At 68.3% G+C, this 57,671-nt stretch carries 38 protein-coding genes, 1 tRNA gene and 1 pseudogene (1 of these 40 running past the window's edge); 13 read left to right on the top strand and 27 right to left on the bottom strand.

The features are described 5' to 3' along the window. From mpaM to JHN45_RS11455, 5 genes are all read right to left on the bottom strand, one after another. Positions 1 to 518: the 5' portion of a daptide-type RiPP biosynthesis methyltransferase gene (gene mpaM, locus JHN45_RS11475; RefSeq protein ID WP_201048942.1), read on the bottom strand. Its footprint begins 295 nt before the window's first position; the window shows 518 of its 813 coding nt (coding positions 1-518); it begins with the start codon at positions 516 to 518; its stop codon lies off the left edge, out of view. Further along, positions 515 to 1,609 (bottom strand): daptide biosynthesis RiPP recognition protein, encoded by a 1,095-nt coding sequence (mpaB, locus tag JHN45_RS11470; RefSeq protein WP_201048941.1) that lies wholly within the window; start codon positions 1,607 to 1,609, stop codon positions 515 to 517. Before mpaB ends, mpaM begins: the two co-directional genes overlap by 4 nt. Then, a complete protein-coding gene (locus JHN45_RS11465; RefSeq protein WP_200712695.1) occupies positions 1,602 to 2,582 on the bottom strand; it encodes an LLM class flavin-dependent oxidoreductase in 981 nt (326 codons plus the stop codon). Before JHN45_RS11465 ends, mpaB begins: the two co-directional genes overlap by 8 nt. 1,673 nt (positions 2,583 to 4,255) lie before the next feature. Continuing rightward, on the bottom strand, positions 4,256 to 5,932 hold the full coding sequence (locus tag JHN45_RS11460; protein ID WP_201048940.1) for a hypothetical protein: 1,677 nt from the start codon (positions 5,930 to 5,932) through the stop codon (positions 4,256 to 4,258). A 182-nt stretch (positions 5,933 to 6,114) separates the two neighbouring features. Beyond that, positions 6,115 to 10,083, bottom strand: a complete 3,969-nt coding sequence (locus JHN45_RS11455) for a LamG domain-containing protein (RefSeq protein ID WP_201048939.1) — start codon at positions 10,081 to 10,083, stop codon at positions 6,115 to 6,117. 379 nt (positions 10,084 to 10,462) lie between these two features. On the opposite strand from JHN45_RS11455, the gene JHN45_RS11450 reads away from it, so the two are divergent. Then, a complete protein-coding gene (locus JHN45_RS11450; protein ID WP_201048938.1) occupies positions 10,463 to 18,937 on the top strand; it encodes a ricin-type beta-trefoil lectin domain protein in 8,475 nt (2,824 codons plus the stop codon). A 1-nt stretch (position 18,938) separates the two neighbouring features. Continuing rightward, positions 18,939 to 19,319: a hypothetical protein gene (locus JHN45_RS11445; RefSeq protein ID WP_201048937.1), complete on the top strand. Its 381-nt coding sequence runs from the start codon at positions 18,939 to 18,941 to the stop codon at positions 19,317 to 19,319. Positions 19,320 to 19,498: 179 nt separating this feature from the next. Here the strand turns inward: JHN45_RS11445 and JHN45_RS11440 are convergent. Next, positions 19,499 to 19,717, bottom strand: a pseudogene (locus JHN45_RS11440) (tyrosine-type recombinase/integrase); the annotation flags it as partial. A gap of 1,453 nt (positions 19,718 to 21,170) precedes the next feature. On the opposite strand from JHN45_RS11440, the gene JHN45_RS11435 reads away from it, so the two are divergent. Both JHN45_RS11435 and JHN45_RS11430 read left to right on the top strand, forming a co-directional pair. Next, entirely contained in the window at positions 21,171 to 22,907 is a 1,737-nt protein-coding gene (locus JHN45_RS11435) for an Eco57I restriction-modification methylase domain-containing protein (protein ID WP_201048936.1), read from the top strand. Continuing rightward, complete coding sequence (locus JHN45_RS11430) at positions 22,904 to 24,025, top strand: BsuBI/PstI family type II restriction endonuclease (RefSeq protein ID WP_201048935.1); 1,122 nt, start codon at positions 22,904 to 22,906, stop codon at positions 24,023 to 24,025. The genes JHN45_RS11435 and JHN45_RS11430 overlap by 4 nt, the downstream gene beginning before the upstream one ends. 205 nt (positions 24,026 to 24,230) lie before the next feature. On the opposite strand, the gene JHN45_RS11425 is transcribed toward JHN45_RS11430, so the two are convergent. After that, positions 24,231 to 24,512: a hypothetical protein gene (locus JHN45_RS11425; RefSeq protein ID WP_236583580.1), complete on the bottom strand. Its 282-nt coding sequence runs from the start codon at positions 24,510 to 24,512 to the stop codon at positions 24,231 to 24,233. 235 nt (positions 24,513 to 24,747) lie between these two features. Here JHN45_RS11425 and JHN45_RS11420 point away from each other — a divergent pair, with 235 nt between their 5' ends. Next, a complete protein-coding gene (locus tag JHN45_RS11420; RefSeq protein WP_307783078.1) occupies positions 24,748 to 25,446 on the top strand; it encodes a restriction endonuclease in 699 nt (232 codons plus the stop codon). 91 nt (positions 25,447 to 25,537) lie between these two features. On the opposite strand, the gene JHN45_RS11415 is transcribed toward JHN45_RS11420, so the two are convergent. The 3 genes from JHN45_RS11415 to JHN45_RS11405 all read right to left on the bottom strand — a co-directional run bounded on the left by JHN45_RS11415 (position 25,538) and on the right by JHN45_RS11405 (position 27,339). After that, a complete protein-coding gene (locus tag JHN45_RS11415; protein ID WP_201048934.1) occupies positions 25,538 to 25,969 on the bottom strand; it encodes a hypothetical protein in 432 nt (143 codons plus the stop codon). Positions 25,970 to 26,056: 87 nt separating this feature from the next. Continuing rightward, positions 26,057 to 26,443 carry a hypothetical protein gene (locus tag JHN45_RS11410; RefSeq protein WP_201048933.1) on the bottom strand — a complete coding sequence of 129 codons (387 nt, stop codon included), beginning with the start codon at positions 26,441 to 26,443 and terminating at the stop codon, positions 26,057 to 26,059. A 266-nt stretch (positions 26,444 to 26,709) separates the two neighbouring features. Beyond that, positions 26,710 to 27,339 (bottom strand): hypothetical protein, encoded by a 630-nt coding sequence (locus JHN45_RS11405; RefSeq protein ID WP_201048932.1) that lies wholly within the window; start codon positions 27,337 to 27,339, stop codon positions 26,710 to 26,712. Between the two features lie 264 nt (positions 27,340 to 27,603). Between JHN45_RS11405 and JHN45_RS11400 the strand changes: the two genes are divergently transcribed. Then, positions 27,604 to 30,234 carry a valine--tRNA ligase gene (locus JHN45_RS11400; protein WP_201048931.1) on the top strand — a complete coding sequence of 877 codons (2,631 nt, stop codon included), beginning with the start codon at positions 27,604 to 27,606 and terminating at the stop codon, positions 30,232 to 30,234. A gap of 59 nt (positions 30,235 to 30,293) precedes the next feature. On the opposite strand, the gene JHN45_RS11395 is transcribed toward JHN45_RS11400, so the two are convergent. From JHN45_RS11395 to JHN45_RS11385, 3 genes are read right to left on the bottom strand one after another with little or no spacing between them, the layout of a single operon-like run. Then, positions 30,294 to 31,217, bottom strand: coding sequence for a glycosyltransferase family A protein (locus JHN45_RS11395; protein WP_201048930.1), 924 nt, complete (start codon positions 31,215 to 31,217; stop codon positions 30,294 to 30,296). After that, positions 31,214 to 31,912 carry a bifunctional 2-polyprenyl-6-hydroxyphenol methylase/3-demethylubiquinol 3-O-methyltransferase UbiG gene (locus JHN45_RS11390; protein WP_201048929.1) on the bottom strand — a complete coding sequence of 233 codons (699 nt, stop codon included), beginning with the start codon at positions 31,910 to 31,912 and terminating at the stop codon, positions 31,214 to 31,216. The genes JHN45_RS11395 and JHN45_RS11390 overlap by 4 nt, the downstream gene beginning before the upstream one ends. Before the next feature lie 42 nt (positions 31,913 to 31,954). After that, positions 31,955 to 33,067, bottom strand: a complete 1,113-nt coding sequence (locus JHN45_RS11385) for a hypothetical protein (protein ID WP_201048928.1) — start codon at positions 33,065 to 33,067, stop codon at positions 31,955 to 31,957. 90 nt (positions 33,068 to 33,157) lie between these two features. Between JHN45_RS11385 and JHN45_RS11380 the strand changes: the two genes are divergently transcribed. Next, a complete protein-coding gene (locus tag JHN45_RS11380; RefSeq protein WP_201048927.1) occupies positions 33,158 to 33,310 on the top strand; it encodes a hypothetical protein in 153 nt (50 codons plus the stop codon). Positions 33,311 to 33,663: 353 nt separating this feature from the next. Next, on the top strand, positions 33,664 to 35,010 hold the full coding sequence (locus tag JHN45_RS11375; protein ID WP_236583579.1) for a hypothetical protein: 1,347 nt from the start codon (positions 33,664 to 33,666) through the stop codon (positions 35,008 to 35,010). On the opposite strand, the gene JHN45_RS11370 is transcribed toward JHN45_RS11375, so the two are convergent. Then, the gene (locus JHN45_RS11370) at positions 35,007 to 35,810 is read right to left on the bottom strand and encodes a phosphotransferase enzyme family protein (protein ID WP_236583578.1); all 804 of its coding nucleotides are present in this window, start codon (positions 35,808 to 35,810) and stop codon (positions 35,007 to 35,009) included. The two genes, JHN45_RS11375 and JHN45_RS11370, sit on opposite strands and share 4 nt — an antisense overlap. A 345-nt stretch (positions 35,811 to 36,155) precedes the next feature. Between JHN45_RS11370 and JHN45_RS11365 the strand changes: the two genes are divergently transcribed. From JHN45_RS11365 to JHN45_RS11355, 3 genes are all read left to right on the top strand, one after another. Next, on the top strand, positions 36,156 to 36,842 hold the full coding sequence (locus JHN45_RS11365) for a DUF317 domain-containing protein (protein ID WP_236583582.1): 687 nt from the start codon (positions 36,156 to 36,158) through the stop codon (positions 36,840 to 36,842). 122 nt (positions 36,843 to 36,964) lie between these two features. Continuing rightward, a complete protein-coding gene (locus JHN45_RS11360; RefSeq protein ID WP_236583577.1) occupies positions 36,965 to 37,408 on the top strand; it encodes a hypothetical protein in 444 nt (147 codons plus the stop codon). 103 nt (positions 37,409 to 37,511) lie between these two features. Further along, positions 37,512 to 38,210 carry a hypothetical protein gene (locus JHN45_RS11355; RefSeq protein ID WP_201048923.1) on the top strand — a complete coding sequence of 233 codons (699 nt, stop codon included), beginning with the start codon at positions 37,512 to 37,514 and terminating at the stop codon, positions 38,208 to 38,210. Between the two features lie 184 nt (positions 38,211 to 38,394). Here the strand turns inward: JHN45_RS11355 and JHN45_RS11350 are convergent, their stop codons facing one another. From JHN45_RS11350 to JHN45_RS11330, 6 genes are all read right to left on the bottom strand, one after another. After that, positions 38,395 to 40,116, bottom strand: coding sequence for a relaxase/mobilization nuclease domain-containing protein (locus JHN45_RS11350; protein WP_201048922.1), 1,722 nt, complete (start codon positions 40,114 to 40,116; stop codon positions 38,395 to 38,397). Continuing rightward, a complete protein-coding gene (locus JHN45_RS11345; protein ID WP_201048921.1) occupies positions 40,113 to 40,766 on the bottom strand; it encodes a MobC family plasmid mobilization relaxosome protein in 654 nt (217 codons plus the stop codon). Before JHN45_RS11345 ends, JHN45_RS11350 begins: the two co-directional genes overlap by 4 nt. A gap of 160 nt (positions 40,767 to 40,926) precedes the next feature. Further along, a complete protein-coding gene (locus tag JHN45_RS52885; protein ID WP_236583576.1) occupies positions 40,927 to 41,745 on the bottom strand; it encodes a DUF2637 domain-containing protein in 819 nt (272 codons plus the stop codon). Next, positions 41,745 to 41,876, bottom strand: a complete 132-nt coding sequence (locus JHN45_RS53975) for a hypothetical protein (RefSeq protein ID WP_268982239.1) — start codon at positions 41,874 to 41,876, stop codon at positions 41,745 to 41,747. Before JHN45_RS53975 ends, JHN45_RS52885 begins: the two co-directional genes overlap by 1 nt. 390 nt (positions 41,877 to 42,266) lie before the next feature. Then, a complete protein-coding gene (locus JHN45_RS11335; protein WP_201048920.1) occupies positions 42,267 to 43,550 on the bottom strand; it encodes a DUF3631 domain-containing protein in 1,284 nt (427 codons plus the stop codon). Positions 43,551 to 43,777: 227 nt separating this feature from the next. Then, positions 43,778 to 44,008, bottom strand: coding sequence for a hypothetical protein (locus JHN45_RS11330; RefSeq protein WP_101399825.1), 231 nt, complete (start codon positions 44,006 to 44,008; stop codon positions 43,778 to 43,780). A gap of 95 nt (positions 44,009 to 44,103) precedes the next feature. On the opposite strand from JHN45_RS11330, the gene JHN45_RS11325 reads away from it, so the two are divergent. Next, entirely contained in the window at positions 44,104 to 44,784 is a 681-nt protein-coding gene (locus JHN45_RS11325) for a helix-turn-helix domain-containing protein (protein ID WP_201048919.1), read from the top strand. Beyond that, positions 44,781 to 46,385, top strand: coding sequence for a site-specific integrase (locus tag JHN45_RS11320; RefSeq protein ID WP_201048918.1), 1,605 nt, complete (start codon positions 44,781 to 44,783; stop codon positions 46,383 to 46,385). The genes JHN45_RS11325 and JHN45_RS11320 overlap by 4 nt, the downstream gene beginning before the upstream one ends. Before the next feature lie 128 nt (positions 46,386 to 46,513). Here the strand turns inward: JHN45_RS11320 and JHN45_RS11315 are convergent. The 7 genes from JHN45_RS11315 to JHN45_RS11285 form a co-directional block, all read right to left on the bottom strand. Continuing rightward, a tRNA-Thr gene (locus tag JHN45_RS11315) sits at positions 46,514 to 46,587 on the bottom strand. A 107-nt stretch (positions 46,588 to 46,694) separates the two neighbouring features. Then, positions 46,695 to 48,311, bottom strand: coding sequence for an alpha/beta hydrolase (locus JHN45_RS11310; protein ID WP_201048917.1), 1,617 nt, complete (start codon positions 48,309 to 48,311; stop codon positions 46,695 to 46,697). A gap of 100 nt (positions 48,312 to 48,411) precedes the next feature. Then, positions 48,412 to 49,617 carry a DNA polymerase III subunit delta' gene (locus tag JHN45_RS11305; RefSeq protein ID WP_200712693.1) on the bottom strand — a complete coding sequence of 402 codons (1,206 nt, stop codon included), beginning with the start codon at positions 49,615 to 49,617 and terminating at the stop codon, positions 48,412 to 48,414. A gap of 131 nt (positions 49,618 to 49,748) precedes the next feature. Next, positions 49,749 to 53,051, bottom strand: a complete 3,303-nt coding sequence (tmk, locus tag JHN45_RS11300) for a dTMP kinase (protein ID WP_201048916.1) — start codon at positions 53,049 to 53,051, stop codon at positions 49,749 to 49,751. Between the two features lie 147 nt (positions 53,052 to 53,198). Beyond that, positions 53,199 to 56,039: a type I DNA topoisomerase gene (gene topA, locus JHN45_RS11295; protein WP_201048915.1), complete on the bottom strand. Its 2,841-nt coding sequence runs from the start codon at positions 56,037 to 56,039 to the stop codon at positions 53,199 to 53,201. Between the two features lie 248 nt (positions 56,040 to 56,287). Beyond that, the gene (locus JHN45_RS11290) at positions 56,288 to 56,485 is read right to left on the bottom strand and encodes a hypothetical protein (protein WP_200712690.1); all 198 of its coding nucleotides are present in this window, start codon (positions 56,483 to 56,485) and stop codon (positions 56,288 to 56,290) included. A gap of 96 nt (positions 56,486 to 56,581) precedes the next feature. Beyond that, positions 56,582 to 57,671 (bottom strand): septum formation family protein (locus JHN45_RS11285; RefSeq protein WP_201048914.1); only part of this gene is annotated, 1,090 nt, incomplete at its 5' end.

The following is a 57,671-nucleotide window of genomic DNA, read 5'->3' as shown; positions in this document are numbered from 1 at the left end:
CCGTCCACGTCGACCGTGGAGAGCAGGAACCTGCCGCCGGGCCGGAGGTGGGCGCGGACGGCCGCGTAGAGCCCGGCCCTGCCGTCGGCGTCGAGCAGCGAGACGGACGTCGTACCGAGGACGACGACGGCGAAGCCGGCGCCGCCGAGCGCGAACGCCGACATGTCTCCCTGGACCACGGTGCAGCGCCCCCCGATCCCCGCCGGGGCCTCGGCGAGCCGCTCCTTGAGGAGGACGACCATGCTCTCCTTCAGCTCCAGGGCCGTGACCTCACGGCCCAGCGCGAGCAGGGGGAGTGTCAACCGGCCGGAACCGGCGGCGAGTTCGAGGACCGGGCCGGGGACGGCACGGACGGCCCGGGTCAGTTCCCTGATCTCGGTGGTGTCGGCGGCGGCGAGGTCGTGGTAGACGGAGGCGCCTGCCTCGTCGTACAGGTCGTGCAAGCGGACTCGGTCGCCGTACCCGGCGAGGATCTCGCCGGCGAGGCCCGGGACCGCCGCGGTTCGGGTCGTCGTCATGCGGTCGCCTCCAGCACACGTGCCAGGGGAACTCCCTTGTCGGCGAAGAATGCGAGGACCCGCTCGACCTCGGCCCGGTCCGCGTGCCGCGTCGCGGCCTCGTCGGCGCCGAGGACCAGCAGCAGTTCCGTGATCTCCGCCGCCCGGCGGCCGAGTTGGAAGGTCCGGTCGAGGCCCGGGACCCTGGCGTACGCCCGCTCCGGCGTCCAGCACAGGATCGGCGCCTCGGCGTCGTCGGCGTTCAAAGGCCTCTCGGTGTACAAGGCACCTTCGGCCTCGGCGAGTTCGGGGACGAGCCGGTGGCCGAACCCTGAAACCCTGGGCTCCGTGATCCCCCGCGTCTGAAGGTCGCGCAGCACGTCCAGCGTCGTCAAGTAGCGTGCGAGCCAAGGGCGTTGGTGTACAGCCGGGCCGCGCACCTCCTCCGGGACGGCCGCGCCGAGCGGCACCGTGCCGGGCACCTCGCTCGCCGCGTTCAGCCGCTCCCACTCCGCGCGCAGGACGGCCGCCGAGTCCCCGGCGGTCCCCAGCCGCAACCCCTGCGGCGAGACCGAGACGCCGCCGTCCCGGCCCACGTAGAGCCTGGTACCCGGACCGTCACCGGGGACCCGGGCGCCGAGCGCGGAGAGGTCCGCGAGCTGCACGGCCGGGCTGACCGCGAACGCGGCGAACCGGCCCTCCGTCCGCGCGGCGTCGGCGTCCGCGAGGAACAGGTCGAAGTCCGTGTCGCCGGACATCCGCACGAGCGTCGTGCCGAGCAGCGACATGTACGGGCTGACGCCGTAGTCCTGGATCTGGAGGAAGAGGACGTCGTCGATCGACGCGTCGCCTTCCGAGCCGCTCAGCGAGCCCTCGTAGCCGACGACGGTGGCACCGGACCGGTCGTCGCGACCCTGCTGCACCGCCGGAGCCTCCGGGACGAGAACGAGCGTCCCCGGTCCCACGGCGTCGGAGCCGAGCACAGCGTCCAGACCGGCCGCGTCCTCCAGGACGACGGTGGCGGCGGTACCCGGTGCTTCAGCGGTCAGCGGGCGCCCGGTGACCCAGGAACGCAGGTGGTGGCCCACACGGGCGATCAGTTCCTCATTCACCGGAGTCCCTCCTGTCCGCGCCCACGGCGGCCAGAATCTGCTTCAAGTCGTCCATTGCAGCGCTCGCTCCGTAGAGTCGGCACACGCCCGTGAGGTTCAGCACGATTTCATCGACCCCGGCATCTCGATACTCGTCGAGCTGCTTCACGATCTGGTCGAGATTCCCGAAGACGAACGCCCCGGATTCCGCCATGAGCCGCGCGGCCGATTTCGAATCGCTCTCGGTGAAATCGATGCCCGCCTTTCCGAGCATGTCGATATAGTGCGGCGCCTGCATATGCGCCGCATTGCTCGCCAGCACGAAATCGGAGACGTCCCGGTCGGGGCGTTCCAGCGCCACCGGCACCATCGCCGTGATCCTCGGCACGGCCCGGCCCGCCGCGCTCGCCCCCTCCCGCAGCGCGGGGCGGACGACGCCGTCGACGTAGGCCGCCGGCGTGAGCCAGGTGATCGCCACGTCCGCGACCTCGCCCGCGAGGCGGGCCATGCCGGGTCGCAGCACCCCGAGCCCGAGGTGCACGGGCGGCGACATCGCCGGGCCCATCCCCGCGTGGCAGGTGTAGTACTCGCCGTCGAAGTCGACCGGGTCACCGCTGAGCAGCCCTCGGACCACCGTCATGTACTCACGGACCGCCGTGAGCTGGCTGCGGTAAGGAGCGCCGAGCAGGCTCTGCTGGAACGTCTTCGCACCCGGCCCGAAGCCGGCCACGACCTCTTCACCGGTCGCCATCGCCAAGGTCTTGACCTTGTGCGCGGCCTCGAACGGATGCCGCAGCGGCATCAGGGTGACTCCGAGGCCGGTCGGCACCCGGAATCCGGAACCGGCGAGAGCGGAGAACGTCTGGAAAGGCTCCATCAGCAGGCTCTGCCCCTGCCAGAGCCGGGCGGCTCCCGTCCATTCCACCAGCGCCGCGAAAGGAAGAACCTGTTCCGTCCGGCGCGGCAGAAATGGCACCAATACCGAGTAGTCCATTCATCCCTCCGGATCGCAACTCCTGGCGTCGACTTCCGACGTCGTGAATATTTCCAGAGGAATCAGTGAGCGCGCAACGACTTGCGCTGCAACTTGATGCAGGGGGAGCTTGCAGAAAAATGCACCCGGGTAATTCCTGCCCGGGGACCTGCCGGCCCCCGACACCGTGACACCCCCCGCACGCCGCCGGTACCCGCCCTCACTACGGCCCTCTCAGCGGCCCTCTCAGCGGCTCTCACAGCGGCCGGTGCGTCCGTAGCGCCCAGAACCGCACAGCACCTGCTGGAGCCCGTTCCAGGCCGAGCGGCAGGAGGGCGAGCACGGCGGGTACGGCCGCCACACTGAGCGCCACCGCGGTCCGAGAGGGCGCTTGGTCCAGGAAGACTGCCCGCTGTCTCCCAGTGAGTTCCTCGACGCCGGGGCGCTGCCTGACGGGTTGCCAGGCCGGTGAGCGCGTAGACGGTCCGCCGGGTGACCTGCACTGCAGGTCCTGATGTCGGTGCGGTGGCGCAGGATTTTCAACGGTTCCAGCGGAGCGGCGAAGCAGCTGACCTTGTCGGCCCTCGAAGAACGCCCGCCAGGCGCTGTCCCGCTCCGGGAACGAAGGGGCGTCTCCGGCGCCCACGAGCATCACGTGGGAAGTTGACGGTCCGTCTGCTCGAACGACGAAAGGGTGTACTCGACGACTGGAAACGTCAGCTGCGGTCGGTCGAGGCGCGAGTATCCCGGGCGACGCTCCACGGTGGCCGTACTCGCCGCGCCCGGGCTCCATACAGTCAGAGAGCCAACCATCATGGGGGCACAGACGCAGGGCCACAGACGCTGCCTGAGCAGAGCAAAGCCATATCGGCCGCGGTCACGCAGCTCGCAACGAAGGCGCACTGCTCATACATCCACTCGGTCTCGACCCAGCCGGGCGGCTCCGCACCCACCAGCACCCAGCAGTCGCGAAGGACCCAGCGCTGCCCTTGCCGCAGGGCGAGCAACCGCACGTACGCGTCCCTGTCATCCCCGCCGATCGAGCCGACGACCTCGTCGGGCTGAACGCGAGCGCCCATGTCGACCTCCCTCGCGTGAGCGCACTGCGATCACGAACAGCCCGTCGCTAGTACCCCCGACTGATTCTTCATCAGCCGCCGTCGCAGCTCCTCCGGTTTACGGGCCCCCAAGCCGACCCGTGCCCGACCACTCGCCCTGACACTCGTCGACCGTCTCCGGCCGGGCCGTCCAACTCCCCCTGGCGTGAACGCGTGCTGCCCACCGCTCTGCACGCTCACTGCACGCCTGCCCACCGGGAGCGATCTTGGTGTCTTCGGAGCGCCCTCAGAAGCGCTGCATCAAGGCACCAAAAAAGCAAAAGCCCCAGGTCACGGCGAGTGAGTCCTGAGGCTTCCACAGAGCCGCCTTCGGGATTCGAACCCGAGACCTACGCATTACGAGACCACGAGCGTTCATGTTGTGCGGTGTCTCGTCATGCTGCCCAATGGCGTTCTGCCTGATCAGAGGATGCGCCTCAGGTTGACCTGTACCACCCCGTGATGCACCGTCCAAAGGTGTCCGGCCACCGGGCGGCCACCGCGAGCGCTATGGCCACGAGCATTGCCGCCTCCGCTTGCCCGCCACACCGGTTGTGGCAGAGCTGCAAGTCCCGAGTGAACGGCATCAGCAACAGTTCACCGGACGTCGACGTAATCGGTGGCCTGGGTGCTCTTCAGGTACCGGCTTCCGGTCTGGCGGCTGAGGGCGACGGCCCACGTGCCGTCCTGTTTGGCGGTCACCATGCCGATGAGGTGGCCGGGCTTGTCGGTGCCCAGTTCGGTGACGTAGCGATATGTGGTGGAGCCGCGGGCCTTGAAGTAGAGCGTGGGGGCACCACCGCCGAGCGGCTTCCAGGTTGTGCCGTCCTTGTACTGGAGCGTTCCGCTGAACCGGATCGGCTGGTTCTTGCGGACCGGGTCGGGGGAGGCGTGGAAGCCGGTGATGCGGGTGGCGTAGCGGTAGAGGTGGACGGGCTTGGTGTTGTTGGTCGCCAGGTCGGGGTTGCCGTCGAAGCGGGCGCGCCAGTAGGCGTTGGTGTTCGTCGTGGTGAGGGTGCGGGCGAACTCCTCGTCGAACTGGGGCTTGTTGTAGCGGATCTTGATGGGGATCGTGGTCGCGTTCTTCCAGCCGCTCTTGCCGTCCTTGGAGTACTGCAAGGTGACTGTGGGATGGGTGGGCCAGTGCGCGCGTGCGTCTTCGTAGGAGACGTAGCCGGAGACCTTGAGGGACGCGTCGTCGTTGAGCGCTGCGCTCATGTCGATGTGGGTGGTGTAGGCGATGTGGAGGCTGAAAGGTTCGGTGGCTACCTGCTGGAAGGGCATGGAGGAGGTGCCGGCCACGAGTTGGGCGGTCGGCGCGGCGCTTTCGGAAGAGACGTGCAGCGTGTAGGAGCCTTGGCTGTCGGTGGTGGTCTGGCCTGCTACGAAGCTGGGAAGGCCGTTCGGGCCGAGGCCGAAGAGAGTGATCGCGGTGTGCGGCAGTGGCTGCCAGCCGGTGGTGGTCTGGATCTCGGCGCGGCCGATGACGGTGCCGGTGGCGCCCTGCTTCAGGTTCAGGGTGTGCGTGCTCGCGGTGAAGCGGACGGGTGCCTGGGTAGTGTGCAGGTGCTGCTTGGGGCTCAAGAGATCGATCGCGCCGGGGTAGTGGACGGAGGCCTCAGGTGCGGCCGTCAGGTCGATGGATGTCTGGACCGGGACGAAGGCGGCGGTGAAACGGCCGTCGGCCGTGCTGGTCGCGCTCACCCGGCCGCGCCCGGTCTCGATGTCGACGGGTATGCCGACGGCGGGAGTCGGGGTGTCCGGGTGGCGGGGGTCCGTGGCGAGGGCCGTGCCGCTGACGGCGACCTGCTGGTGGAGGTAGTCCGGCACGGCAGGCGTGGCGGTCAGGTCCGGGATCGTGACAAGGGTCTGATACTGCAGCGTGTGCGGTGAGAGGGCACCAGTGACGATCGTGCCTGACGCGTCCTCAAGGTCGACGGTCACCCGGTAGTCGCCGAGGTCGGCCAGGTGGACCGGTGCCCGCCACGTGCCGGACGTGGCGTCCTGTCCTGAGTACTGGGTGAAGTCCTCGGTGGATCCGGCTTCCGGTCCGCCTGCCGGCGCGTCCAGCGGATAGAAGTGCGCCGTGATGTGGGTCAGAGGACGGTCGGAGTGCGCGGTCACGAAGATCAGTCCCGGCTGGTACCAGCCGTCCGCGTCGGACAGGACAGGTCCGCCGGCGGCATTGTCCGCGTGGGCCGGGGAGAGGCCCGTGAACAGGGTGGCGGACAGGGCGGTCGCTGTGGCTGCCGCCAGAAAGGTGCTGCGTCTCAAGATGGTTCCCCCAGGGAATCGGACGACTTCGAGCGTGAGCTTAAGGATCGAAAACTTAGTGACGTGCTCTGACAGGGCGGCACTTGGGAGCGCCGCAGGGGCGGTTGGGCGACTTGCCAGCCCATCAACGCAGGCGCTCGCCCAGGATGTGCTTGAGCGAGCGCCTGAACGCCCTTTGTGGATCAGCCGAGTTGGCTGACAACAGGGTTGTCGCCCTTCGCTGCGGCGTCAGCCGTAGGCAGGGCCGTGTCGTAGATGTGGATGTCACTGACCTTGCCGTTGGCGTACTCGCCGTAGGTGCCCTGGTAGAGGCGACGGCCGATCTGGACGGGACCGGCGGCGTTCCAGGAGGTGCCGCTGTAGGTCTTGGTGCCGGACTGGCGGCCGTTGACGTAGAGGGTGAGTTGGCTGGTGGAGGCGTCGTAGACGCCGACCAGGTGGGTCCATTGGCCGATGGTCGGGGTGCCGCCGTAGACGGCCGTGAAGGACGTACTGGTGGTGTCGTCGTTGTGGCGGCTGAAGGCCCAGGCTTGTTTGGCGGAGGAGTAGTACAGCTGTAGTCCGTTGGCGTTGCCCGCGCTGTCGGACTGCGAGAGGAAGGTCGAATTGGCCGTGAGAGAGGCGGGGTTGACCCACGCCGAGACGGTGAAGCTCTTGGACGTGTCGACGGCCGGCCCGCTCGTGGCGGCGTACCCGGTGGTGCCCGAAAGGTTGAGGACCTTGCTGCGGGTGGTGTCGGTGGTCCAGGAATAGGCGCCGCTCAGGGTGGCGCCGAGGGTGCCGACGCTGTCCTTCGCGGTGGTGCCGGTGCCGTCGTCGAGAGTCCATCCATGGGTGGCGGTGTTGGTGACCGTGCCCAGGGAGACAGGGTCGCCGAAGATGTACTGGGGCGGGGAGACGAGGACCTTGCTCCGGATGTACGGGTATTCCGTGAGCTCGCCGTGGGTGTCCACGGCGTACAGGTCGGGGTTGCCGTCGGGTCCACCGGTCGGGCTGTTCAGGTCGCCCGGTGAGGCGACGACGGGGTAGGTGCTCGGTGACAGGGTCAGCGGCAGGTCGGCGTGTGTGGAGGCGTGCAGGAGTGCGGGCAGCCCGTTGGCGTCGACGGTGAGCGGGTAGCTGTAGAGCGCTCCGGTGGAGTTGTCCCGTGCCCACAGGGTGGGCGTGCCCTGGAACTTGCCGGGCGCGATCAGCGTGAGGCCTGACCAGTCGCCGTCACCGAGAAGGATCGGGTCGGTGAGGTGCTTGCCGTTGTTGCTCTGGTAGATCCACAGCTTGCCGTTCTCCACCGTGATGACGGCGGGGTGGCCCTGCTGGTTTCCGTAGACGTCGCCAGGTGCGATGAGTTGGGTGATGTTCCAGGGCGTGGCCGGGTTGTATCCCGCGCCCGCGCAGCGGCTGTCGGGAACGGTCGGCTGGCAGGGGTCCTTGGTCACGGGGTCGCCGGCTCGCTTGCCGATGTAGCCGGGGAAGCTGGACCAGGGGACGAGCTGGGCGGCGCTGTCGTCCGCGGGATCGAGGTCGTTCGGGACGACGTACAACTGGGATGTCTTGCGGTTGTAGGCGAAGAGGTCGTCGACGTCCGCGCCGTGCAGATTGCCGCGGTGGGCGACGAGGTAGTTGTTCCAGCTGGTTCCGTCGGGCGAGTCGGCCGGGGTGGAGACGAGTACCGGGCCGTTGATCGCGGGAGTCGTGCCGGACACCTGCCCCGTCTGGGCGGGTGTGGCGCTCTGGGCGGGATCGGTGTCGCCGGGGATCAGTTCGAGGTCGCCGCTCTTGGTGGTGGCGAGCAGGTCGGGTACGCCGTCACCGCTGATGTCACCGGGTGTGATTCTGGTGGCGGGGTTCCACGGCACGGTGAAGGTGTAACTGGCCGGAGCCTGGGAGATGTTGCCCGCGGCGTCGACAGCTGCGATGTACAGGGTGTGCACGCCCCAGGTGGGCAGGGTGACAGGGATTCTGCCGGTCGCGGTGCCCTGGCTGTCGGTGCTGGTGAGCGGCGCCGATGTGCCGGTGGTTGCGGTGGGCTGGCTGTCGAGACGCCACAGGAAGTGATCGACACCGCTGGAGAGGCATGCGCCGGGCGTGCAACTGCTGTCGGAGGGGGCGCCGTCCGCCGCGGTGACGGTGAAGGCGGTCTGGCTGCCGGTATAGACACCGCTGGCGGTGGAACCCGTTCCGACGGACGGAACATCGGAGTTGTCGGCGACTTCAGGAGTCTCCGGTGGGGTGAAGTCGGTCTTGAACCAGCAGTGGTCGCTGATGTCGGAGGTCAGGCTCAGGGTGGAGTTGTTGTCCTGGGCGTAGACGTCCCAGCCGTATTCGTGGCCGTCCTTGAGCGTGAACCCGACCGGCATGTCGGCGTCCGAGCCCGAGGCAACGTAACCGCTGTCGGGAGTGGAATCGCTGTAGGCGTTGCCACTGGAGTCAAGGACCGTACGGTCCCAGACATGGTAGTGGGCCTTCACGAGTTCACCGGAGACGTTCGCGTTGACGGTGGAGTGCAGTTGGACGTTGCTTCCGGCGTCGGAGTAGGTGACGGCACCGATCCAGCCGTCTCCGCTCGTGACGCAGGAGCCGCCGGCTCCGGTCGCAGCCGGCGTGGTGTGGAGGCCGGCCGGGATGTCCGGGGGGATGTCGAATCTCACGGTCATCGCGAGGGCACTGGACATCCGCAGATAGTCGTCGTTACTGGACGAGATGCTCTCGTTGCCGAAGAGGCCGACAGTCCAGTAGTCGCCGCTGGAGCTGTGGTATTTCGCTATCCGCTGGGCCTGGTCCTTCACTTGGAAGGACGCGGTGTGGTCGCTGCAACTGCTGCCGGAGTTGGACGCGCTGGGGATCGTGGTCTTGACGGGGTCGTAGCTGCCATCGACGGGGTCGGGCTTGTTGTTCCAGTCAGTGCCGGAGTCGATGGATCCGGTGGTGTGCAGGGTGATCGGCTGGTTCTGCGAACAGTCCCAGCTGGCCCCGTACGTGGAACTCACCGTGATGAGCGCGTCGTAGACCTGCATGGAGGGATCGAGTCCGCTGGTGGGGATGGCGTAGTACGAGCGTTCCAGACCCGTGCCGCAGATGCCGCCCCAGCGCTGATAGCCCACGCCCTCACCGACGGGCTGCGGCTTGTCGTACTGCGGGCTGTCCGAGCAGGTGGAGCTGGAGTAGACCTCGTCGTAGTGGCCGGAGGTCTTGCTCACGGGGTTGCTGAACGGGTCGATGTACACCGGATAGGTCGTGTCCGGGTCGTTGAGCACAGCCGTGTCCGGTGCCAGCGTGAGACCGCTGGAGGTGGTGCGCATCGACACCGCGTCCACGTTGGCCCCTTCTCCGGGACCGTCGACGGAAGACGTCGCCGGGGCGTCACCGGTCGCGGTGGAGGCTGCCGCGGATGCGGTCTTCGTCAGCGCGTTCGGCGGGGTGCTGGAGTCCCACATCAGCGGGCGGGGGCTGACGTAGGCGACGGAGCCGTCGCCGGCGGTGGCGTCCATGCCGCCCGAATCCGTGGCGGAAAGGGTCAGGCCCTGGGTGGAGGCGGCCTCGGTGAGCTGCTTGATGTGCGGGTCGGCGGCGGCCGTTGCGTCATGGACGACCAGCACATCGCTGAAGCCGCCCTGGTCGGTGACCGACACGGACAGATCCACGCCGGGCAGCACCGACTTGTACACGGCCGTGTCGTCGCTGACGGTGGGCGCGGGCAGGGTGAAGGGCATGGTCAGAGCCATGCTGTGCCCGTCCTGGTTGGTGAGGGTGACCAAGGGGCCGTTGCCGCCGCTGGAGAGGGCGACGTCGTTCGGTGTGGCCTTGGGTGACAGCGTGCCGTCGGGATTTGTGGCGAGGGTGGCGTCGACGGGCGTCCAGACGCCGTCCTTTCGGACTCGTACCGGCATGACGTTGGTGGTGGAGGTGAACATGCCGTCAGGGTTGGCGGTGACGGTGGAGGTTTCCGTCGTCAGCGACTCGACGGGCACGTCCTGGCCGCTGGCGACGGCGTCGGTCTGGGCGGCCAGCAGCGGATCGGCCGGCGCCGGATCGTCGGCGCTTGCCGAGGTGGCGGGAACGGTGAGCAACAGGCCTGTCAGCGCGGGTATCAGCGCCAGACGGCGTATCAGTTCTCTTCGCTTACGCGGCTTTCGGGCGTATCCGGACAACACGAAACAGCTCCCCCTCTGTTTGCCAACACTTTGCATTAGTGATCTTCGTCACGTTTACGGGTGTTGAGGATGTGACAGGCAATGCACGTGGTGTCTGGTTTGTCGCTAGGTGATGATGTTCGCCCCTTCATGGAAAAGGCACACCAGGCACTCAGTTGGCATACGTGATCGCCACATGGTCGGCACAGGGTATTGAGTTGCCCCCTTCCCATCAATAGCCTCCCGTCGATCACGCTTCCCGTGTGATCGGGGTGGGACGGTCTGTCAAGGCCGCTGGTCATGGGGGAATTGAGTGAGCGGCAAGCGGCGTTGGTTTGCGAGCGTCCAGCACCGGATCTGGGGCAGAGCTCTGACTCTTGCCACGGCGACGGTCGCACTGATGGCGCTACTGGTGCCCATCGCGGTGGCCCAGGGCGCCGTCGTAGGGCCCTACCGCTTCAAGGGCACGGTGTGGAACCCGAAGACCCTGCCCAGGACTCCGGCGGTCGGCAGCCATGCCTTGCACCAGCCAACTACCGCTCACCCCAAGGGCTACAAGGCCGTCAGCAAGTATCAGGCCGTCAAGCCGACGTGGCCTACGGCCGGCACGAAGACGGTGTCCCTGACGCACACCACCCAGTCCGACAACAGCGCGTCCACCACCGCTGCGTCGCCGAGTTCGTCATCCAGCCCCGCCGATGCTTCAGCCGCGGCCACCAAGTCGGCATCCACTCCTCCGTCGAGCACGCGCGTCGTCCCGGTGACGAAGCCCGTCAAGGCAGGCGGCCTGCCGGTATGGGTGGCTCCCGTCCCGACATCCGGCCAGAATTCCGGCTCCGGCACGGCAGTTGGCCCGGCTTCGGTACAGGTGAAGGTCGCATCACACACCCAGGCGCTGAAAGCCGGCGCCGACGGAATGCTGCTCGCCTTCACCCGCGCCGGCGCGAAGTCCGGCAGTGGCCGGGTGCGGGTGGTCATCGACTATGCGTCGCTGGCCAAGGCGTACGGCGGCGGCTTCAGTTCACGGCTGCGGCTGTATCAAGTTCCGGCCTGTGCGCTGACCACGCCTCAGCTGAAGCAGTGCGAGACGCGGACCCCCATCACCTTCACCAACCGGGCGACCGCGGACCAGTTGACCGCCACGCTCACGCTCGGCACGTCCACCGCATCGGCATCGCGTGCCGCGAGTAGCACGACCGAGGCGACGACGATGTCCGCGGCCACCACGGCGGTGGAGGTCACCTCTGGCAGCTCCGGCTCGCAGGGCAGCTACGCCGCGACCTCCCTGAATCCGTCGGGCAGTTGGCAGGCCTCCGGGACCGGCGCCTTCACCTACTCCTACCCGATCGACGTCCCGTCCACGATCGGCGGCAACGCCCCGTCGGTGGCCTTCTCCTACGACTCGCAGTCCGAGGACGGGGAGACCTCCGCCCGTAACTCCCAGGCGTCCTCGATCGGCGACGGCTGGAGCTACCAGCCAGGCTTCGTCGAGCGGACGTATCGTTCCTGCGGCGGACTCCTGAACAGCAGCGGGAACAAGATCCTCAAAGGGTCGGGGGACGAGTGCTGGGCCGGTGACAACGCCACGATCTCCTTCGGCTCCCACTCCGGACGACTGGTGCCCGACGGCACCGACTCCACTGTCCCGGGCGAGATCAAGCAGTGGCGGCTGACGGGCGACGACGGAACGCTGGTCCAGGAACTGTCCGGCGCCGCCAACGGCCTGCAGGACGGTGTCTACTTCCGCGTCCTGACCACGGACGGCACCGCCGCGTACTTCGGGGCCGACCACTCACCGACCGGCCCCGGCCCGTCAGGCGCGATGCAGTCCGGCACACCTGGCGACTCCTCGACCGACTCCGCCTGGGGTATACCCGTACTGCACCCCGAGTCGAGTGACCCGTGCTACGACTCCACCAAAGGCAAGGCGTCGCAGTGCGACAAGCACGAGGGCTGGCGCTGGAACCTGGACTTCGTCGTCGCGCCGAGCGGGTTCGTACAGCGCTACGACTACACGACCGAGAGCAACTACTACGACCTCGGCGGCGGCCAGGCCGCGACCGGTGACTCGGGCACCCTGACCTCCTACGTCCGCGGCGGAAAGCTCGACAGCGTCTCCTACGGCTACAAGCTCGCCGACGAGCAGACGGGGCGCACCCCCGCTGGTCAGGTCACCTTCACGTCCAAGCAGCGTTGCCAGACCACGGACACCTTCACCGACTGCTCCGCCGGAAACCTCAACGACAACACGGCCCCGCACTGGCCCGATGTGCCGTGGGACCTGCACTGCGACTCCACCGACACCACCACCTTGCCGTCCGGGTCGACCTCAGTACCGACCAACGTCTGTATCACCGGGGGACCGACGTTCTGGTCCACCACCCGCCTGGACAGCATCACCACGAAAATCCATGTCAAGGACTCGTCGACGGACGCTCTGGTCGACGTCGACAGCTATCAACTCGGGCAGGTGTACTCGGATTCCGGCGGCACGGTCGACCCGGTCACCGGCACCACCGTCGACCCCAAGGACGCGGGCTCCCTCCAGGCCGTGATGTGGCTGCAGTCGATCCAGCACACCGGCAAGGACACGTACAACAACGGCAACAGCGACATCAAGCTGAACCAGGTCTCCTTCACCGGTACGGAGATCGACAACCGGGTCAACGACACCTCCCCCTCCGCGCCACCGCTGTACCGGCCGAGGATCTCCTCGATCCAGACCGAGACCGGCGAGTCCATCGCCGTCGACTACAACGCCAACCCGTGCGCGAACAAGACTCTGTCGATCTCGGCCGCGGACGCGAACACCAACTCCTGCTATCCGGTCTACTGGACGGTCCCGGGGGCTTCGAAGCCGATCGCGGACTGGTTCAACAAGACCACCGTGCACACGGTCACCGCGTCCGACCTGACGATCGCGGCCCAGTACAAACCGAACTCCCAGAACATCCCGGCGGGTTCGGAGACGCAGGTCTCCACCTACAGCTACTCCGGGCCCGCCTGGCACCGGGACGACTCCGCACAGACGGACGACCAGTACCGCACATGGGACCAGTTCCGCGGCTTCCACACCGTCACGGTGCAGACCGGGCAGGCCCCTGAGCCGGTCACCCAGCAGACCACTACTTACCTGCAGGGCATGGACGGCGACTACAAGTCCGACGGCACCCGCCGCTCGGTCAGCGTCGACGCCAAGGTCGGCGGCTCCACGGTCCAGAGCGTCACCGACGCCGACCAACTCGCCGGCACGGCCCTCCAGAGCGACACCTACACGGCGGCCGGCGGGACCATCGACGCCGTAACCGTCAACGGCCCCTTCACCTACACCACCACCGCGCACACCAGCCAGACCCCGTGGACGGACTGGACCCAGGACGACAACCCCGGCGACACGAAGCCGAGTCTGTCCACGCTGCCCGACCTGACCGCCTACCGCATCAAGTCCAGCCAGTCGCACGGCTACGCGCTGCTCGCGAACGGGACATGGCGCCACACCCGGACCGACACCGCCTACGACAGCCAGGGCCGGGTCTCCACCGTCGACGCACACGGCGACGTCAGCGTGGCCGCACAGGAGAAGTGCGCCACCACCACCTACGCGACGCCGTCGTCCAGCAACACCATGACCCTGTCCTACCCGGACCAGGTCACCTCCGTCAGCGGACCGTGCGGCACCGCGGCCTCCGCCGGCACATTGCTGGCGGACAAGAAGATCTACTACGACGGCGACGGCACCCTCACCAGCCTGGGCACCTTCGGACAGCTCGACCAGACCTCCAGCACCGCCGTCGGCCAGGCCAGCGCCGTACGCACCGCCACCGGCTACACCGGCACCACCGAGAACTGGCAGACCAGCTCGGCCATGACGTACGACGGCGCCGGCCGCATCACCGACACCCTCGACGCCACGGGTCAGAACACCCACACCGCGTTCACCCCCGCATGGTCCCTCCTGGGCGGAAACACCGACCCGACCACCATCACAACCACCAACTCCCAGAACTGGAAGGTCACTTCCACCCTCGACGCGCTGCGCGGCCTGCCCACCGAGAACGTCGACGCCAACAACCGCAAGACGGACATCACCTACGACGCTCTCGGGCGGCGTACCGCGGTCTGGCTCCCGGGCCGCGACAAGTCCTCGGGCCAGAGCGCCGACGAGACCTTCGCCTACTCCATCAACCCCGGCGCGGTCGGCGCCCCCGGCGGCACCGTCACCGCACCCGGCGCCCCCTCCGCCGTGACGACGAAGTCGCTGCGCGAGGATGGCACGTACGCCTCGTCGATCACCATCTACGACGGGATGCTGCAGCCGCGCCAGACGCAGGCCACGGCCGACGGCGACACCAACTCCGGCCGGATCATCTCGGACACCTTCTACGACTCGCACGGCTGGCAGACCGCTTCGTTCGCGCCGTACTCCGAGCCGGACAACAGTCCGTCCACCACCCTGTACGCGGCGAACGAGAACCAGATCCCGTCGGAGACGACGACCGCCTACGACGGCCAGGGTCGCCCGGCCACCAGCACGCTGTGGCACCAGGCGATCCAGCAGTGGCACACCACCACCAGCTACCCCGGCGCCGACGAGACCGACACCACCGCCCCGACCGGCGGCCGCTCCACCGCGAGCTACACGAACGCGCTGGGGCAGACCACCAAGAGCGTGGTCAAGAACACCGGCAGCACGGTCAAACTCACGCAGGGCCAGGTCATCCCGTCGGGCACGTCACTGACCTCGGACAGCGTGCGGCTCGCCATGCAGGCCGACGGCAACCTGGTGCTGTCCTCCCTCGCGACCGGCAAGACCCTGTGGTCCACCAGCACCTCGGGCAACCCGGGGGCCTTCGCCACCTTGCGGAGCGACGGCAACTTCGTCGTCTACGACGCGGGCGCCACCACAGCCCTTTGGTCGACCGGAACCACCACCGGCACCGTGATGCAGATCCAGAACGACGCCAACATGGTGCTGTACGACGGCACCGGGGCCGCGATCTGGAAGACCAACACTTGGAACCTGGCCGGCGAAGCCGACGCCACCACCGCGTACACCTACACCCCGGCCGGCCAGGTCGACACCATCAAGGACAGCGCCGGCAACACCTGGTCCTACCACTACAACCTGCTGGGCCAGAAGACCTCCCAGACCGACCCGAACACCGGCACCACCAGCTACGACAAGTACGACGTCGTCGGCAACCTGCAGCAGACCACCGACTCACGCGGCCAGGTCCTCTCCTACGCCTACGACTGGGACAACCGCCCCACGGCCGAGTACAACAGCGCGTGGTCGGCCACACCCGACACCTCCAAAGAGCTCTCCTCCTGGACGTACGACACCCTGGCCAAGGGCTACCCGACCTCGTCCACCCGCTACGTCGGCGGGACGACCGGGTCGGCGTACACCCAGGCGGTCACCGGCTACAACACGGCCTACCAGCCGACCGGCACCACCCTGACCGTCCCGGCCGCCGACGGCTTCGCCGCAGCCGGACAGTCCACCGCACCCACCAGCGGCACGGTCACCTACACCGCGTCCGCGTTCTACACCCCGACCGTCGGACTGCTGTCCACCTTCCGCTACCAGGCAGACGGCAACCTGCCCGCCGAGGACATCGACTACGGCTACACCCAGCAGGGCAACCTCGACGGCATCGGCGGATTCATCACCGCGGCCAACACCCCCGACTACCTGGACACCGCCGTCCACGACCCCTTCGGCCGGATCCTGCAGACCAACTACGGGACCACCGGCAAGGAACTGGCCACCTTCGCCCAGTACGACGCCACCACCGGCCGGGTCACCCAGACGTCCAGCATGCTGCAGACGTCCACCACCGCCCTGGACGTGGCCAACTACCGCTACAACCAGGCCGGCGAGATCACCGCGATCGACGACCTGCAGAACAACACCACCCACGACACCCAGTGCTACACCTACGACTCCTTCCAGCGCCTGACCGCAGCCTGGACGGACACCGCAGGCATCACCAACTCCTCCAGCGCCCCGGTCGGGAGCGTCGGCGGCTGCAACACGGGCTCCGTGCAGACCACCACCACGGCCCCCGTCACGGCCGGCACGGTCGGCGGCCCGGCACCGTACTGGCAGACGTACACCTACGACCTGCTCGGCGACCGCACCGGCATGGTCAACCACGACACCACCGGCACCGCGGCCAACAACACCACGCAGACCACCGCCTACACCGGCACCGACGGCACCACCGCCGCGACCCTGCCCGACCAGTCGGGCACCACGACCAGCAGCAACCCGACCACCGGCACCGCCACTTGGACACCGACCTACACCGACCCGGCGTACAGCAACAAGAACGCCGGCGACACCATGACCCGCAAGGTGTCCACCACCGGCCCAGTCAACACCGGCTTCACCCTCTCCGGCGGCGGCAAACTCTGCATCGACGACGCAGGCGCCTCCACCACCCCCGGCGCCGTGGTCCGCACCTACACCTGCAACGCCTCCGCCGCCCAGAACTGGACGATCGGCACCGACGGCACCATCAAGGTCCTCGGCACCATGTGCCTGGACACCACCGGCAACGCCACCACCGCCGGCACCCTCCTGGTGCTCGACACCTGCAACAGCGACGCCACCCAGAAGTGGAAGGCCACCAGCACCGGCACCCTGGTCAGCAACGCCAACAGCGCGATGTGCGTGACCGACCCCGGCGCCAGTGCCACCATCCGCACCCAGCTCACCCTCGCCACCTGCGGCAGCGCCGGCCAGACCTGGACCACCGCCGGCACCGGAGCCCTCCCGTCCGGCCAGACCCAGACCCTCACCTACGACGCCGAGGGCCGCACCGCCACCGTCGCCACCGGCTCGGGCACACACACCAACACCAGCAAGTACCTCTACGACGCCGGCGGCAACCTGCTGGAACAGACCAGCGCCGTCGACGGCACCGACAAGACCCGCATCCTGTACCTCTTCGGCGGCGCCGAACAGATCACCCTGAACGTCTCCGCCAAGACCTGGACCGGCCTGCGCAACATCACCGGCCCGGACGGCACCACGATCACCCGCTCCAGCAGCGGCACCGTCACCTACCAGGTCGCCAACGCCCAGGGCACCGCCACCACGGCCATCGACGCCGGCACCCTGGCAGTCACCCGCCGCTACTACGACCCCTACGGCAACTCCCGCGGTACCAAACCCACTTCATGGGTCGCCGCCGACGAGAACCACGGCTACCTCGGCCAACCCACCGACGCCACCACCGGCCTCGACCTTCTCGGCGCCCGCAACTACGACCCCGCCCAGGGCCGATTCCTCACCCCCGACCCCCTCTTCGAGGCGGGTGACCCGAACCAGATGGGCGGCTACACGTACGCGGGAGACAACCCGGCTTCGGGAAGCGACCCGACCGGCCTGGCCCTCGACGGCTCTGGGTCCGGTGGTAACCAGAAGGAAATCGACAACTACTGCAATCAGTTCCCCAACTCCGACATGTGCGGCGGCGGAACGAAGACATCCGGTCATGGCAGCACCGACAACTCCAACGGCGGAGGAGGAGGCGGCGGAGGCGGCGGCAACGGCGGAGGCGGCGGCGGTTGCCAGGGCTTCGTCGGTTGCCTCGGACACTATGTGGACAAGGCCGCGCCTTACGTCGCAACCGGCATCGTGGTGACCGTCGTAGTCATCGGCGTCGGCGCCTGCACCGTTGAGTCGGGCGGCATCCTCGCCCCCGGCTGCGCCGAAGCCGGCGCGACCGCTGTCGTCGCTGCCTGCGGCGCCTTCACAGGCGACTGCGGGCCGGGCGGGGACGGTGATCCGGCCGGCGAGGACGCCGCCGAGGACACACCACGCACGGGCACGGGCGACGCCGCAGCCAAGGCCGGAGCCGGCGCCAAGGCGATCGACGAAGCAAGCTCGGACATCGCCGACATGGCCGACCTCAAGAGGGCAAACGCCCAGGAGCGGGCGAAGGAAGCGGACGCAGAGGCGGCTCGGCCCAGCAAGCCCGAAACCGGGGAAGCGGGGACCAAGCCTGCCAGCAGGTGCAGCTTCTCACCCGACACACCCGTCCTGCTGAGCGACGGCAAGACCAAACCGATCGGCAAGATCAAGACCGGTGACAAGGTCGAAGCCGCCAACCCCAAGACCGGCAAGCACCAAGGCGCCCACACTGTCCAACACGTGTGGATCAACCACGACCACGACCTGCTCGACCTCACCATCCGAACCGAGGACGGCCACACAGCCACCCTCCACACGACCGCCAACCACCCGTTCTGGGACGACACCACCCGCACTTGGGTCCCCGCCGGCAAACTCCACGAGGGTGACGCCCTCAACACCGCCACCAACGGCCACGCCTACGTCGTCTCCACCCAGCCCACACCCGGTTCGGCAAACCGGTGGAACCTCACCGTCGAGCAACTCCACACGTACTATGTCGTGGCGGGCGGGGTCCCGGTCCTCGTTCATAACACGAGCCTCAAGTGCGATCTCAACGATGGCTATTTGTATCGCGGGCTAGCCAAGGGGCATCACGAGTATGATCCTGCTTCGCAAGGCCGTGCGGTGCCCCGTGGTACTGAGACGAACATCCTCAATCACACGGGTGGAAATTTGACGGACTCCGTATTTACCTCCTGGTCGGATGATCCAGAGGTCGCTCAATTCTTTGCCAATAATCTGGGGGACAATTTCGTCGGTGAGGGCGTGATGCTGCGCATTCGGGTGGAGAATGTCGAGCCTGCGATAGGACCGTCGAGAACCATTCAGATTCATGGCACGGATTACGAAAGAGAATACGAAGACGAGCACCTTGTCCTCGGGGAAGTGTTGGCCGACGACATCAGCTTCGACTTCGGGAATACTTGGTCACCCCTCGTGAGGCGATGACATGGATGAAGTATCCGCAAGTGAACTGCTCGCCGCATTCGATTCCGATTCCGGTATTGCTGGCCAAGTGAAAAGCGCATTGATTTCCGGTGCACCTTTCGAGATCTGGCTCAAGCCTCAGTCGGCGTCGATGCTTCGCGGTATTCTTCGAGGGAGGTTGGGAAGTTCTCAGCGGCGCGGAAAGTCGATTATTGGGGCAGTGGAGTGTCTTGCCGATCTTGCTGAGAGGGGCGAGCGGGGCCTCCTCTTGGCTTCCGTTGATGATCGCAAACGGGGCGGATACCTATTCCGGCTCTTTCTCGATCCACAGCCACTCAAAGTGGTTGGATGCGTAGGTATTGGCCCCTCTCCCGAAGATGAATCCAGGGCCGATCCCGCGTAGTATCTCGATGCGTGATTGCCTCACACGGCACCCCGCCGGATTGTGTTTCTCGTGGGGTGCTGTAGCGCCTGACGGCAGTAGTTGACGGCAGCGTCAGCGGACGGGGGCTACACGAAGCGTTCGTCGGATCCTTCTGCGGGGCTATCCGGCCGGGGTGGTGTGCAACTGACGATCTTCGATTACGCCTGGGTCGTGGTCTTCTGCCTGAGGCGTTCGTAGGGGGTTTGGCCGCCGATGTGGGCATGGCCAAGGAGTTCCTTGATGACGACGAGCTCGATGCCTTGCTCCAGCAGGAGTGTCGCGGTCGAGTGCCTCAGGTCGTGAAACCGGATCGGCCGCAGGTGGGCCTCGCGGAGCAGGGCGTTGAAGTGCCGGGTGAACGTGGCGGGCTCGATCGGGCGCCCACGACTACGGTGACGCCGCCACCTGCCGCAGGACCGTCTTCGCCTGGCTGACCCGCTACAACACCCGCCGCCGGCACTCCGCCAACGGCCACCTCAGCCCCAACGAATACGAACGCCGACACCACACCGTTAAACTCACGCTCGCCGCGTGATCAATAACCGCGTGCCCACCTTCACGGGGGAAGACCCCCGGGCCAAGCTGCGGGCCTGGATTCCGATCGGCCGCAGTGCCAGAAAGTGCGAGCGTGCAAGTCCGCAGGAGCCTCCCCGTCAAGTCACCTCGGTGAACACCCGTCGCCCACGGCCAGCCGCCAGCGTAGCCACCAAGAGCGGCTTGTGCCGTGAGCGAAACCGCGGCCGGTTCGTGACCATGCCGGGTCGGTGAACCGTCGCGTCCACCCCAGCACCGGTTCTGCACTGTAGCGCCGCCGTCGAACCCCGAGCCGAGGCGGTTAAACGCAAACTGCCGAAGACGCAGGAGCCGAGCTACGAGCAGGTTGTCGATCGCGCCTGAGGCGGAGCGCATTGACCGTGGGACTGTCCGGATAGGACAACCTTGCGGCCACGAGCACGCCTGTGACCGCACGGCGGATCGGGACCCGTTTGCGCGATCGCTGCACACTTGGCCACCATACGGCCACCACGCCGAACCCGGCAGACCCGAACCGACCGGCAAGACGGAACAAAAGACCAGGTCAAAGCCCTGTGGATCGAGACGGCCACCGACAGTCGATCTCAGACCTGCGCATTGCGATGCGTAGCTCGCAGGTGCCCGATTGGCCCGGATTCCAAGGCCAACCAAAACAAGAAACCCCAGGTCACGGCGAGTGAGTCCTGGGGTCCCTCAGAGCCGCCTTCGGGATTCGAACCCGAGACCTACGCATTACGAGGGCCTGAAGGATTGTGATGGCGGGTGCCGGGCACTGCCTCCGAATCCTGTTTCCCCAGGTCAGAGAGGTGTGACCGAGCACCGCATGATGCCCCGGTCCGGCTTGTGCTACCCCGTCCGCTCACGCAGTGCTCACGCATGACGGCGACATGCACCGCCGGGAGTCCACGCCTGGGGCTGCAGGGCACACGTAGGACCGTAAGCTCCAGCACGACACCCGCCGCACTTGGCATTCGGGCGCTCTCGGCTGAGTCGATGCAGAGAAAGCATCTTTTCGCACTTTCTGTCATCTTCACCCCGAGTGGGCAGATTCGCCCACGGCAGACGGTAAATCGTCCATCTGGACTGGAACCGCCACGCCAACCATGGCAACGTACTGGTCTTGGTAAAAGGCCAGGTGAGAGGCATGGTCGAGGTGGCGCTCGGCTGTCTCTCCCCAGAAGCCCTCGGAGAAAGGTGTGGGAGCTGAGATCCGCGAGCGGTCCTGTGAAATCCTCGCAAGGCAAGACACGCGCTGCTAGTCAGCGGAAGCACGGCAAGACGGGAAAGGGGCCCTCGGTGCTCGAAGCCGGAGTGGTGACAGTCGCCAGGGCGAATCGCGCGCAGCGCGGCTTCTTGGCAGCCCGCGACACGGCTGATCTCTCGGCACAGGCGCTGGCCGTGCTCGCGGCTGTTCCCCACTGGTGGCGACGTCGCGCCGCCGAGGCAGAGGTGACCTCCTCCCAGACGCTGGGGTTTGAGGATGAGATGGCGCTTCCGCCAGGGTTCGATTGGCTGGGACTGGCCTCCGTTGCCCCCCGTGAGGATCTCTTCGACGCCTCGCCGGAGCAGTTCGCCGATGCTTACGTGGTTGCACTCGATAGTGCGGTTCGGTCGGCAGAGGGGCGTCACTACACGCCGGCCCTGCTGGCTGAGGCGCTCTACGCGCACGCAGGGGAGGCCCTTGGCCGCCGGGTCAACGGACTTGTCTGGGATCCGGCCTGCGGTGCGGGCATGTTGCTGCTGCCGGCCCTGCGATCATGGGTGGCAGAGCAGGCAGATACCCAGCCTGAAGTGGCGTTGGCTGCAGTTCGATCGGCCATAGGCGGTCGCGACCTCGACGCAGCTGCCGTGCAGCTGGGGAATGTCCTCCTGGCGGCCGAGCTCTTGCCGATCTGGGCCAGGGTGCCCTTGTCCAGGCGTCGTCCTCTCCCTGCTCTTCTGGAGGTGGGAGACGGTCTGACGCCGCCTCCCTCTCCTCCTGCGATTGCCGTCCTAAATCCGCCGTACGGTCGGGTCCGGCTCTCGGAAGCTGAGCGTGAGCGCTGGCAGCACGTGGTGTTTGGGCACGCGAACCGCTACGGACTCTTCATGGCCTCTGTCGCAGAACACCTCGCCGACGGCGGAGTTGCGGCTGCATTGGTCCCAGCCGGATGGCTCGGGGGCTCTTACTTTCAGCGGCTGCGCGCCTACCTTGCAGATGCGACCCCGTTGACACGGCTTGCGCATGTGACTGACCGTTCTGGGGTGTTCTCCACGGGGGTCCTCCAGGAAACGGTGCTCGCCACCTTCCGCAAGGGCCGTGCCCCACAGGCCGTGGCGTGTGAGCGTCTGACCATAAATGGCCAGCTAACCCGCGAGGAGACGGGCAAGGGCCGCCTGCCGGCGTCCCCAGATCGCCCATGGCTCCTCCCCCGCCAAGCGGAAGACCTTCCCCTGGTCAGGGCTGCGCGGAAGATGCCGAAGCGTCTCGCCGACTATGGCTGGTCCGTTTCGACCGGTCCGTTGGTGTGGAACCGCCGCAAGGAGCAGCTGTCTGCCAAGCCCTCGCGCGTGTCGGTAAAGATCATTTGGGCTGGCGACCTGGATGGCGGGCAATTGCATCAGGACCCCAATCGGGACAAGCTCCGTTACTTGCACCTCACTGGGGGCGATGAGCGCGTTCTCGTCCTGGCCCGACCTGCCGTCCTCGTGCAGCGAACCACTGCACCGGAGCAGCCTCGACGCCTTCTGGCTGCAGCGCTGGATTCACCGACGCTGGCACGCTGGGGCGGTCGGGTGTCCGTTGAGAATCACGTCAACGTCCTGACCAACCCCGCGTCGGACGGGCTCCTCACCCCTCGGCTCCTGACGGCCTTGCTGGACTCAGATGCTCTTGATCGCCTGTACCGCTGCCTCACCGGCTCCGTTGCGGTCTCGGCGTACGAGCTTGCGGCCCTGCCCCTTCCGGGCCCCAAGACGCTTCGGTCGTGGGCAAGTCTGGCGGATGACGAACTTCCAGCAGCGATCAACGCCGTATATGGTCTGGAAGCGTGACGCAAACAGACCTAAACGATTCGCCCCATTTGCCTGCCCTGTTGGCAGATCGCGATGAGTACCAAGCGCGGCTGGCCGTCATTTTGCCTCCTGCGGTTACGGGGACTACGGACTCGGCCAATCCAGGAGCTGGTGCGCTGGCCTTCACCATGATGTATGTCGGCGCAGTCGGTGACGTAAATCCCATTCGACCGTCTACCGCTTACTGGATGGGCGATTCCCTCGCCACACACCGCGAGGAACCCGTCAGGACTGGATACTACTCCGCCGCATTGCGTAGCGAAAAAGCGGTCTTGAAATTCTGCCAGAGCATGGGATTCGAGCGCGGCGAAACCTGGTATGCACAGCACACGCGGGAGCCACTCCGTGACCAGACGTTGCGATCCTGGACAGATCACGGCGTGCTTCGGGTCGACGAAAGCGTGAAGACCACTTCCCCGAAGCCCCGCTATACCTTGGACCCGGAATTTGCGAAACTCCTCGACCCCGGACTGGTAGGCGAGGAGCTGAGTGAGGCCATTAAGGCATGGCAAGACAAGGCTTTTGATCCGGTTGCGCTCTCCCGAGTCGATGAGGTGCGCAGAAAGGCCAAGGGCGAGGTAGGGGTGTCGGTTCGCCTTCCGGACGAAACGGAAAGGCAGCTGTCGACAGGCGAGAGCAGTTGGATCCTGAAGGGCGTAATTGAGAAATTTTGCCCCCGTGTAATGCTGGAACCAAGGGTCCTCTTCATTTCCCAGTCCGAAGAAAAGGCACGGCCCGAGGATATTGCTTTCCTGAAGAAGATCAAGATGCCGCTTGATGCCGCTAAACTGCTTCCTGACTGCCTTATCGTGGATCTGGCCAAGGAGCGCGGGCACTTCTGGTTCATTGAGGCCGTGGCGACTGACGGCCCGATCACAGAATCACGCAAGAAAGATTTTACCGAATGGGCATCAAAGGGTGGCCTCTCAGCCGAGAAGTGCCGATTTCTCACGGCGTTCGAGGGCCGAGGGTATGGACCGGCGAAGGTCGCGCTGCCGAAACTCGCCAGCCACTCTTACTCCTGGTACCTCGATGAGCCCGACATGGTGCTGACGTGGGACGGCCTGCCTGACGGTCCCGACTCGACAGCTGCATGACCGGACGGCCTGGCAGCCGCTCCCTCTGTTCCAGACCCGCACCAGCCAAATCCCCTCCACATGCCCGCCAGGCGTGATCGAAGACGCCGACACTTCCCAGGTGTTTGACGAAGGGAGGGAGCCGCGTTCTGACCTGCGGTGGAGCAGGAGATGGTGTGGGTTTCGGACGACATCGGACGGGGATGGACGAGACCTCGTGCAGGAGTCAGTCGGCGTTCTCCTCGCCGTTCAAGTGCCGCATCGCGTATACGCGCTCCTCCGGATGCCGCGCCAGCCGCGCCATCACCCAGGCGGTGTCGGCGTCCATGCCTGGCCCAAATTCGGCCGCCAGGTGGCGAGCCTGCCACGTCGTTCGAGGCGCGAGCACCCAACGCACGAGCGAGAACCGTACGCGGCCCGTGCCGGCCGGGGTCCTCCCTGCCCGCTTGGGTTTCTTGCCCGGGGACGGGCCGGGGGCGCCCGGTTCGTGCGATGTTGTGTCGGCCACCCGGCGAGTGTCGTGGTGCAGTTGGCCTCTACGGAGTCGATCAGCGCGGTGACCACCGAAAAGAACGACAGAGGCCGCTGCCGTTGACGCGCAAGGCAGTTGTGTCCTTCACGTCACTGGGTCCACGCCGCCCCTCTTGGCTATTGGATCCGGCCATGGCCGACTCGCGCCCTTCTCCCGCTGCCTCAGGCTGCTCAGACTTCCGTACACGGACCTGTGGGGGAGGGCTTCGATCGTGGCCAGGCGTGGACGGGGTGCGGCTGCTCGCAGGCGGCGAGTGCAGCTGAAGTCGGTGGCGGTCGGCGGCAGCCTCCTGCTGGTCCTGCTGGTGGTGTTCTGGTCGGTCGTGTGGCCGTACGTCACTGGGACATTGATCGTCGGCGGCGCCGGAGCGGCGGGCTGGTGGCTGTGGCGTACGGACCGGCTCGTGCGCGGCCGGGACAGTCTGTGGCGGCACGAAGACGCGGTGAAGGCTGGCCATCGGACACTCGCCGAGGTGGACGCGATGACCGGCACCGAGTTCGAAGAACTGGTCGCAGCCCTCTGCCGACGCGACGGGTGCGCCGACGTCCGGCGGGTGGGCGGTGCGAACGACAACGGCGCTGACGTCCTCGGCCGCCTCCCGGATGGGCGGAGCGTGGTGATCCAGTGCAAGCGCTACGCGCCGAGCAGCACGATCGCGAGCCGGGAACTGCGAGATCTGCTGGGCGCCAAGGTGCACTTCGCAGCTGATCTGGCCGTGTTCGTCACGACCACGCGGTTCAGCCGCCCCTCCGAGAAGTTCGCGCTGCAGCACGGAATCCTCGCCGTGCACCGGGACCACCTCGGGCTGTGGAACAACGGTGCCTCGTTGCTGTCCCTGAGTGAGGTGAACGGCCAAGGGCAGGGCGACTCCCGGCACCGGGCACGTTGGAAGCGGGCGTACGGCAAGTAACCGGCCTCACGGGAAGCGCGAGGCCGGATCTTGCAGGACGTTCGCAGCGCGAGCTCAGGTTGTGCCGACTCGCTCGTTCACGGCGACGCGGTTACACGCGGGCGGGTACGCCGGCCAGGCCGTCGTCGCCGTCCTCGTCGTCTTCGCTGGGTTTTTTGCGGTCGCGTGCCCCGTCGATGCTGTCCAGGCCCACGCGGAGGAAGTCCGCGAGGGTGCTGGCGGTCTCCGCTCCGGCTGAGGCGCCGGGTAGGCCCTCGATACGCAGGCCGGAGGTGGTGTGGGCTACCGAGTACCCCAGTTCCTGGAGGACGCCGGTGAGTGCGTGATGTACGTAGGCGCGTGTACTGCGGTGCAGGAGGCCGGCTCGTCCGTCGGCCAGTCCTTCGGTCTGTTCACGGGCTGAGGCTGAGCGCGCGGTGATGGAGACGAACCACTCCAGTGACGCGGCCCTCGTCCCGGCTGACGAGATCAGCACGCCGACGGCCCGAGTGCGGTCGTCCGTGTCCGCGACGGGGAATCCCATGCCTTTGCAAAGGATCTCGAGTTCTGCCGCGATGTGGTTGCCGTCGTGACGGTGGATGCCCATGTGGGAAGCGCTTGTCAGGAATTACTAGGCGGCGACTCTGCCGGGTGGCCTCTGTCCCATGTAGTACTCCAAGGTGACCTGCATCCCCTGGAGTGTTTCCACCAGCCGCTCAAGCTGGGTCTTGGTGTCCTCCAGCTCGCTTCGGTAGGACTCCGCGCGCCGTTCGGCCGCGACCCGCCCCTGTTTCTCCTTGGCGACGCGACGCAGGGCGGCAGGGTGGAGCGTGCGGTCTCCACCCATGGGAGATCCCGGAATGCCGAGCTGTCGCTTACGCCGTTGCACCCAACTGTTCACGGTCTTGCGTGAGACCTCGTACTCGATGCTCACCTCCGCCACGGTCTTGGTCTCGGCGATCACGAGATCCGCCAGTTCAGCACGCTTCTCCTGCGACCACTTGGACTGAAACGTCACGGCGTACCTCTGCCTTTCGATCAAGGGCTGTGTCACGCGGAGTAACTCCGCCTTGGCAGGGGAGATGCGAACCTAGGCGGAATCCCATCCGACTGTGCGACTAACGCCGTTGAAGGTGACGCATCGTCAACAGGACGGGTCTTCTGCCCGAGGAGGACCGTTTCTGGCTTCACTGGGTCAGCGATCGTGCTGGGCAAAGCGAGGAAGTACAGGCGGAACTCCGCGCCTGCGCGGTCCAGGTCGCCGGACTGAACTGTTCGGGCAGATCATGAAGCCCAACCGCGGCGCAGGGGGAGTCGGCTGGCCTGGAGTGCGTAAAGCTGCTCGTTGATCCAATGCTCAACATGGTCCACGGATTCCGTGACTGGTCGGTCCGTGGTGTCGAGTAGATGGGTCCGCCATCGGGGATCAGCGGCATTCCACCCGGTCCAGCGGTGCCAGACCATCTTGGGCCAGCCGTCGTCGATGATGACGTCGGGCCGGTGAGACGGGTCGAGGGCGTGCTCGCGGTGCCATGCAGCCCAGCCGAGGAAGGCGTCAATCGCTTGGGGGTCCCACCGCCCGGCGTCACGCTCGGCGAGGCGAGCACGCCGGGCCGGATCATCGACATCGACCAGGCACACGGCGATGCCGTCCAGTAGCGGGGCGGAGGGCGCGGCCAGTACTTCTCCCAAGGGGGACTGCCCAGAGAGCAGAAGATCGATGCCGCGGTCCTGGTACTCCAACGCGCGGCGCACCCACATCTCGGTCATGCGGTGGCGCCAGTGCCGGTCGGCGCCCTCCGGTACACCGAGCTCGTCGAAGTCGTGCACGGCGATCTTCCCGATCCGTGCAGCCGCCGCGTAGGCCAAGGTCGTCTTACCCGAGCAACTGGACCCGGTGAGCTTCAACAGCATCGCGCCAGAGTGCCGACAGCACGGCACCTCCCACGACCTATTTCTTCGAGTCACTCGTGAGGGCGACGTCGTCGGGCGCCTGGAACGGCTCGGCGAATTGCGGTTCCGTCGGGGCGGAGGGGTAGGCTAGAAACCGGTCGCACGGGAGCGTTCTTGGTCACACTTGGACTCCTCCGTGCGGCCACTTCTCTGTCCTAACCATGGCACGGTGTGCGCGCAAAAGTCAGGCGAGGCAAGGAGTGCCACGGCCCTAGAATGGCCGTCGTGACCGACAACACTCAGCGCCCCGACAGCGGGCCGAACAGCGCCCCCGAACTGCCGACCCAATATGCGCCGGCCGAGGTAGAGGGGCCGCTGTACGAGCGCTGGGTAGAGCGCGGTTACTTCGAGGCCGACGCGAAGAGCGACAAGCCCGCGTACACCATCGTCATCCCGCCGCCGAACGTCACGGGCTCGCTCCACCTGGGCCACGCCTTCGAGCACACGCTGATCGACGCCCTCACCCGCCGCAAGCGCATGCAGGGCTACGAGACGCTGTGGCAGCCCGGCATGGACCACGCCGGTATCGCCACCCAGAACGTCGTCGAGCGGGAGCTGGCCAAGGAGGGCAAGTCCCGCCACGACCTGGGCCGTGAGGCGTTCGTCGAGCGGGTCTGGCAGTGGAAGGCCGAGTCCGGTGGTCAGATCGCCGGCCAGATGCGGCGTCTGGGTAACGGCGTCGCGTGGAGCCGTGACCGGTTCACCATGGACGAGGGGCTGTCCCGTGCCGTCCAGACCGTCTTCAAGAAGATGTTCGACGACGGTCTGATCTACCGCGCCGAGCGCATCATCAACTGGTGTCCTCGCTGTCTCACCGCGATCTCGGACATCGAGGTCGACTACCAGGACGACGACGGTGAGCTCGTCTCCATGAAGTACGGCGAGGGGGACGACACGATCGTCGTCGCGACCACGCGTGCAGAGACCATGCTCGGTGACACCGCCGTGGCCGTTCATCCCGACGACGAGCGCTACAAGCACCTCATCGGCACGCGCATCAAGCTCCCGCTCACGGACCGCACCATCCCCGTCGTCGCGGACACCCACGTCGACCCCGAGTTCGGCACCGGCGCGGTCAAGGTGACCCCGGCCCACGACCCCAACGACTTCGCCATCGGCCAGCGCCACGGCCTGGAGTCGCTGACCGTCATGGACGAGCGCGGTGTCATCACGGTCCACGGGCCCTTCGAAGGGCTTGACCGCTTCGAGGCGCGTTCCGCGATCGTCGCCGCACTGCGCGCCGACGGCCGGATCGTCGCGGAGAAGCGGCCGTACGTCCACTCGGTGGGCCACTGCTCGCGTTGCAAGACGACGCTGGAACCGCGACTGTCCTTGCAGTGGTGGGTGAAGGTCGAGACCCTCACCAAGGCCGCGGGGGATGCGGTCCGCGACGGCCGGGTGGACATCCACCCCGCCGACCTGTCTCAGCGGTACTTCGACTGGGTCGACAACCTCAACGACTGGTGCATCTCACGGCAGTTGTGGTGGGGCCACCGCATCCCCGTCTGGCACGGCCCGAACGGCGAGACCGTGTGCGTCGGCCCCGACGAGCAGCCGCCGAGCGGGGAGGGCTGGGAGCAGGACACCGACGTCCTCGACACCTGGTTCTCGTCCGGCCTGTGGCCCTTCTCCACTCTGGGCTGGCCCGAGAAGACCGCGGACCTGGCCAAGTTCTATCCGAACTCGGCCATGGTCACCGGGTACGACCTGATGTTCTTCTGGGTCGCCCGGATGATGATGTTCGGCCTGTACGCGATGGACGGCGAGATCCCCTTCCGCACCATCGCGTTCCACGGCATGGTCCGTGACGAGCACGGCAAGAAGATGTCGAAGTCGTTCGGCAACACGGTCAATCCGCTGGACTGGATGGACAAGTACGGCTCCGACGCGCTGCGGTTCACGCTCGCGCGGGGTGCCAACCCCGGTACCGACGTGCCGATCGGCGAGGACTGGGTTCAGGCGTCCCGGAACTTCGCCAACAAGATCTGGAACGCGACCCGCTTCGCGCTGATGAACGGTGCCACGGTCGAGGGCGAGCTGCCCCCGGCCGAGCGGCTCTCGGCCACGGACCGCTGGATCCTGTCCCGGCTGAACACCGTCGTGGCCGAGGCGGACGCGTACTACGACGACTACCAGTTCGCGAAGCTCGCCGATGCCCTCTACCACTTCGCATGGGACGAGGTCTTCGACTGGTACGTCGAGCTGTCCAAGACGACGTTCATGGCCGGCGGCGACGCGGCCAAGGTCTCGGCTCGCGTCCTGGGCGAGGTCCTGGACGTGACGCTGCGCCTGCTGCATCCCATCGTTCCGTTCGTGACGGAGACGCTGTGGACCACGCTCACCGGCCGTGAGTCCGTTGTGATCGCCGACTGGCCGGCGGACAGTGGGTTCCGCGATGCCGCGGCCGAGGCGGAGATCGAGAGCCTCCAGCGGGTGATCACCGAGGTTCGCCGCTTCCGTTCGGACCAGGGTCTGCAGCCCGGTCAGAAGGTCCCGGCGCGCTTGGACCTGTCGGGTACGCAGCTCGCTGCCCATGAGGCCGCCATCCGTCAGCTGCTCCGGCTCCAGCCGGAGGGTGACGGCTTCAGCGCCACGGCGACCCTCCCGGTCGCCGGCGCCACGGTCGCCCTCGACCTGTCCGGCACGATCGACGTCGCGGCCGAGCGCAAGCGGCTGGCCAAGGACTTGGCTGCGGCGGAGAAGGAGAAGGCCCAAGCGGAGGCCAAGCTCGGCAACGAGGCGTTCTTGGCGAAGGCGCCGGACAACGTGGTCGAGAAGATTCGGACCCGTCTGACGAAGGCCGAAGAGGACATCGTCCGGCTGCAGAACCAGATCAACAACCTGCCGCCTGCCTAGTAGCCAGACCAGGAAGCCCCGGATACACGTCCGGGGCTTCCTTCATAGAGCGGGCGTGGCTACGGGATGCCGAGGGCCTCGAATGGGCTCGACAGGGAGAACTGCCGCTGGCGGGCGACCACGAGGGCCTGTTCGAGGTCGAACTCGGCCATCCGGATCAGGTCGACGAGCCGGGACGGTTTGGAGGCGAGGACAAGGCGCGTGATGTCCTCGGCCGTGTCGTCGCGGTTGAAGTGGTGCCGGAAGAGGTCGAGGTTCTTCTCCACCACCAGCAGGGTCATGTCGAACTCGGAGATCTCGACGTTGGAGACCCGTCGTGTGCGCGAGTGGACCCGGTATTCGTGCAGCGGGCCGGCGATGCACACGATGTGGTTGGCCTCGCCTCTGCGGAATCGTCCGGCGAGGAGGTTCACGGCGAAGGCCCAGTCTCCCCATTTCCGTACGTGGGGGTCGTAGAGACCGCCGTGGATGGCGTCTTCGCGACGGTAGACGATCGACGTGGGCACGTGGTGCTTGCGCAGGACCAGCTCCTCGCGGCACGGGTAGGAGGAGATGGTGAGCCCGTCGAAGTCGCCGATCATCCGCGACATGGTGTGGACGAAGGCCACGTGCTGGTGCGTCTTGAGGAGCTTGACGGCTCGGTCCGGGTAGCTGCCGGCCTTCAGCAGCTCAGGATCCGTGGCGAGCCGATCGTCGGCGTCGAGTTGCATCACGTACTCGAAGGACGCGGCGTTGATGCCGGCGTTCCTGGCGGCGTGGTGTCCGCTGTGCTCTTGGCGGACGATACGGACCTCGGCACGCTCGGCGCACAGCGCGATGGCACGAAGCGTGGGCTGGTCGTCGGAGCCGTCATCCACGATCACGACTTCGTACGAGAACGTGTGGGGCTGCTGGATCAGGGACTCGACGGCTTCCACGAGGTAGCCCCCCGAGTTGAAGCAGGGGATGACGAAGCTGATCCCCTCGGGCGTGCTCGACTTCACGGCATTCCTCCTGTCTCTGATCGGGCTGCCCGGTTGGCGGCGATGACGGTGGCCCTGGTCGCCTCGAAGCAGTTCCTCCCGGTTCGGCGGTCCTGTTCCGCGTGCTCGGACCAGAGCAGCGTGAGGTCCCAGCCGTCGTAGATCCGCTCGACGACGTGTCGGAAGGAGTCCGGGGAATAGTCGGCCTCCCCCTCGATACGCAGCAGTTGGCCGTCCGCGGACCTGCGGGTGATCCCCGTGAAGACTTCGAGGTAGTGGTAGTTCGCCCCGCGCGCGTGAGCGACCGCGCTGGTGAGGAGGGACTCGACGTCGTGGCTCGCGAGGTAATGCAGGACGTCCTTGGCGACGATGACCCCGAAGTCCTCATCGATGGCGAAGTTCTCGGCGAGACATTCCCGTGGGTCGATCAGGCGGGCCCAATCTGCTGCGCCGTCGACGCGGTGGAGAAGCGAGTCGCTGGCGATCTGATCGACGGCTACGACGCGGAATCCTGCACGCGCTAAGGCGATGGTGTAAGTGCCGGCCCCGTATCCCAGATCCAGTGCGGTACGTGGGGTCTCGTCTCCGATGGATTCCAGGAGGGTGTTGAACCGCTCCGAGGTGACGGCCTGGAGGTTCTCTGCGGTGTTCCGGCCGCGCGGGATCGCGTCCGCGTAGAAGGCATGCACGGATGCCTTCGAAACTGACAGATTCATGGATGACTCCTCTATGCCTGGAAGGTCTGGAGCAGCTGGCACCTAGAAAGGCACCGTGAACAGGCGTCCAGGAGCGAGCACCGACGAGGCGAGCGCCTCGGTGACCTGCATGGGCCGCAGGTGGCTCGCGAGGGAGCTGCGCTGCTCGGAACCGCGAAGCCAGTGCTCCATGAGCTGACGGTTGCTGTCGCTGTGGAACAGCCCGTCGAACGACTCCTCCGACACGTACTGCTCGTCGGGCAGCAGCGCGGCGTTGGCGCGTGTGATCACCCGGGCGAACGCGTCGATCCCGTCCGCGCTGATGCCGCGGGGGATGTCGTAGCAGTGGACGTGGGTGGAGAACAGCGTCGACAGCTGGGCCTCCAGGTCGACGCTCGACGTGCGGCCGTTGACGTTGTAGAGGCCATCCGGGAGCTCCGCCCAGTCGCGGATGGAGGGGGTGGTCTGCTCGAAGGACAAGGTCCCGAGCGAGACGGTCCTCCCCGTCGCGGCGTCTACGAGGCGGAACGTGGAGGTCACATCGGTCTCGCCGAAACGGAAGCCCTCATCCGAGTCCGCCGACCACCGCGCGCCGGCGTCCTGGAAGCTGCGGGCGATCGGCTGGGAGAGGCGCTGGTGCTGGTCGATGGGGAAGGCGCCGAAGGCACTTACTTCCAACCGGAGTTGGCGCTCAGGGAAGAGCTCCGCGTTGAGTGACAGGATCTGGGTAGCGAGATCCACGTAGTGGTACGCGCCGTGCATCATCATCCCGTAGCCGTACTTGTACGGGTGATCATCGCGGCTCTCGAACTCCCGCTGGAGATTCCACACGCCGCCCGCGGCCCGGAGATGGAATGAAGTCAGGGGCGCCTCCCACCTCTCCATCCGATCCCTCAGCGAGGCAACTACCTTCTGGTTGTAGATCTGGTGGTACCGGCTCAGCGTCATCACCGAATGCTCCGCAGGGGAGTCGGCAGCAACACCGATGAGTTCCTGCATGGTCTTCGTGATGTACGACGGCTTGAACCGACCGTCGATGATGGGAGCCAGCACGGGCTTCTCGACCAGTGAGTCGATGTGGTTCTCCACGCAGAACCGCAGGTATGCCTCGTGAGCTCGCACCTCTGTGGCGATGTACACCTTCGTCGGTACGCCGGGTACTCGCAGGCGTTGCACGGCGGTTGCGATGACTTCCTGCGGCGTCTCGCGCACTCGGTCGCCGGAATCCGACAGGTAAACGACTCCTCGCGGCTTCACGCTCGCTGCGTGTATGCGTCGGTCGATTTCCGTCCGCTGCGACTCCAGGTCGATGATGGAATAGGAGTCGATGTGGCCAGACTTGATGGCATCGCGAATGCACGGAAGGTACTTGTTGGCGACGATCTCATCGAAACCGATCACGATGAGGTGGTGAGCTGATATCACGGGACCACCTTTCCAAGGAGCCTAGAAGGAATGGCTGATTGGCTGGTTTTAGGCGCACGCCACCAAAGGCCCGTATGGCATTGGAGGAAATGCGTGAATACTTTCCGTGCCGTCAACCCATGGAATTCGACCCGGAACCGCCGACCTGCCCTGCGGCGACGAATTCAACTCTCGTCGTGCGAAGGCGACTTCGGGAGCGTGCACTTGGGGGTGCACTCGTGCACTCCTGCGTGCGAACCTCCTGCACCCTGGGGCTGACCTGCGTAGAGTGACCGTGCGTCAAGCTGGCACTACGGCCGTTCTCTGGGGGTCCGATGGCAGACCGGAACGCCAGACTGGCCGCGCTCATGCAGGAAGCGGACTTCTCGCACAAGTCGCTCGCCCGCGCGGTAGTCGTCGCAGCGGCTCGATCACGGGAAGACGTCACCTGCGATCACACGTACGTCACCCGGTGGCTCAAGGGCTCCATACCGCGCGGGAACATGCCGCAGCTCATCGCCGACGCCATCGGGGCCAAGCTGGGACGCCGCCTCACCATCGATGACATCGGGATGGGCAACGCGGCGATATCCGCTGTACAGCCTGACCTCGGGCTCGACTTCGCGGACCACCCCGAGGCTACGGCCAAGACCGTGACCGACCTCTGGCGTGCCGACCTTGCCGAGGCCGAGCCGCTGGTCCGAGCGCAGCCGGACTCCGCAGCCTGGAACACCGCCACTCTGCGCTGGCTCGTCGTCCCGCCGGACGCAGCGCCGACGCGGACCGGTGGCCAGGCGATTGGCGCCGTGGACGTGGAAATGGTGCGCTCAACCGCCGACGCGTTCAGCACACTTGACGGGAAGTTCGGCGGCGGCCACGCCCGACGCGCGCTCATCCAGTACCTGCACACGGACGTCCGGCCCATGCTCGACGGGCAGTACTCCGACGACGTGGGCAAGCAGCTGCACTCGGCTGTGGCCGAAGCGCTCTTGCTCGCCGGATGGATGTCGTACGACAGCGGCCTGCACGGCATCGCGCAGCGGTACTTCATCCAGGCCCTGCGCATGACGCAGACGGCTGGTGACAGGCTCCTGGGCGGAAGCGTCCTGTCGGCGATGAGCCATCAGGCAACGTTCATGGGGCGGTACCAGGACGCTGTAACCCTTGCCCGTGCCGCATACATGGGGCCGGCCGCGAGCCTGGGGCCGACGATGGCCGCGCAGTTCCGTGCGATGGAGGCGCGGGGTCTGGCTCGCCTTGGCGACGAGCGAGGCTGTGACCTGGCCCTGGCGGAGGCCGAACGCAAGCTCAGTCAAAGGACAGCCGACAGCGACCCGCCCTACATCGCGTACTTCGACGAGGTGGAACTGGCGGCGGAGATCGGCCACTGCTTCCGCGACCTGGGACGCTCCGTCGAAGCCGCAGAGCGGGGTGCGGGCTCCATCTTCGGCGACGGCATGAACAACCGAAGCGACTTCTTCGCAACGATGGTGCAGGCCGAGGCGTACCTCAACCAAGGTGAGATCGGCCGCGGTTTCGAGATCGCCGTGGGTGCTCTGAGCCTCGGCGAGGGGCTGAAGTCGGCGCGCTGCGTGCAGTACGTGCGGGAGTTCCAAGGGCGCGTCACGAACCACATGAGACGGGCCGCGGAGTTCCGCGACTTCGCGGAACAGGCCCGGGCCTTCCGCCTCTGGCAGCAAGCCGAAGCCGCTTAGAACGGCGCCCAATCCCGCCGTGAGCCACCCGACCGCAGCGTCTCGACACGCTTCTCGACTTCTTCAGCGGCGCGCGGATTCGCGTCGGCGTTCTGCGTGAGCCAGGTGACCATCAGCAGTTCGCGGACGCTCCGGAGCACGGTGTACCCGGACCACTGCCGGACGTCGAAGCCGTAGCCGTCCACGAAGTCGGCGTACTCGGCCTCCGTGTGCCAGCCGAAGCTGTCGTAGTACATGGCCGTCTGCATGAGGTCCCACTCACGGGGGCCGGTCGCGAAGCCGTCCAGGTCGATGACCTTCGGGTGTCCTTCGGCGTCATGAAGGACATTGCCGACGTTGAAATCACCGTGCAGATGCCCCGGCGGAAGGGCGAACTCCAGCCGCTCGTACTCGGCTGCCAGCTTCTCGGCCAGACCGGCTAGATACGCGCGGGTCTCGGCACGGATCACAGCACGCCGCAGTCGCTGCTCGACTTTGTTGAAGGGACGGAGGGCGGGCAGGGAGACGTGCGGCGGCTCCAGTCCGTGGAGCCGCCGCAGGAGTTCGCCCATCTCACGCGTGCTGGCGTATTCCTCGCCGTCGGCCAGCCCTTCCCAGAAGGTCACGGGGTGGCCCTCGACGACGACAGGCTGTTCGGCCTCTGTGACGAGTCGCGCCGACGGGTAGTCCTCCGCCGCGAGCCATTGCGCAACAGCGACCTCGCGGCGCACGGACGGTAGACGATCCGCGTGGCGGCCGACGCGAGAGACGACCCGTCCGCCATCGATGCGGAACACCGCATGGTCACCGAGTCGCAGCATTTCTACGCCTTCGGGGTCTAGCCCCGCCAGGACGCAAGCTCTACGCAGAATGCTCTCTGCCGATGCGGAGTCGAACGCGGTTTGTTCGCTCGTCGTCATGCCGTCTGACCCTCCTGTGCAACAGGCAGAGCGGGGGTGATCCACCCCCGCGTACGAGGGTAAATGTGTCCGCTTCTTTCCAGTTCGCTCGGGGCAGACAGGAAAGCCCCGGAAAGGACTGGTGCCCGCCCGCAGACCATGTCAACGTACAACGCCCTGCCAGAGCACCTACCCCCGAAGCCCACGGAGGCGCCCCTGTACCCGCATCACCCCAGCGGATCCCTCCCCGACGACTCGCAGGAGCCGTTGTACTGGGTCAGCCCGCGCCACTTGGCCGGTGACGACAACGCTCTCGCCGAGCAGGTTGGGACCACCCTGACCGGCCTCGGCTGGCGCATGTGGCCCACCTCCCGCAACACCTTGTTGTACGTGAGCCCGGACGAGCTGTGCGGTGCCGAGTGGATCCTTGCGGCCTACCCGTTCGAACTAGGCGGTCTCCCGGTTGCCTGGCAGCTGAGCGCCCGCTCGGATGCCACCTCCGCGATGCCGGCGTGGAACGCGTACTTCACGGCCGGCGTCCCGTACGAGGCGCTCGCCGATCTCCTCGTGGCGATCGACACCCGCGAGGCGCCCGACGTTGGCTCCGAGGGGTCGGAGGCGGTCCTCAACTCGTTGAGTGCCCGAGGCTGGATCCGCGATGTGGACCGCCCCCGCACCACCGCTACGGACCCCGGGTTCTCCTGCAGTGTCTCCTTGGAGATGCTGCCGCCGCTCATCCAGGACGCCGACCCGCGCCCCGACCTGGTGGGCTGGCAGGCATGGGCGGAACCCGTCGTCAGCGCCCCCTATTTGTGGTGTGCCAGCTTCAGCGCCAGCGTCCCCCATGAGCTGGTGGCGGCGTTCGCCGCCTCGCTCGCCTCACCGGCTCCGGTGCCCCGCCGAACCGTCCCTGCGAGCGCCGAAGGGCGGCTCACCGTGGTCCGCCGCAGCTAACGGCGCCCGCCCAGAGGAGCCGCTGTCGTAAGCGGCTCGTCGCCGATCTCCCGAGTGGTAACAGGTCAGACGAGGCGTGCCCCCGCGCCCGCCAGATGACAGAGAAGGAGAGAGCCTTGTTCTTGTTCCGACGCGCTCGCGAGGACCGCGCGTTCCGTGAAGCCCAGCATGCGGGCCACGCGCTGCTCCTGCGGCTGCAGGCCACGCAGCCGTGGCCCAACTTCCCCGAGCCGACCCCACAGGCCCCCGCCGCAGGGGAAGCGGTTGTGCCCGACTTCCTGCCGCCGGAGCTGCGGGTGCCGTCGCGCCAGGACGTGGCCGGGGTGATGATGCGCTGGCAGCCACCGCTCGTCGTCGGCGGCGAGGTCCGTACGTGCCCCGAGTGCGGCATGTACCGGGACTGGATCGTCTTCTGCATGCGCGACGACTCGATATGGCTGCGCTGCCGGGCGGGCCACGAGACGAGGGAGCCCGGCCTGGATGCGGTCTGGTTCAACCGCAACTCCGGTCCCGTCAACCGGTTCCACCCCACTCTCGAAGAGGGCCTGCGCCACCTCGGCCATTGACCTCCCGAAACCCCCGCTCCCCGTCGTACTGCCGGCGCTCGGAGGGCCGGCCTGGTCAGACCGTCCGTTTCGCAGGCCACAACAGGCCACAAAGGGGTTTCCTATGCGCCTTCACGCCACGACCGTCCGCGGTCTCAGCGCCCTCGCTATCTTGGCCCTGGCGGGCTGTTCCCAGGGCAGCGCCGCCTCCTCCGGCCCGATGTCCTCCCAGACCGTCCCGGTGCACCCGGACGGCGAGAGTGCCTTGGCGCTCGCTCCGTTGTCTTCGACTGCGCTGGCGAAGCTGCTCTTGGACGAGAGCGACCTGGGCGGGGACTACACCCGCATGCCGCAGCGCGCGGCGGCCCACGACGACGTGACCGTGAACGGCTGCCCGGCGCTGGAGAAGCTCGGCGGCGACGCCGCGACCGGCACAAGCCTCGCCTTCCCCCGCAGGGCCAAGGCGTCCTTCACCTACGCTGGTGGCGGCAATTCCGAGCTGGCCGAGGAGCTGTACAGCGACACCGCGGCGAAGCTGTCCAAGGGCATTGGGAAGATCTTCGATGCGATGGTCTCCTGCCCCACGTATCAGGTGGTGTCGGGCAACACCGTCGTCATAGTGGGCACGCAGGTGAGGCCCGCCCCTGACCTGGGCGACGAGCAGTGGAGCCAGCTGCTCACCTACTCGATCGGTGGGCAGCGCAGCGTCGTCAAGCAGACGGCGATCCGGATCGGCAACGTCCTTGTGCTCGTCTCGGGCGCGCCGGGACTTGTGGATGCCAACCTGGAGAAGGCGCTCGACAAGGCCGAGGCAGCCTTGTGACCACCCTGTCGGCGTCGTTCGGCGCCGACGCGCATGACTTTGTCGCCGTGTTCGCCGATTCCCTCAGTTCCAGGGCCTCCCACGCGGTGAAGCCGGGCCTCCCAGTTGAGGGAGCCCGGCTTCGTGCTGCGGTGCCTTGTTCTGGCGTCTCCCCGCGCGTCACCGCCCGCAGCTGAGATCGTGATCAGCGCCGCCGTGCCTGTGACGGCTGCGGGGCCGGGGCGGCTGCTGCCGTGTGCTCTGGTGCGTCGGGGCGCTGTGCTGCGATGCCGACTCGTGTTGTGCTGCGGGCCTGTGCTGCTTCGCGGGCTCGTGCGCTGGGTGCCGACCTTGCGCTGAGGCGTTGGATGCGCCAGGTCAGGACTCGTGCGGGTGAGTCGGCGTCGTCCAGGGCGCGCTGGTCGGCGACCTGTTGGAGGAGCCGCTCCGGGTCGTGTCCGGCTGCTTCCGCCTGGGCGAGGGCGACGGTGAGAGCCGCGAAAGCGGGGTCTTCGATGACCTGCTCCACGTGCTCGGGCACGACCTGGCGCAGGCGGCGGATCTGCCGCTCCATGGCCTGCTGGGGCGGCTGACGCTGTGCGAGAGCGGCCAGTGGTGCGGCGGCTGCTTGATCGTAGGCGGCCTGGAGGTGGAGCAGGCTCTGGTGGGCCGCTGCGACTTGCTGGTCGTGGTGGCGGAGCTGGTGCCAGCGGGCAGCGGCGATGACCACGAGGATCGCCGCGTCGAGGAACATCGCCAGGATGGCGCCGTCCTTGGGGGCGGGCTCGCGGACCATCGCCCGTACGGCGCCGCGCAGAGCACGAGCGTGGTGGTGTTCGGCGCGGATGCGGGAGCGAGTGGCGCGCTCGAACGCGGTTGCCGCCTCTCGGAGTTGGGGCCGCAGGGCCTGGGATGCGAGGAGCGGGAGGGCGTCGAGGGCTTCACCGAAGGCGGCGAGGTGGGCCTGGGAGGCTTCGTCGTCGGTCTGGTCGAGGTGGTGGGGGATGCGTTCGGTGGCGGCGGTGGCCTGACGCCAAGGGTTGGGCCTGCGCCGGCCCGGCTGCCCAGCGGGCTGCGGGTCGATGTTTTCCAGACGCTTTTGGATCTTGGGGAAGGAGAGGTCCGGGGAGAGTTCGTAGCCGGAGAACCAGACGGGCTCGTGGTCGGCGGTGGTGGTGTCTTCGCTGGCGACCTTGTAACCGCGCACATCACCCGAGGGGAAATACACGACCTCGACAAGCACACCGTCGATGTGGCTCAGCAGGTGGACGAACTCCTCCACGCTGGAAGCAGCGGCCACGGCGGTCCGCACGGTGGCGCGCAGGCGTTCACGAGCGGGCTTCTCGTGGCCGGAGCGGCGAGCCTTCTCCTGCTCAGCGCGAGTGGGCCGCTTGGCGGCGGTGCGGTCACCGCGTACGACTCGAAAGAGGCCGTATTGCTTTTCGATGGCGGCGAGTTCACGGTCGGCGGTGAGGTAGTCGTTCCAGTGCCGGGCGGTGCTCAGGTCGCCGCGGACCTTGGTGGCGGCGATGTGGATGTGGTCGGGGGCGTGGCGGACGGCGACCCACCGGCAGCCGTCCGGGTCACCGTCCGGCGCGATGCCCGGGGCCGCCACCACCCGGCGGGCGATGTCGGCCCACTCCTCGTCGCTGAGAAGGCGGTCACTCTCGGCAGCGCGGATCGAGCAGTGCCACACGTACTTCTCGGGGGCGCGGCCCAGTCGCCGGGCCTGCTTGACGTGCAGGTTGAGGTCGGCCACGAGGAGCTTCTTGGTGGCGTCGAAGTCGTCGGTGCGGCCGGGGTCGGGGGCGAAGCCGTCCCAGGAGGCGACCGAGTGGGGATCGGTGTGGTCCCTGGCCTTCTTCGTGTCGAACAGGTACCTGATCAATCCGGCGATATCTTTGCCGTTGCTGATCTTCGCGATCATCGGACCGCCTTTGTGGTGACGGCCTGGTTCGCGGCTGCCGCGATGTGGCGAACGCTGGCGCCGACCGCGGTCAGGGTCTGCTCGGCCTGGGCCAGGAGGGCGGTATCCCCAGGCTGTGGATGACCACCGGAGTTCAGCTTCTTGGCGATCTGGTTGATGTTGTGGCCGATCTTGGCGACCTCGCCACGCAGGGCGGTCAGCTCGTCGATGTAGTCGTCGAGCGGGGTGCGCTGGCCGGGCAGGGCGAGGTCGCCGTGGACGTGGGCCATGACGACGGCGCCGACGTAGTGGGCGCCGGCGATGTTCAGCGACCGGGCCATGCGCAGGATGTCGACCTTCTCGTCGACGCTGTAGCGGGCATCGACACGCTCTTTGCGCTGGCCGTTCGGGTCGGGCTTACGGCGGCGGGCGACACGGTGCAGCGCGGCGGCTTCGGCGGCACGCGGCAGCTGGGCGGCGGCGGTGTCGGCGGACTGTTCCCCCTCGGGTGCCCCCTGGTGCCCGAGGTCCTCCGCCACCCCCGGGGCGGAGGCTTCCCCGTTGCGGCCGTCCCTGGACGGTCCAGCGGGATACCTTGCTGACGCGTCTGGGGCTGGGGTGGTGGTCATCTCCTGCTGGTGCGTTGGGGATTCGTGGTGCTGGTTGGTCATGGGGCGGTTCTCCGTGGGGTGTTGATGGCCGGTCAGCGACCGGACGAGCTCGTCCCATACCTGTCAGGGCAAGGACGGGTGGAGCGGCGATGTCGGGTTGACTCATTGCGGGGCGGTCGCTCGTCCCCGCGCTGACCTGCGCGGGGACGAGCGATGCGAGTTACGCCGGAGCGATGGGAGCGCCAGCGGCGGTTTTGTCGAGGTCGTCCTGCCGCTGAGATGCGGCCTCATCGAGTTCGGCCTGCAGGACGTCCTTGAGCTTTTCCGCGTCGGCCCTGCCGATGGGGAGGCCCTTGCCACGGATCATCGCTTCGATGTGGCGGCGCGAGGCACGGTCTCCGCGTCCCAGTGGCGCGGTGCGGGCGATCGCGAGGTACTCATCGGACACAGTGCTGGGCTTCTGGTCCTCCGGCTCGGCGGAAGACTGCGCGGATTCCGGCACAGTGGCGGCGCCCTGCGCCGCATCGGCAGAACCTCGCGCCACGTCGGCCTGACCGTCCGCCACGTCGAGACCGGCTGGCTCCGGGAGACCGTTGTGGCGTTCGGTGGCGTCGGTTGGGTCGGCGACGAGTTGGTGGATCTGCCTCATCAGGACCCCGAAGGCCAGCAGTGCGGCGGTCGGGGGAACTGCGGCGACCACGTAGTCGAGGAGGGGCACGGTGCTCGCGTTGCCCGTGCCGCTGACGCCGGCCACGTTGAGTGCGATGGAGCCGACCGAACCGGTGGCCGTGAGGGCGATGGCCCATCCGTCGGTGACCCGGCGCAGTCCCGCGCGGAGCATCAGCAGCTCGCCCGCGATGATGAACGCGTCCAGGGTCGCGGGCCAGGCCCACTGGCGGACCGGGGAGTTCCCCAGCCCGTGCTGTCCGGCGACCTCGGCGAGGTGTGCGTACGAGAGCCAGAACCCGCCGGCGGTGAGGGCGATTATGACGACTCCCGCCGCGCCGAGTGCGTAGCGCTCGGCAGCTTGCTTGGTCATCACTTGCCGCCCGTGAGCGCGGCGTGGATCAGGGTGCAGGCGGCGGTGCCGAGGGGGAGGATCGCGGCGCGATCCCAGCCGGTCGCCAGGTGGGAGGTGGCGCGATGGGTGGGGATGGCGAGGGTGGTCAAGCGGGGTTCTCCTGGGGTGGTGGCGTGGTCCGTCTTTGCCGTCTTGGCCGTTGCAAGCGCAGGTCAGGGCCGGTACGGCAGGGGGCGCGACGTTCCGTCTTGGCGGTGCCGTCGCGCCTTTGAGGCACGCACGGGCGGTGAGGGCTGCGGTTCGGTGGCCGTGGACGGATCGGATCCGTCTTGGCGTCCCGGTCGCATGCGCTGTGACCTGCGGTGATACGGCGAGGACGCCCAGGACGGCACAAGACGGAAGCGGGTGGCGTCCCGGCGGGCAGCAACGACGGTCATGATCGTGTTGCCGTCCTGGCCCCGGTTGCCGTCTTGCCCGTATGCCGTTTGACCTGCGGGATTACGGCAGGGACGGCAAGGACGGCAACCGGGGGCGGGGGCTCAGCCCTCGCTGCGAGCGGGGCCGGTGCCGACCGGGTGGACGGTCGGGCAGTAGCGGCGCCACGCGTCGAGGAACTTGTTGCGCGTGTAGCCCTTGCGCTGGGTGCCGTCGGCGAGGCGGACGTTGCCGGGCCGGATGTCGAAGTCGCGCAGCAGCGAGCCGAGCTCACGCGGGCTCAGCCCGTTGCGCCCCCACTCCGCCCACGGGCCTTCCAGGTCCTGGCGCAGGTGGTGGAGGAGTTCGTCCGTGGAGAGGCTGTCGACCTCGCGCTGGGCGACGAAGACCCGGCGGATGTCGGCCAGGATCCGCGCTGAGCTCGGGTGGTCCTCCTCGGCCGCCGCTTCGGCCGCGACCATCTGCGCGCATGCCGCGCGGGCGAGGCGGGGCCAGGGCCCGGCGGCAAGGTCGGCGACGATCACCAGGGGCTCCCAGGTGTCGGCAGCGCGGTCCTCCACCGGCATGGCCGGTTCCAGGTCGGCTGCCTCGTCCAGCAGCGGCCGTATCCATGCGGCGATGCGGTCGCGCAGGTCGTGGAGGGCGGGAGTGTCGCGGCGGGAGCGGAAGGGCTTGACGCTCTCGCCCTCGGCCCGGCGGCGCATGCGGATCACCACGGACCGGTCCATGATCGTGTCCGGCAGGTCGCCGATCCCCGCGAGGGCAGCCATGGCGAAGGTGGCGAACCGGTGCGGGGTGTGGTCGTTGCCGACGACGCGGGTGACGTACCGGTTGCGCTGGTGGCCGGCGTTGAGCAGGCCGCGCATCTCCTCGTTCTTCTCCGCCTGCTTCGGCGTGCCGAAGATGGTGTCGGCCTCGTCCACCAGCAGGGTGGGCGGTTCGTCGGTGATGGAGCGGAAGATTGCCGCCGGCGTGGTGTTGATGGTGAGCATCGGCTCGTGGACCGTCTCAGTCAGCACGTCCAGGAGCCGTGACTTGCCGCACCGCTTCGCCGGCCCGACCACCGCCAGGCGCGGGGCGTGCTGCCACGCGGGCTGCAGGTGCGTGGCCGCCACCCACAGCGTGACCGCGTCCAGCGCCTGCTGGGAGGGCAGGATCACGAACTGGGCTATCTGCGAACGCAGTTCGTTCAGCAGCTCGGAGCCGTACGTCGGCTCCGGGTCCGGCACCGCCTCCTCGACAGGCTGATCCGCTGGAACCGTATCCGGCGCCCGCTCATCGGCCGCCAGGGCGGCTTCAGGCGCGGAACCGGGCCGGCCGGGCACCGCGACCGTCGGCCATACCGCTTTGCCGGGTGCGGAATAGGGCTCGGGTGTCGTAGGTTGCACAGGCAAGCTCCTTATCCGGTGACGTCGGGCATGCAGGCCCGACTCACGCAGGTCGTTCGTTGGAATGCGGGCAGTGGAGTGTGCTGAGCCTCCGGCGTTGGCCCGCCGGGGGCTTTCTCGCTTCCTTGGCCGGGGCGAGGGAACACGGACAGTACGTCCACGTCCGGCCACAGTCCAGCGTTTCTGTGTCAGCTCAGCGCAGAAGCGTCTGCTATGGGCTCGGGTGGTCATGCGGCCAGGCCGAGCAGGTTCAACAGGTCGGCGGTCACGACGCGGTACGCCTTGCCCAGGCGCAGGACCTTGCAGGGGTACTGGCCCCGCTTGGCCAGCTCGTAGCCCTTGCTCCGCCCCAGCCCCAGCGCGCGGTTGCCGGTGTCCAGGTCAACGGCGGCAGGCAGGGCCAGCAGCTCCGCTCGCGTCATGCCCTTGGGCTGCTCGGCGGTCTCGTTGTCGCGCATCCAGCGCTCCGTCCATGAGTGAGCCCTCGGCGAACGCGGCATCACGTCCGGCTCCAGGCGATCACTAACCATCATCGGGAAGCTAATGTGTCTCCATGACACAACGCCGTATTGATCCTAGAGATGACGAGGACGACGTCCCGGAGTGGGTGGATCAGGTGATGGCCACGGTGGCCACCGAGGTCCGCAGACGCAGGAAGGAGCTACGCATGAGCGCCCAGGACCTGGCCGACCGCTGCGAGGAGATCGGCCGCCCGATCCCGCGCAACGTGATCGCCAACATGGAGTCCGGCCGCCGCGCCAGCCTGCCCCTGGTCGACGTCCTCGTCCTCGCCGAAGCCCTGCGGACCTACCCGATCTGCCTGCTCTACCCCGTCGGCTACGTCGACCGAGTCCAACGCCTTCCCCTTCAGCACTCCGAACCAACCTGGGCTGCCATGCGCTGGTTCACCGGCGACAGCGAGGACTTCGGCATGGAAGACGACATGCTCCGCTCCTTCCGCGCCCACGTCCGCTACCAGCGCGCCGCCCTGGCCGCTCTGAAGGGCGAGAAGCACGAGCGTTGGAAAGCCGAGACGGCACCCAACCAGGCCGAGCGCGAGGAAGCCGTACTCGCCCAAGCCGACTACGCCGAAAGAGCGTTGGAAGCCAAGTACCGGCTCCGCAGCGCCCGCGCCTTCATCCGCGAAGACGGCGGCACACCACCGCACCTGCCACCAGAACTCGCCGACGTCGACCCACCCGTCGGCGACACCACAGAGGAGAATGATCTTTGAAGGGTTCCACCCACCGCCGCTGCTACTGCCGCGACGCCCACACCGGTAAGCCGCTCGGTAAGCAGTGCCCGAAGCTCTCCAGCCGCAAGCACGGCTCGTACTCGATACGTCAGGAGCTCCCGCCCCGCGAAGACGGCACCCGCCGTTCCTTCAGCCGCGCCGGCTACGACTCCCTCAAGGCGGCCCAAGCCGACCTCGACCACGTCCGCGCCCTGCTCGGCCTCGCCGACACCGACGACCCTGAGGGCATGGCGCTGATCGCCGCCATGTTGGAGGAGGTCGGCGACGAGAAGTCGCCACTGCCGGATGTCGAGGAGACCCGGCGGCGCCTGAAGTCCGGTCAGGACCTGATCGGCCGCCTGACCGTCGGTGAGTGGCTCGACCGATGGCTCGACGGTAAGCGCATCCGCAAGTCGGGACTCAGCCGCTACGAGACCGATATCCGGTTCCATTTGAAGCCTCGGATCGGCCACCACCGTCTCGATCGGCTGCGCGTGAGCCATCTCAGCGACATGTTCACGGCCATCGCCGATGCCAATGCCGAGATCCTGGAGCAAAACGACCAGCGCCGGGCCGCGGTCGAGGAGTTGGCCACCGTGCCGTGGAAGGGCACGGACAACCGCGCCCGCCGCAAGGCGATGAAGACGGCGATCGATGCCATGCCACCGTTCCGGCGTGTGACCGGTCCGGCTACCCGGCTGCGTATCAAGGCCACGCTGCGGTCCGCGTTGAACGACGCGATCGGCCAGCAGATCCTCACCTTCAACCCCGCGGCGCACGTCGAACTCGACCCCGTGCGCAAGCCGAAGGCCCTGGTGTGGACCGACGCGCGGGTCGCCAGGTGGGAGCAGACAGGCGAGAAGCCCTCCCCCGTCATGGTCTGGACGCCCGAACAGACCGGCGCGTTCCTCGACATCCTCGCGGAGGACCGGCTGTACGCGATGTGGCACCTGATCGCCTTCCGCGGCCTGCGGCGGGGCGAGGCATGCGCGCAGCCCTGGTCGGAGACCAACCTCGATGACCACTCCCTGACCGTCTCCGCCCAGCTCGTCCAGGACGGGTGGGAGGTCGAGACCTCCGAGCCCAAGACCGACAGCGGCTTCCGCGTGGTCGCGCTCGACGACGACACCGTCAACGTCCTGAAACGGCACCGCGAACAGCAGGACGCGGACCGCGAGGAGTGGGAATCAGCGTGGGTCGAGACCGGCATGGTCTTCACCCAGGAAGACGGCTCCTGGCTCCATCCCGGGAAGATGACCGACCTCTTCGAGCGCCTCGTCGCCGCCTCCGGGCTCCCGCCGATCCGGCTGCACGACCTCCGGCACGGGGCGGCCACGCTCATGCTCGCCGCCGGCATCGACGTGAAGATCGTGTCGGACACGCTCGGGCACAGCGACACCCGGATCACGCGGGACATTTACCAGAGCGTTCTGCCGCAGGTCGGCAAGAACGCGGCCGAGGCCACCGCCAGGCTGGTTCCGCTTCAGCGGAAGACCGAGGCGGAGGAGGCCGCCCGTAAGGCCGCCAAGAAGGCCAAGGACAAGGCGAAAGCCGAGGCCAGGGCCAAGAGGAAGGGCAAGCGGAAGAAGCCCAAGAAGTAGGGCACCGGACCGCTCCGCTCACGCATCGCTCACGCAAGCCATCTCGCGGCACCCCGGCCGTGTGACGCGTCATGCCCCGAGCAAGGAAAAACCCCAGGTCACGGCGAGTGAGTCCCAGGGTTTTCCGGAGCCGCCTTCGGGATTCGAACCCGAGACCTACGCATTACGAGTGCGTTGCTCTGGCCATCTGAGCTAAGGCGGCGCGCTGTCCACACCATGGTGCGATCAGCAACGTCGGAAAGTCTACACAGTTTCCGGGGGTGCTCCGTACACCCCCCGGACGCACCCCCGGCCGCGGCCGCGCCGGCGCTACGAGCAGCGCTTTCCCTTCGCCGGCGGGGTTCCGCGGAGCAGATACGTGTCGATCGCGGAGTCGATGCACGTGCTGCCGCGGCCGTACGCGGTGTGGCCGTCGCCGACGTACGTGAGGAGGCGGGCGGAGGAGAGCTGGCGGGCCAGGGACTGGGCCCAGCGGTACGGGGTCGCCGGGTCGCGGGTCGTGCCGACGACGACGATCGGGGCGGCGCCCTTCGCCTCGATGCGGTGGGGTTCGCCCGTGGCCCTGACCGGCCAGTACGCGCAGTTCAGGGACGCCCAGGCCAGGCCGTCCCCGAAGACGGGGGATGCCTTCTCGAACGCGGGGAGCGCCTTCTCGACCTGGTCGGTGGTGGAGAACGCGGCCGGGAGGTCGAGGCAGTTCACGGCGGCGTTGGCGAACATCAGGTTCGAGTAGCGGCCGTCGGCGTCACGCTCGTAGTAGCTGTCGGAGAGGACCAGCAGGCCCGCGCCGTCGTTCTCCTTCATCGCCGACGTCAGCGCCTCGCGCAGCTGCGGCCAGGCCGCCTCGTCGTACATCGCCGCGATCACTCCGGTCGTGGCGAGCGCCTCGCCGAGCTTGCGGCCGTCCGCGTCGCCGGTGGGGATCGGGTGCGCGTCGAGCTTGCGGAAGAAGGCCTTCAGGTTCGTGCCGACCTTGGCCGGTGTCGTGGCCTTGCCGCCGAGCGGGCAGTCCGGCTGCCGTACGCAGTCCTTCGCGAAGGACTGGAACGCCGTCTCGAAGCCCGCCGTCTGGTCGAGGTTCATCCGGCGCGCCGGGAGGGAGGGGTCCATCGCGCCGTCCAGGACGACACGGCCGACGCGGTCGGGGAACAGCCCCGCGTACGTCGCCCCGAGGAACGTCCCGTACGACGCCCCCACGTACGTCAGTTTCCGGTCCCCCAGTACCGCCCGCAGGACATCCATGTCCCGGGCCGCCTCGACCGTGGAGACATGGCGCAGTACGTCGGGCGAGTGGGCGCCGCAGCCCTCCGCGAACTTCTTGTACTCGTCGACGAGTCGGGTGGTCTCGCGCTTGTCGTCGGGGGTGGTGTCGGTCTGCGTGAACGTGTCCATGGCCCGGCCGTCGAGGCACTCGACGGGCTCGCTGCGGGCGACGCCCCGGGGGTCCATCGCGACCATGTCGTAGCGGGCGCGGACCGACGCCGGGTAGCCGATCCCGGCGTACTGCTGGAGATAGCCGACCGCCGAACCGCCCGGCCCGCCCGGGTTCACCATCAGCGAACCGAGCGGCTTGCCCTTGCCCGTGGCCTTCTTGCGGGCGACCGCGAGCCGGATGTCCCCGCCGGTGGGCTTGGCGTAGTCCAGCGGCGCCTTCATCGTGGCGCACTCGAAGCCGGGGACGCCGCAGGTGCGCCAGCTGAGCTTCTGCCCGTAGTACCGCGTGAGCGTGGACGGCGTCGACTGCGGCAGCGCGGCCAGCACCACGGCCGCGGCCGGACTCGCCGCTGTCGTCGAACTCCCTGAGGAGCAGGCGGTAGACGCGGACACGAGGAGCGCGGCCACGGCGAGCAGCGTGCCGCCCGTCCGACGGCTTCGGCGGGCCCGACCGGGCCGACTGGGTTGGCGGAGGGAGCGCCTGATGTGCATCAGGCGATCGTAACGTTGCGCAACCAATTGAACGCCCTGTGTGCACAATCCACCCCGGACGAGTTACGTCGTCAACCTCACGCCCGAAACACCCGAAGGATCAGCCCGCTCTGAGCGCCAAGGTCATCGCCTCGACCGCGAGCAGCGGCGCCACATTCCGGTCGAGCGCGTCTCTGCACGCGCCGATCGCGTCGATACGGCGCAGCGTGGACTCCGGGGAACCGGCGCGGGCCAGCCGCTCCAGGGCGTCCTCGGCATCCATGTTGGCGATCGCCACCCGTGAGCCGAGCTGGAGGGCGAGGACGTCACGGTAGAACGCGGTGAGGTCGGTCAGCGCGAGGTCGAGGCTGTCGCGCTGCGTACGCGTTCTCCGGCGCTTCTGCTTGTCCTCCAGATCCTTCATCACACCCGCCGTGCCCCGGGGCATCCGGCTGCCCTGGCCGCCGCCCATGGCCGCCTTCATCTCCTCGGTCTCCTTGCCGTCCACCTCCTCGGCCAGCTGCTTGGCGTCCTCCGCGGCGGCGTCGACCAGCTCCTGGGCGGCCTTGAGGCAGCCGCCCACGTCCTCGACGCGCAGCGGCAGCTTCAGCACGGTGGCCCGGCGCTCGCGCGCGGCCGGGTCCGTGGCGAGGCGACGGGCCCGGTCGACATGCCCCTGGGTGGCGCGCGCGGCGGCCGCGGCCACGGCCGGTTCGATGCCCTCCCGGCGTACGAGCATGTCGGCCACGGCGTCCACGGAGGGCGTCGTCAGGTTCAGGTGGCGGCAGCGGGAGCGGATCGTCGGGAGGACGTCCTCGATCGAGGGGGCGCAGAGGAGCCAGACCGTGCGGGGGGCGGGTTCCTCCACGGCCTTGAGGACGGCGTTGGCCGACTTCTCGTTCAGCCGTTCGGCGTCCTCGACGAGGATGATCTGCCAGCGGCCGGTCGCCGGCGAGGTGAACGACTTGCGGACCGTGTCCCGCATGTCGTCGGCGAGGATCTGGGTGCCCACGGCGGCGACCGTGGTGACGTCGGCGTGGGTGCCGATCAGCGCCGTATGACAGCCGTCGCAGAAGCCGCAGCCGGGGCTGCCGCCGAGCGCGCGGTCGGGGCTCACGCACTGCAGCGCGGCGGCGAAGGCCCGCGCCGCCTGGTTCCGTCCCGCGCCGGGTGGGCCCGTGAACAGCCAGGCGTGCGTCATCTTCGACGCCTCCGGCGGGGCCGTGCCGGTGGTCGCGGCGGTGACGAAGGCGTCGGCGTCCCGAGCGGCGGCGTCGAGCTGCTCGCTCACCTTCTCCTGGCCCACCAGGTCATCCCACACGGTCATGGGTCACCGGCCCTTTCGTCACGCTTCGGGTTACGCGATCCATTGTGCGGGCCACCACTGACAACGGGGGCCGGGGCAGTCGACGAGAGTCGGCGGGGGGCAGTGTGGAACCGCCCCCCGCCCCGACGCCGTCAGCCCCTGCGTCCCCGGCCGCGGCCCCGCCCGCGACCCGTGTCGTCGTCCTGGTCGAAGTCGCCGGCCTCGTGCGGGCCGAGCAGTTCGTCGGCCAGCGAGGGCAGATCGTCCAGCGGAGTCTCCTCGGCCCAGTCGGGGCGCGGCCGGCGTCGGGGTGTGCCCTGCTCGTCGACCTGGGGCAGCTCGCGGGTGCGGTCGGCCGGACGCTCGTCGCGGAAGAAGCCCTCGGGCACCCGGCCCGACGGATCGTCGTCACGGACCGGCGGCAGCACCGCGGTCTCGTCCGCGGCACCGACCGGCGGCAGCACGGCCGTCTCGTCGGCCGCGCCGGACAGAACGGGCGGCAGTACGGCCGTCTCCTCGGCGGCGGACACCGGCGGCAGGACCGCCGTCTCGTCCGCGGCCCCCGTGGGAGCGGGCGGCTGCGGCAACTCCGCCGTCGTCTCGGAGTCGGGCGCCCCGGAGTCCCCGGACACCGACCGCAGTACGGCCGTCTCGTCCCGGGAACCGGAGCCGGAACCGGGAGTCACCGGCCGCAGCACGGCCGTGTCGTCCGCGGTCCGCCCGCCGGGACCCGCACTCGCCGCCCCCGGAGCCTTCACCAACGGCGTCTGCACGGTCGACGCCTCGGACCTGACCTCCGGAGCGGCGGGAACCACCGGAGCCGTCGGCTGCCGTGCGGCGACCTCTGCGGCGGCCGCCGCCTCCGCCGCCAACCGGCGTGCCTCCTCGGCCGCGAGCAGTGCCGCCTCGGCCTTGCGCTGCTTCTCGCGGCGCCGCTCCTCGGCCTCGGCGCGCAGCCGGGCCTCCTCCTCGGCCTGCTTGCGCAGCCGGTCGGCCTCGGCCCTGCGGCGGGTCTCCTCGGCGGCGCGGGCCTCCTCCTCGGCGAGGAGGCGGGCCTTCTCCTCCTCGGCACGCCTGCGGGCGTCCTCGGCGCGCCGGCGGGCCTCCTCGGCCTGGCGTTCGGCCTCGCGGCGCTGGGCCTCCTCCAGCTCGCGCCGCTTGCGCTCCTCCTCCTCGGCGCGCAGCTGGGCGAGCCGCTCCTGGCGCTCGCGCTCCAGGCGCTCCTCCTCCGCCTTGCGGGCGGCCTCTTCCTCGGCCTTGCGGCGGGCCTCCTCCTCGGCGGCCTTGCGCGCCTCCTCCTGGGCCTTGATCTCGGCCTCGGAGAGCGGCAGGACCGTGTCGAGGCGGTGCCTGATGACCGTGGTGACGGCCTCGGGCTCCTGGCCGGCGTCGACCACCAGGTAGCGGCCGGGGTCGGCGGCGGCCAGCGTGAGGAAACCGGACCGCACGCGCGCGTGGAACTCGGCGGGCTCCGACTCCAGTCGGTCCGGCGCCTCGGTGAACCGCTCGCGGGCGGTCTCCGGGTCGACGTCCAGCAGGACCGTCATGTGCGGGACGAGTCCGTCGGTGGCCCACCGGTTGATGCGGGCGATCTCGGTCGGGGAGAGGTCGCGGCCGGCGCCCTGGTAGGCGACGGACGAGTCGATGTAGCGGTCGGAGATGACGACCGCGCCGCGCTCCAGGGCGGGCCGTACGACGGTGTCGACGTGCTCCGCGCGGTCGGCGGCGTACAACAGCGCCTCCGCGCGGTGGGACAGTCCCGCCGAGGACACGTCGAGCAGGATCGACCGCAGCCGCTTGCCGACCGGGGTGGCCCCGGGCTCACGGGTGAGGACGACCTCGTGTCCCTTGCCCCTTATCCACTCGGCGAGGGCCTCGGCCTGGGTGGACTTCCCGGCGCCGTCGCCGCCCTCCAGGGCGATGAAGAAGCCGGTGCTCGCGGGCAGGGTGTCGGGGTCGTCGCCGCCGAGCAGCGCGTCCCGCAGGTCGTGCCGCAGCGGTACTCCGGAGCGGTCGTCGACCTTGGCCAGCACCAGGGCGGCGACCGGCAGCAGCAGTGCGCCGACCAGCATCAGGGTGAACGCGGCACCGCCGTGCGCGAACACGAACTTGCCGTTCTCCAGGCGGTGCGGGCCGATCAGCGCGGCCACCAGGGGGGCGATCAGCGCGCCGAGCGCCACGGAGACCCGGACGACCGCGTGCAGGTGCTCGGTCGTGCGGGCCCTGCGGTAGTCCTCGGCCTCCTGGTCGAGGAGGGTGTGCCCGGTGTTGGCGGCCACGCCCGCGCCGATGCCGGCCAGGGCGGCGATCAGCAGCACGGTGGTGAGGTCCGGGACCAGGCCGGCGGCGAGCAGCGCGATACCGGTGAAGGCGATCGCGAGCGTCAGCAGACGGCGCCGGGACAGCGTGGGCAGCAGGGCGGGCGCCGTACGGATGCCGACCACGACCCCGCCGGTCAGTCCGAGCACCAGCAGCCCGAAGGTCACCGGGCCGCCGTGGAGGTCCTTGGCCTGGAGCACGGACACGGCGACGGCGGCGGAGATCGCCCCGGCGACAGCCGCGCAGGCGACCACGAGCAGCGCGATCGCGCCCGTACGGCCCTTGTCGACGCCGGTGCCCGTCCTGGGGCGGCGCAGTCCTTCGAGCGGCGACCGCGCGCGCGGGGTGCGGATTCCGGGCAGTTCCAGGGCGGTCAGCACGGAGAGGGACGCGGCGAACAGTCCGGCGGCGACGTACGAACCGAGGGCCGCCTGGTGCTGGGCGAACCAGGCGACGCCGGTGCCCAGCAGGTTGTTGAGCAGCGCGGCCACGACGAGCGCGGCGGCGGCGAGGGGGATCGACACGAAGCTCGTGCGCAGCGACAGCCGTCGTAGGGCGTCCATGTGGTCGGGCAGGGGCCGGACCGTGGCGCCCTCCGGCGGCGGGGCCGGCAGCAGGGCGGGGGCCGCGCTCTCGCGGCACACCGTCCAGAAGCGCTCGGCGACTCCTACGACGAAGGTGGTCACCAGGAGCAGGGCCAGTGCGTTGTCCGGAGTCCAGTCGATCCACAGGGGGGCGTTGATCAGCAGCGCGGCCCGCAGACCGTCCGCGCCGACCATGGTCCAGCGCCGGTCGAGGGGGCCGTCCTGCGCGGTGAGCGAGGTGAGCGGGCCGAGCAGCACCGCCCCGAAGAGCAGTGTCGCCAGGATGCGCGCCCCGAAGACGGCCGCCACCGCGAACGCCACACCCCGATAGCCACCGCCGAACGAGCCCTGGGCGATCGCCGATTGGAGGGCGAGCACGACCAGGACCAGCAGGGCGAGGGTGTCACCGACACCCGTCACCAACTGCGCGCTCCACAACCGCTTGAGCTGCGGCCGGCGCAGCAGGGCGCGGACGGCACGCTCGCGGGAGTCCGCGACAAGGGCGTCGTCGGGGGCCGGCTGGTGGGCCGTTGGCTGCTCGGCTGGCGTCATGCTTTCAGCCTATCGGCAGCCACCGACATCGAGCCGCGCCCGCCCGGACCTGCGCACACCCCGACACCAAAGTGATGCCGGGGCGTTCGTTTCGAGACCTTGCGGTGCAGGAAGCGTGCGCGCCTCAAGCCCTCGGGCAACGGGCCGTCAGTCCTCGGACGTCACCTTGGAGGTGGCCGTCTTCTTGGCCGTCGCCGTCTTGGCGGCCGTGGTGGTCTTCTTCGCGGCCGTGGTCGTCTTCTTGGCGACGGTCTTCTTGGCCGTCGTCGTCTTCTTGGCGGGCGCCTTCTTGGCCGCCGTCTTCTTCGCCGGGGCCTTCTTCGCCGTCTTCTTGGCGGGCGACTTGGCCCGCTTCTCGGCGAGCAGCTCGTAGCCGCGCTCCGGGGTGATCTCCTCGACGCTGTCGCCGGAGCGGAGGGTCGCGTTGGTCTCGCCGTCGGTGACGTACGGCCCGAAACGGCCGTCCTTGACGACGACGGGCTTCTCGCTGACCGGGTCGGTGCCCAGCTCCTTCAGCGGCGGCTTGGCGGCGGCCCGGCCGCGCTGCTTGGGCTGGGAGTAGATCTCCAGCGCCTCTTCGAGAGTGATCGTGAAGAGCTGGTCCTCGGCCGTCAGCGAGCGGGAGTCCGTGCCCTTCTTCAGGTACGGCCCGTAGCGCCCGTTCTGCGCGGTGATCTCCACGCCCTCGGCGTCCTTGCCGACGACGCGCGGCAGCGACATCAGCTTGAGGGCGTCGGCGAGCGTCACCGTGTCGAGGGTCATCGACTTGAACAGCGAGGCCGTACGCGGCTTGACGGCGTTCTTGCCGGTCTTCGGGGTGCCCTCGGGGAGCACCTCGGTGACGTACGGGCCGTAGCGGCCGTCGCGGGCGATGATCTGGTGGCCGGACTCGGGGTCGGCGCCCAGCTCGAAGTCGCCGCTCGGCTTGGCGAGCAGTTCCTCGGCGTGCTCGACGCTCAGCTCGTCCGGCGCCAGGTCCTCGGGGACGTCGGCGCGCTGGTGGTTCTCGGAGTCCTTCTCGCCGCGCTCCACGTAGGGGCCGTAGCGGCCGACGCGCAGCATGATGTCGTTGCCGACCGGGAAGGACGACACCTCGCGGGCGTCGATCGCGCCCAGGTCGGTGACGAGTTCCTTGAGGCCGCCCAGGTGGTCGCCGTCGCCGTTGCCGGCCTCGGCGGCGCCCGTCGCCTCGCCCTCGCCGAAGTAGAAGCGCCGCAGCCACGGCACGGCCTGGGCCTCGCCGCTGGCGATGCGGTCGAGGTCGTCCTCCATCTTGGCGGTGAAGCTGTAGTCGACGAGCCGACCGAAGTGCTTCTCCAGGAGGTTGACCACGGCGAAGGACAGGAAGGACGGCACCAGGGCGGTGCCCTTCTTGAAGACGTAGCCGCGGTCGAGGATCGTGCCGATGATCGACGCGTACGTCGACGGGCGGCCGATCTCGCGCTCTTCGAGCTCCTTGACGAGGCTGGCCTCGGTGTAGCGGGCCGGGGGCTTGGTGGCGTGCCCGTCGACCGTGATCTCCTCGGCGGACAGCGCGTCGCCCTCGGCGACCTGGGGCAGCCGGCGCTCGCGGTCGTCCAGCTCGGCGTTCGGGTCGTCGGCGCCCTCCACGTAGGCCTTCAGGAAGCCGTGGAAGGTGATCGTCTTGCCGGAGGCGCTGAACTCGACGTCCCGGCCGTCGGACGAGGTGCCCGCGATCTTCACGGTGACGGAGTTGCCGACCGCGTCCTTCATCTGGGAGGCGACGGTCCGCTTCCAGATCAGCTCGTAGAGCCTGAACTGGTCGCCGGTCAGGCCGGTCTCGGCCGGGGTGCGGAAACGATCACCCGAGGGGCGGATCGCCTCGTGCGCCTCCTGGGCGTTCTTGACCTTCCCGGCGTACACACGCGGCTGCGCCGGCAGGTAGTCGGCGCCGTACAGCTGCGTCACCTGGGCACGGGCGGCGCTGACGGCCGTCTCGCTCAGGGTCGTGGAGTCCGTACGCATGTAGGTGATGTAGCCGTTCTCGTACAGCTTCTGGGCGACCTGCATGGTGGCCTTGGCGCCGAAGCCGAGCTTGCGGCTGGCCTCCTGCTGGAGGGTCGTCGTACGGAACGGGGCGTACGGCGAGCGTCGATACGGCTTCGACTCGACGGACCGGACGGCGAATTCGGTGTGCTCCAGGGCGGCGGCCAGCGCGCGGGCGTTGTCCTCGTCCAGGTGGAGGGTGTTCGCGCTCTTGATCTGCCCCAGGGAGTCGAAGTCGCGGCCCTGGGCGACCCGCTTGCCGTCGACGGCCTGGAGGCGGGCGACGAGGGACGACGGGTCGCTCGCGTCACCTGCCCGGCCGGTCCCGAAGGTGCCGGTCAGGTCCCAGTACTCCGCGGAACGGAACGCGATGCGCTCGCGCTCCCGCTCGACCACGAGCCGGGTGGCGACGGACTGGACACGGCCGGCCGACAGGCGCGGCATGACCTTCTTCCACAGGACCGGCGAGACCTCGTAGCCGTAGAGGCGGTCGAGGATACGGCGGGTCTCCTGGGCGTCGACCAGGGGCTGGTTGAGGTCGCGCGGGTTGGCCACGGCGGCGCGGATCGCGTCCTTGGTGATCTCGTGGAACACCATGCGCTTGACCGGGACCTTGGGCTTCAGGACTTCGAGGAGGTGCCACGCGATGGCCTCGCCCTCGCGGTCCTCATCGGTGGCGAGGAAGAGTTCGTCGGAGTCCTTGAGGAGATCCTTGAGCTTCTTGACCTGGGCCCGCTTGTCGGCGTTGACCACATAGATCGGCTCGAAGTCGTGGTCGACGTCCACACCGAGGCGGCGCACCTCGCCGGTGTACTTCTCGGGCACCTCGGCGGCGCCGTTGGGAAGGTCACGGATGTGCCCGACGCTCGCCTCGACGACATATCCGGGGCCGAGGTAGCCCTTGATCGTCTTCGCCTTGGCAGGGGACTCGACAATGACGAGTCGGCGGCCGCCGTGTGCGGTCTCGCTGGTCGGGGACAACTTCGCTCTTCTCTCCGGTCGACGCTGGGGCCTCCCCCGAAGCCGCTCGGCCCGGGGTCGGGTCATGGTGACGCTGCGGAGTGTGACGGTACATCCCGCCCCCGTGTCAAACGGGAAAAGCCCGCAACGGCCACTCGAACGGTAACCCGACTACCGCCATTCCTGCCGCCCGGAGTCCCCACCGGCCTTTTCGGGGCGATCCGGAGGGTGATCCCCCGGTTACCCGCGCGCCGACCCGGCCGCGGCGCTCAGACGTGCAGGAAGCACCAGGTTCCGAGGAGGAGCGCGGCGAGCGCGACGACGCCCGCGAGGGTCGCCGATGCGACCGGGTTCACACCCTGGGCCACGGGTTCACGGTGCCGCACCCTCACCGCGGTCCACAGCAGCAGCGCGCCTCCGAACAGGGCGAACACCAACCCCGCGAAGATCGCCGGCCCGCTCTCCATGCGTGTCCCCTCCCGACCCGGATACCCCGGTCTGGGAGGCTGGCAGCCGTGGGCGACGGGCGGGCCAACCCCCGGTGAATTCCCGGCGCACAGCCCTCAGGCGGCCGTGCCCGAGGACGATATCGCCCCGGTCGTCCTGGAGTGGTCCGCCTGGCCCACCGTGCACACGACCGAGTTGAATCCGGCCTTCCAGTTGTTCTCGTCGGACAGATATCCGTAGACGGACCGGTCGCTTCCGGGCGCCCAAGTCGACTCGAACTTGTTGCCGCACAGCTTGTTCCCCTGCTGCAGCGCCTCCTGGAACGCCATCGTCTTCGGGGCCGTCACGAAACCGATCACCTGGTCGGTGTGCTCGTCGGCGCAGTCGGTCAGGGTCGCGGTGAAGTACGTCTTGTGGTCGACGTACAGCCAGCAGTCGCCGACGCTCATCTCGGTGGTCCACACGTTCGCCCCGGTGTCCCTGAAGCGCCCTATCTCGCCGCCTATCGGCACATGACGGCCGAGTACGAGACACGCCGTACCGCCCCCGGCCGCCCCGAAGCCCGCCTGTGTCGGCGTCAGGGCGTAGACGTCCGCGTCGGCCAGGGAGTCGGCCGCCGCCTTCGCCTTGCCCGCGCACCGCTCGGCCCCGTGGTCGCGGGCGTCGGCGAAGTCGCTCGCCGTGTCGACCGCCATCACCTGGCCGTCCGGCACGTCGTGCGCGCAGCTCACCACCCCGAGGTTGGGCCGCGACCGGAACGCCGTCCCGGTCCACACCGCGTGCACGCAATCGCCGGTCTGCAGCGCCTTCTTGAGACCGACCTCCTGGCCGTACGGATACTCGGAGCCGGTCGGCGACGCGGACACGGAGGACGACGCGGACGGGGACGCCTTCTTCGTCGCCGCCGTGTCCTTGCCGCCGGTCAGCGTGGTCGCCGCCCACACCCCGCCGGCGATCACCAGAGCGACGGCCACCACGAGGGCGACGACCGCCGCGACCGGCTTCCGCCGTCGCGGCCCACCGCCCGGCGGACCCACCGCGTGCCCCGGGCCGCCCGGATACGTCGGCCCCTGACCGCCCGCGTACGGCGGCGGCACCGCGCCTCCCCGGTAGGGCTCCTGCCGGGCCCCCGGATAGGCCCCCTGGTAGGACATCGTGGGGCTGTTCGCGTACGGGTTCCACTGGCCGTACGCGAACAGCCCCACG

This window comes from Streptomyces sp. MBT53 (assembly GCF_016654115.1).
Taxonomy (GTDB): domain Bacteria; phylum Actinomycetota; class Actinomycetes; order Streptomycetales; family Streptomycetaceae; genus Streptomyces.
This window is presented reverse-complemented; position numbering and strand designations above follow the sequence as displayed.

Bases quoted from the DNA above. Each gene is read 5' to 3' on its own strand.
- JHN45_RS11465 (WP_200712695.1), bottom strand. From the start codon at position 2,582: ATGGACTACTCGGTATTGGTGCCATTTCTGCCGCGCCGGACGGAACAG.
- JHN45_RS11450 (WP_201048938.1), top strand. From the start codon at position 10,463: ATGGCGCTACTGGTGCCCATCGCGGTGGCCCAGGGCGCCGTCGTAGGG.
- JHN45_RS11445 (WP_201048937.1), top strand. From the start codon at position 18,939: ATGGATGAAGTATCCGCAAGTGAACTGCTCGCCGCATTCGATTCCGAT.
- JHN45_RS11415 (WP_201048934.1), bottom strand. From the start codon at position 25,969: ATGGGATTCCCCGTCGCGGACACGGACGACCGCACTCGGGCCGTCGGC.
- JHN45_RS11405 (WP_201048932.1), bottom strand. From the start codon at position 27,339: ATGCTGTTGAAGCTCACCGGGTCCAGTTGCTCGGGTAAGACGACCTTG.
- JHN45_RS11390 (WP_201048929.1), bottom strand. From the start codon at position 31,912: ATGAATCTGTCAGTTTCGAAGGCATCCGTGCATGCCTTCTACGCGGAC.
- JHN45_RS11375 (WP_236583579.1), top strand. From the start codon at position 33,664: ATGCAGGAAGCGGACTTCTCGCACAAGTCGCTCGCCCGCGCGGTAGTC.
- JHN45_RS11370 (WP_236583578.1), bottom strand. From the start codon at position 35,810: ATGCTGCGACTCGGTGACCATGCGGTGTTCCGCATCGATGGCGGACGG.
- JHN45_RS11355 (WP_201048923.1), top strand. From the start codon at position 37,512: ATGCGCCTTCACGCCACGACCGTCCGCGGTCTCAGCGCCCTCGCTATC.
- JHN45_RS11350 (WP_201048922.1), bottom strand. From the start codon at position 40,116: ATGATCGCGAAGATCAGCAACGGCAAAGATATCGCCGGATTGATCAGG.
- JHN45_RS11345 (WP_201048921.1), bottom strand. From the start codon at position 40,766: ATGACCAACCAGCACCACGAATCCCCAACGCACCAGCAGGAGATGACC.
- JHN45_RS52885 (WP_236583576.1), bottom strand. From the start codon at position 41,745: ATGACCAAGCAAGCTGCCGAGCGCTACGCACTCGGCGCGGCGGGAGTC.
- JHN45_RS11330 (WP_101399825.1), bottom strand. From the start codon at position 44,008: ATGCGCGACAACGAGACCGCCGAGCAGCCCAAGGGCATGACGCGAGCG.
- JHN45_RS11325 (WP_201048919.1), top strand. From the start codon at position 44,104: ATGACACAACGCCGTATTGATCCTAGAGATGACGAGGACGACGTCCCG.
- JHN45_RS11310 (WP_201048917.1), bottom strand. From the start codon at position 48,311: ATGCACATCAGGCGCTCCCTCCGCCAACCCAGTCGGCCCGGTCGGGCC.
- JHN45_RS11305 (WP_200712693.1), bottom strand. From the start codon at position 49,617: ATGACCGTGTGGGATGACCTGGTGGGCCAGGAGAAGGTGAGCGAGCAG.
- tmk (WP_201048916.1), bottom strand. From the start codon at position 53,051: ATGACGCCAGCCGAGCAGCCAACGGCCCACCAGCCGGCCCCCGACGAC.
- JHN45_RS11290 (WP_200712690.1), bottom strand. From the start codon at position 56,485: ATGGAGAGCGGGCCGGCGATCTTCGCGGGGTTGGTGTTCGCCCTGTTC.